Source organism: Cupriavidus sp. C2SS-8b (assembly GCF_057073745.1).
In genome coordinates this window covers 221,949-278,842 of sequence record NZ_CP172717.1, presented here as the reverse complement: position 1 = coordinate 278,842, position 56,894 = coordinate 221,949, and the positions used below count along the sequence as shown (strand labels likewise).

The following is a 56,894-nucleotide window of genomic DNA, read 5'->3' as shown; positions in this document are numbered from 1 at the left end:
ATCGGCTTTGGCGGCACGGCCAGCTATGACTCGACGCTCAACGGCAAGGTGATGGACCTTGCCATGCGCGAGGCGATCAACAACATGGTGGCCGCCATCGACAGCGGCGCCTGGAAGCCGGCCCAGTAACCGGCTGTCTGCACAACTACGAGAACAATGATGATAAACACGGTCACGCTGCGTAGCGCAGCGTTCTTGTCGGCAGCGGGCAGCCTCCTGCTTGCCGGCTGCGCGGGCCCACAGCCCATGTATCAATGGGAAGGCTATCAGGTCCAGGTCTACGAATACTTCAAGGGCGAATCGAAGGAGGCGCAGGTCGCCGCGCTCGAAGAGGGCCTGCAGAAGATCAAGGCAAAGGGTGGCGCGGTGCCGCCGGGCTACCATGCACAGCTTGGCATGCTCTACCTGAACATCGGCAAGGGCGACCAGATGGTCAAGGAATTCCAGACCGAGAAAACGCTCTTCCCCGAAGCCACGCCGTATATGGACTTCCTGCTCAGGAACGTCAAGACCGATACCCGGACCGACACCAAGGTCAGCACCGCCGCAGGGAGCAGCAAATGATGCGCCGACTTCTGACCTATGTCGCGAGCCTGGGCATCGTCATGCTCTTCGCGGGCTGCGCCGTGCCGAACAAGCAGGTGGACTACGCCGCCTTCAAGTCGAGCCGGCCGCGCTCCATCCTGGTGTTGCCGCCGCTGAACGAGTCGCCCGACATCAAGGCGACCTACGGCATGCTCGCGCAAGCGACCGCGCCGCTGGCGGAATCCGGCTACTACGTGCTGCCGGTGGCGCTGGTTGACGAGACCTTCCGCCAGAACGGCCTGACCGTTCCCGGCGACATCCACGCCACGCCAGTTGCCAAGCTGCGCCAGATCTTCGGCGCCGACGCCGCGCTGTACGTGACCGTGGCCGAGTACGGTTCGAAGTACCAGGTCTTCAGCAGCGTCACCCGCGTGGCCGCCAGTGCAAAGCTGGTGGACCTGAAGACGGGAGATGTGCTGTGGAGCGGCACGGCCTCGGCCGCAACCGACAGCTCCAGCAGTGGGGGCGGACTGATTGGCATGCTGGTCAGTGCGGCGATCACGCAGGCGGTCAACCACTCGCTTGATGCCAGCTACAAGGTCGCGGCGACTACGAGCTACCGCCTGCTGTCCGCCGGGCAACCTGGCGGCATCCTGTATGGACCGCGCTCGCCGAAGTACCAGTCGGACTGAGATCCGGTACATTGGCCGCAGGACGTCCGCGTCCTGCGGCCTGGATTCGGATGAAGCCCCCCTACCCCTCCGCCCGCTCCGTCCGATGCGCCACCGCCCTGGCCTCATGCGGTGACAACTGCATGAAGATCCAGGCCGACGCACACGTAATCAACCCCATGCAGAGAAACGTGGCATGAAACGCCGGCAACACGCCCGACGGCCGGTTGCCAAACCCCTGCTCGAACGTGGTCAGCAGCGCCCCCGCCGACGTGACGGCCAAGCTCATCGACAGCATCTGCACCATCGACAGCATGCTGTTGCCGCTGCTGGCATTGGTCCCGCTCAGGTCCTTGAGCGTGACGGTGTTCATCGCCGTGAACTGGATCGAATTGACCATGCCGAACAGCGCCAGTAGCGGAATAACCATCCACAGCGGACGCTGCGGCGTGATCAGCGCGAACGCGGCCATGACGACGCCGACGGCAAACGTGTTGGTGACCAGCACGCGGCGATAGCCGTGCCGCTCGATCAGACGCGTGGCCAGCCGCTTGGATGCCATGCCGGCCGCGGTGATAGGCAGCATCATCAGGCCAGCGTCGAACGGCGAGTAACCCAGGCTGATCTGCAAGGTCAGCGGGATCAGGAACGGCATCGAGCCATTGCCGATGCGCGCGAACAGGTTGCCCAGCAATCCCACGCTGAAGCTGTGGATGCGGAACAGCCGCAGCGTGAAAAGCGGCTGCGGGCGGCGGCCCGCGTGCAGCACATAGGCCGTCAGCGCGGCCATGCTGGCGATCAGCAGCATCAGCACGGTCGCATGCTGGAAGCCCAGCTCCGCCAGCCCGTCCAGCGAAAACGACAGCGCCAGCATGGCAACGGCCAGCAGCAGGTAGCCCGCGACATCAAAGCGGCCAATGCCGGCCTGTCGCACATTCGGCATGTAGCGCACCGTCGCCAGCGCACCGAGAATGCCGACCGGGACGTTGATCAGGAAGATCCAGTGCCACGACAGCGCCTGCGTGAGCCAACCGCCCAGCGTCGGGCCGATCAGCGGGCCGATCATGCCGGGGATCGCGACAAAGCTGAGCGCCTGCAGGTACTGGTCGCGCGGAAAGGTCCGCAGCACCGAGAGCCGGCCCACCGGCAACAGCATGGCGCCGCCCACGCCCTGCACCACGCGCGCCGCGACCAGGAACTGCAGCGTGCCCGCGTACGCGCACAGCAGCGAGCCGAGCACGAACAGCCCGATCGCGGCCTGGAATATGGTGCGCGTGCCGAACCGGTCCGCCAGCCAGCCCGACGCCGGGATGATCACGGCCATGGTGAGCGAGTACGCAATCACGACCGACTGCATGCGCAGCGGACTTTCGCCAAGGCTGCGCGCCATCGACGGCAGCGCGGTGTTGACGATGGTGGAGTCCAGCGTCTGCATGAAGAAGCCGACCGCCACCACCCACAGCATGATGCGGCGGGTGCGGTCGTCAGGCATGGGCGTGGTCATGGCTGTGTACTCCGGTGCTGGCCGCGGCGCCGGCCAAAGCCGCAACCTTAGGCCGGCCATGGGCGGCGTGGCAAGTCTGCTTTGTCTTACATCGCCGCGCGCAGGCCCACGAAGAAGCGCCGGCCCGGCGCGGGCTCGAAATACCGGCCGTTGGCTTCGTTGACGATGACCGAGCCGATGTACTTGCGGTCCGTGATGTTGTCGATGCGGCCAAACGCAAACAGCTTCGTCTTGCCGATACGGAATTCGTAGCCCGCGCGCAGGTTGAACGTGGCATAGCCCGGCGCGGCCTGCGTGTTCAGGTCATCCGCATAGACCAGGCTGTCGACATGCATTTCCGCGCCGAGCACGAGCGGCGGCAGCGGCCGCCAGGCAACATCCAGGTTCAGGCTGTGGCGCGCCGTGCCGGGCAGGCGATTGCCAGCGTTGACGGTCTGCCCCTGCGCGTTGAGAAACGATTCGCCGAAATAGGCGGACAGGTAGGTATAGGCCAGGCCGGCCTCGAACTGGCTGCCGGCCTTGCCGTCGGCCGATGCCCCGACCTGCGCGCCAAAGCCGCCGCGCCAGGCCAGTTCCATGCCGCGACGCTGAACGCCGTTGACGTTCTGGTAAACGGTGCGCCCGGCGTTGTTCGACAGGGGCACCACCTCGTCATGGCTGGCGGCGTCGAACAGCGCCGCCTCCAGCCGCTGGCGCTGCTGCTGCCACTTGACGCCGATCTCGCCCTGGCGGCTGGTGGACGCCTGCAGGCCGAGATTGCTGCCGACGCCGCCGGGTCCGTAGGCCACCTCGGTCAGCGTCGGCGACTCGAAGCCGCGGCCCAGGTTGGCGTAGACGTTGAGCGTGTCCGCCGCATGCCAGACCATGCCCAGCACCGGACTGACGTTGTTGTACGTGGTCGAGCCGCTGTCGTCGGGGCTCGCGGCGGTCACGAAATGATCGTCGATGCTCAGCTTCACGCGGCTGGCCCGCACGCCGCCCACGAATTCCCAGGACGGATGGAAGCTCCAGTCGAACTGCGCGAACGCACCGAGGTCGCTGGCCTTGTCGGTTTCGTCGCGGCGCAGCGCGCCCTGGGCGCCGTTGTTGTTGACGAAGCCGGTGCGGCCGTCGCGCATGCCATTGGCCTCGACACCCGCAGTCCATTGCAAGGGCAGGCCGCCGGCGGTGGTGCGCCGTGTCCATGACAGCGCTGCGCCGCCATAGGTGCGGTCAAGGTCGACGATGCCCCCGGACGATGTCGCGGCAATGCCGCTCATGCCGAGCCGCTGGTTGAGCTGGCGCGTGCCGACATAGAGACGGCCCTGCAGGCTGTCGGCCTCGTTCAGCTTGTGGTCCACCACCACGCCGGCCTGTGTCTGTTCGACGGTCTTGCCGGTATCGAACTGCGTGGCGGCCGCCACAGCCTGGCGCGGATTGGCATCGGCCTGGGCCCGCGTCAGGCCTAGCGGGTCTTGCGCCAGCGGCTGGTTGAAGTAGTTGAACTGGCCGGTCACGCGCGTGGCGTCGGTCGGCTGGGCCACGACCTTGGCATTGAGCTGGTAGCGTCGCGCGGCGCTATGGTCGCGGTAGCCATCGGTCTGGAAGGTCCAGGCGTCCAGCGTGCCGCCCAGCTTGTCGTTGCCGCCGCCAAGCGATACGCCGGCCTGCCACTGGCCGTCGGAGCCGAATCCGGTCGACGCACGGCCGGTGAAACCGTCCCTGGGCGGATCCGGCGTGAATACCTGCACCACGCCGCCCGAGGCATTGCCGTACATCTGCGCGAACGGTCCGCGCAACACTTCCACGCGGCTGGCATTGGCAAGGTCGGCGGTGGAGGCCTGGCCCTGCCCGTCGGGCATGGTGGCGGGAATGCCGTCCACGTACAGCCGCACGCCGCGCACGCCAAAGGTCGAGCGCGTGCCGAAGCCGCGCACGGAGAGCTGCAGGTCCTGCGAATAGTTCTGGCGATCGCGCACCGCGACGCCCGGAACGCCGGTCAGCACCTCGGACAAGTTCACGAGCGGCGTGGTTGCGCGCAGCGGATCGACCGGCACGCTGTCCACCGCGGCAGGGGCGTCGAACCGGCGCTGCTCGCTGCGCGATGCGCTGACCACCACGTCCGGCAGCGAGGCCTCCGGCTCGCTGGCCATCGCCTTGCCGGTCGCCGCCATGCCGGCCAGTACGCAATACACAGACGCCGCCGTATGCCGCGCCACGAGGTGCCGGATTGCCAGGATCTGCTTGCCGCCTGTTGTCATCGTTGGAGAGCGGTTGCGGGACTGGCGCGGTGGAATCCATCCGGCGCCGGATTTGGGTGGATGCGGGATAACTTTATATGGTCAGCGCCGGATTTGCCATGCGACAAAGGGGCGGGAAAACCCCTTTCCGGTACGGCCGACAATCATCAAAAAAATTCAATAACTTATTTCCATCGAGTCCACCTTCCACTGCCTTGGCGCCCCTAGACTTTACCTTAACGGCAGCAATTAACGCAAAAGCCGCCAGCAATTCAAATTCAATCGATTTGTTTATTGAGTGAGGCAAGACACCATGAACACCCATCAGACCCGCGTTGCCATCGTCTATCACAGCGGTTACGGCCACACCGCAAAGCAGGCGCAAGCCGTCGCTCGCGGCGCCGCGAGCGTGGAAGGCGTGGAAAGCCTGCTGATCAGCGTCGACGAGATCGACCAGCACTGGGACACGCTGGAACAGGTCGACGGCATCATCTTCGGCGCGCCGACCTACATGGGCAGCGCCTCGGCGCAGTTCAAGGGCTTTATGGACGCGACTTCGCGCAATGTCTTTGCCAAGGGCGGCAAGTGGGCAAACAAGGTGGCCGCCGGCTTTACCAATGCGGCCTCGCGCTCGGGCGACAAGCTGGCCACGCTGCAGCAGATCGCCATCTTTGCGGCCCAGCACGGCATGCACTGGGTGAATCTTGGCCTGCCCCCGGGCCACAACAACTCCAAGTCGACCGAGGATTCGCTGAACCGCCACGGCTTCTTCCTCGGCGCCGCGGCGCAGTCCAACGCCGACGAGAGCGCCGACGTGGTGCCGCCGCCGGCGGATTTGCGCACGGCCGAGCACCTGGGCGCGCGCGTCGCCGAAGTCGCACGGCAACTTGCCGCGGGCAGCCGCGCGCTTGCCACCCTAAAGCAAGCGGCTTGAAGAAAAACAAAGCGCAACCCTTCGGTTGCGCTTTGTTGTCAGGTTCCTAACATGCAACCATGCTTGCATGTTGACCATCACCCAGGGGACGGGACATGACATCTTCCACGGACCGAATCGAACGCAGCATCCTGCTCCAGGCGCCTGTCGCCAGCATCTGGTATGCGCTGGCCGACGCCGAAACCTTCGGCAGCTGGTTTGGCGTGAAATTCGACACTGGCGTCGTCTTTGCGCCGGGCCGCCGCGCGCCGGGCCATGTGACCTACCCTGGCTACGAGCACATCCCCTTCGATATCGAGATCGAGCAGATGGAGCCGCAGCGGCTGCTGTCATGGCGCTGGCATCCCGCGGCCATCGAACCTGGCCGTGACTACTCGGACGAGCCCACTACGCTTGTGGTGTTCGAACTCAAGCCTGCAGGGAGCGGCACACAGCTGACCGTCATCGAATCCGGCTTCGACCAGATTCCGCCGCAACGCCGTCTGGAAGCGTTCCGCATGAACAGCGGCGGCTGGGACGAACAGATGCGCAACATCGCCAGCCATGTCGACCGTCCCGCATGAAAGTTGAGCTGACCTTGCACCGTTCTGACAGCCAGGTCGCCCTCCCCCGCATACCCGTCGAGCCCTCTACGCTGAGTCTTAAAGCTTCGGCGCGTCGAAGTAGTCCGCCCGAACCGCCGCGCCGATCAGGTTGACCATGAGCCGTCCCGCTGCAATGCAGCTGATGTTGTTGACATCGGTCGACGGCGTGATCTCGACGATATCCATGCCGACGACCCGCCCTTTCTTCACGAGGCCGTGAATGAGCTGGCGCATTTGCACGTAGGTGATGCCACCGAGGGCGGGCCCTGCCACGGCAGGCATCACCGAAGGATCGATGCCGTCGGCGTCGATCGTCAGGTAGTAGTTGCCCCCATCAGGGATGTCGTCGAGGACAGACTTCATGCCGTTCTCGTGAACGTCATACGCGGTGTAGAGGTGCGCGCCATAGGCGACTGCCGCCTCGTACTCTTCCGGGCGGCCGCTGCCCTGGGCGCGCAAGCCGATCTGGTAGATCTCGCCGATGTGCTCCATCTCGGAAGCGCGGCGAATCGGACTGGACAGTCCATCTCGCACTCCGTTGACGTGGTCGCGCCAGTCGAGGTGCGCATCGATATGGATCAGTGTGATCGGGCCGCGTCCCTCGTACGCGCGCAGGATCGGAATGGGAATCCCGTGGTCGCCACCGAGCGTGATGGGAAGCGCGCCGGCATCGAGAATCTTGCGGACCGCTTGCTCGGCCCGCACCGAGTGGGAACTCAAATCCTGAGGGTCCGCGGGAACGTTGCCGCAATCGACCACCTTGAGTGCGCGGTTGTCATAGAGGGGGCCGCCGACATCAAAATCGTAGTGACCAAGGTTTCTGCAGATTCGATCGCTCATGGCGCGCACGGCGTCCGGCGCCTTGCTCTGGTCGTTGCTGACGTGTTCGGCAGAATAGGCCTGGCCATACGGAATACCCAGGATGGCGACGTGAGCGTCGAGCTGGTCCAGGTCAGTGCAGACCGGGGACCACAGGAAGCTCTGGTGCTTTTTTGAAGGGGGGACGGTGAGCGGAAAGGACATGATGGTCTCCATACAGGGAGGTAGTGCCGGAAACACGGGCGAATGGTGTCCTGCCGCCGCAGGGAGCGGCCGGGCACACGGGGTCAACAGAATCGGATGACTTAGTGGATGCTGGAAAGGAACTGTCGCAGTTCCGGCGTCGAAGGCGACGAGAACAGCTGGTCGGGCGGCCCCATTTCATGCACCTTGCCCTGGTGCATGAAGATGACACGGTCGCTGACCTTGCGAGCGAAGTTCATCTCGTGCGTCACCATGATCAGGGTCATGCCCTCTTTTGCCAGCCCTTCCACGACGGCGAGCACTTCGCCTACCAACTCGGGATCGAGCGCGGAGGTAATTTCGTCGCAAAGCAGGACTGCCGGATTCATCGCGAGTGCCCTGGCGATGGCAACGCGCTGTTGCTGACCTCCGGACAATTGGTCGGGATAGTGGTCCGCACGTTCGCCCAGACCCACCCGCTCCAGAAGCCGCCGCGCATCAACGCTCGCTTTGTCCCGGGACAGCTGGCGGACAAGGCGCGGGGCCAGCATGACGTTCTGCGCCGCCGTCAGATGCGGAAACAGATTGAAATTCTGAAAGACCATGCCAACGTGCTGACGCAGTTCGCGCATGGCTTGATGGTTGTCGTGCTTGAGCGGCCGGCCATCCACATCGATGGCCCCTTGCTGGAAGACTTCCAGTCCATTGATGCATCGGAGCAGCGTACTCTTCCCGGATCCGCTCTTGCCGATGATGCAGACAACTTCCTTGCGGGCGATGGACAGGTCGATTCCTTTCAGAACCTCGTTGGTGCCGAAACTTTTGCGCAGGGCTTTGATCCGGACTACGCCGTCGGCGGTCTGTTCCTGTGCGGCGGGCACGATCATCTCTTCGATCAGGGCTGTGGCTTGCATGTTGATCTTCCTTACCTTAGCTACGGTACCGACGTTCCAGCGTGCGGCTGCAGGCCGACAGCGGGAAGCAGATTGCAAAATAGAGGAGCGCGACAAAGCCGTAGACGACAAAAGGCTGGAACGTCGCATTCGTGATCATTTGTCCGGCTCTTGTCATCTCCACGAATCCGATCACCGACGTGACGGCAGTCGCCTTGACCACCTGGACGAGGAACCCGACCGTCGGCGCAATGCCCAGCCGGACGGCTTGCGGCAGAATGACAAAGCGCATCTGTTCGCCAAATGAAAGGGCAAGACTGGCGCCTGCTTCCCACTGACCTTTGTCGATGGCCTTGACGCAGCCCCGCCAGATTTCGCTCAGGTAGGCCGCCGTATAGAGGATCAGGCAAACGGACGCGGCAAGCAGGGCCGTCGTTTCAAGCCCGATGAGCGCGAGGCCGAAGTAAGCCAGGAAGAGTTGGAGGAGCAGCGGCGTCCCCTGGAACACCTGAACGTAGCCGCCGATCAGGCGGTTCACGAACCCGCCGCCGGTCAGGCGAAGGAGAACCAGGGTTCCGGCGAGCAATCCGCCGCCGAGAAAGGCAATCAATGACAGCCCAACGGTCCAGCGCATCGCCAGCACAAGGTTCCGTGCGATGTCGGCATAGGAAAAATCGTACATGGCTTAGCGTCCAAAGATGAGTCGAAGGCCGATCCAGTTCAACGCCTGCCTGACGAACGCGGCAAGCAGCAGATACATGGCGGCGGCGACGATATAGACCTCGAAGTTCCGGAAGGTATTGCTGGCAATCTGGTTCGCGCTGTAGGAAAGCTCGTCCATGGAGATCTGGCTGCAAACCGCCGAACCGAGCATGATGATGATGATCTGCCCTACCAGTGCAGGCCATACCTTCTTGAGGGCGGGCGGCAGGACGACGCGGCTGAACACCTGCCAGCGCGACAACGCCAGGCTCTGCCCCGCCTCCAACTGGCCTTTGGGGGTTGCCTCGATGCCGGATCTTGCAATCTCGCTGACATAGGCCCCGAGATTGACCACGTTGGCCAGCAGGCTGGCGGTCAGGGCCGTCAGCTTGATGCCGAGCGGAGGCAGGCCGAAGAAGACGAAGAACAACTGCACAATAAACGGCGTATTGCGGATCAGCTCGACGTAGCCGCCGACCAGCCACTTCGCCCATGCCGGCCCTTTGGCTCTGGCCCAGCCGCAGCCGATGCCAAGCAGGGTCCCGAGCAAAGCCGAGACGGCCGTGATCAGCAAGGTCATCCAAAGGCCGCTTAACAACGCCGGCCACTGCTTCAGTACTGCAGCAAAATCGAATTCCATCTTCAAACCTCGTTTTCACCGCCGAGCGCCAACGCCTGAACGTTATTCATGGCGCGGAGTCCGGACAATTGATTGAGCAGTCGTTGCGCCGGCCGGGGAGAGATCGACAGCGTCGCGCAGGACATGAATTTCTCCTGCAGCTGCTGCGTCGACAGCGGCAGCGACGCCGAGCCGATGGGTGTGGCCTGGAATCGCTCGTAGTCGCGTCCATTGCGGCAGGTAATGCGCACCCAGGCGCCCTCAGGGGCCGCCGCGAGGGTCTCGGCATCCCAACGCGCGCTCGACACCATGCTCACCTTGCGCATCAGCGCAATGAGTTCCGGGGACGTGCGCACACTGTCGTCATCGAGCAGCCGTAATGTGATCTGCCCGTGCAGCAAACTCGCTGCCAACGCGTAGTCCATGCTGAACTGCGAAGCCTGACGTGTCTTGGGCAGCGTGCTGCGGAGATTCGCCACGACGATCGGCGGAACGTCGCACGCGATGCGATCGATGTCCTCGTGACGGATGGCTTGCTCGGCCACCAGCGCTTGCATCGCGTCGATTGCGGCATGCGAAGAAAGGCAGACCGGTATCCGCTTGACGTCGATTCCGGGGGATATCATCCGCCATTCGTCACCCAGCCGGTCGAAGGCCGCCGGCCCGACCCGGGCGCCGCCGAAAAGCGCCATCCCATTCGGATGTCCAAGAATGTCAGCCGGGCCGGTGCAGCCGCGAAGCGCAAGCAGCGCGGCTTGCGTGCCAGCCTGAGCCGCCTTACCGGCGAGCATTGGCTTGGCATCGGTGCCGAAGCACGCCTTGACTCCGCCGGTCCCGGACAGCGCAATGGCCATGGCATTGCGCGTTTGATGGGGATCGAGACGCAGCACCCGGCAGGCGGCCGCGCACGCACCCATCACGCCGAATACACCGCTGGTCCACCAACCCGACGCATAAACGTTCGGCCCGAGGGCGATCGCCAGCGCATATTCGCATTCCGAACCCACGATGAAGGCGTCCAACAGCTCTCGCCCAGTGCTGCCACGGCTCTGCGCCATCGCGATAGCGGCGGAGGCGATCACCGCGGACCCATGGACGAAGCCCGCATAACTGTTGTCGTCAAAGTCCAGCGCATGAGCCGCCGTGCCGTTCACAAAAGCCGCGGCATCCGGTGAAACGCCTTCCGCATGGCCGATGATCCGGGCATTCCCCGCACGGCTGCATTCGATGGCGAACTCGCGGGCATGTCCGGCGACCGAGGTCTGCACGCCGGCCAGGGTGACGCCAACCGTGTCGATGAGGCAACGTTCGGCAACTGTCCTGACTTCGTCCGGGATACTGTCGGCGTCCATGGTGGCACACCAGTCGGCCAATGCTGCGAGCGCTGAAGTGGCTTGGGACATCACGTTGCTATCCTGATTGCGTTGGACCGGCCGCTTAGTCGGGGAGCTGGCCGGCAGGAGCGCCTAGCCATTTCTTCGAGAAGGCGTCGATGGTCCCGTCCGCCTTGGCCTGGCGGATGATGTCGTTGATCTTCGTGCGGAGTTCCGCTTCGTTCTTGCCCATGCCGATGTAGCAGGGAGCATTCGAAAGAATTGCCTTCAGTTCGATATCGAGGGATGGATCGCGATGCTTGATTGCCGCAACCACGGTCGTTCCAATCGCAACCATCTGCGTCTGGCCGGAGCGGAAAGCTGAGATCGAGCCATTGTTGTCGTCGAAGCGCCTGGGAACGGCTTTTGGCGCCAACTCGTCGAGTTCCTTGTCCTGCATGGATCCTCGCGTAACCGCCACGGTCTTCCCGGCCATCTCTTCGAAGTTCTTGACCTGAAGGGCCTTCGCGCCAAATACCGCATCGAAGAACGGCGCATAGGCGATGCTGTAGTCGATCACCTTCTCCCGTTCGGCGGTCTTCCCCAACGAAGAGATGGTCAGGTCCGCCTTCTTCGTCTGGATGTAGGCCACGCGATTGGGCGCCGTGACCGGCACCAGTTCGAGCTTCACGGCGAGCTTGTCGGCGATGTGCTTGGCCATGTCGATATCAAGTCCCCTGGGCTGCATGTCGCCGCCGACGAAGCCGTAAGGGGGGTAGTCGACCGGCACTGCCACGCGGATGGTCTTCTGTTGCTGAATGCGTGCGAGCGCATCGCCGGCAATGGCGTTCGCCGCAGGAAGCATTGCTATGGCAAGCGGAAGTATGGCAAGGGACTTGAACAGCTTCATGGTGATGTCTCCTGTAGGGGCAGGGCTTTGATGTTTTGATGTTCGTGGAGATGGGACGTCAACCGATGTCCCACCATTCGCCAAGGCCGATCAGCTTCTGCTCGTTCTCGGTGACCGCCTTGCGCGTGTCCCCCTTGCTCTTGGCAGACAGGAGCGCGACAAGGATTTCGCTCACCAGCAGGGCGGGCGTGGCGGTATCGAAGAACGACGGCGCTTCGTTGCGGACGACGATGGTCTCACTGGCAAAGCGGGCGACCGGGGATGCCGGGCTGTCGGTGATGGCAATGATTGCAACGCCCTGCTGATGCAGGAAATTGGCGAGTGTCACGGCCCGGCGGGCATATCTGGGCATGCTGCAGACCAGCGCGACGTCGCCAGGGCCGGCCTGGTTGATGATGGTCATCGCACCGCTTTCACCCGACCCCTCAACCAGCCGGACATTACGGGCAAAGTACGCAGCGACGTGGGCGAACTGGAAGGCGACACTGTAGGACGAGCGTACGCCAAGCGAATAGATGTTCCGTGCGGCCGCGAGCCGCCGGGCGGAACGCACAATGGCGGCCAGGTTGGCTTCCGAGCAAATCGACTGAATATGCGAAATGACGTTGTTCGCCATATCCTGAACCAGCGCATGCTCGCCGATCCGTCGGTTCAGCTCGATCAGACCTTCGACGCGTCCACCATAGGCGGGACTCCGCGAGCGGACCGAGTCAATGAACACTTGCCGCATCTCGTCAAAGCCGGAAAAGCCCAGACGCTTTGCCAGCCTCGTCATGGTGGAGGGCGGAACGCCGGCCATCCGGGCCTGGTCCCGCATCGACATCACGGCCACTTCCTGCGGGCTCTCCATCACGAACTTGGCAGCCTGCCGTTCCTGCTTCGGCATGGCGTCCAGCTGTTCCTTCAGGAGAGTGATGATCGTCGAGTATTCCACTGTCGTTGTGCGGTTCATGGCGTGAAGGGAGTCTAGTTCAAGTGAATCAGTTTTATCCAATAATGGTTCATTTGGCGCACTGATTCCGCTAAGGGTTTACCTGCGGGCCCTTGGTTTTATTGGCCTGGCGAGCATGGGCATGCCGCGGCGTGGATCAAAATTGGATCTCCCGCACTTTGTGTGACGGCCGAGTCGAGGGCTTGTCAAGGGCGCCATCGGCACCTTTCTTCCAGCCATGAGGGTAGATTCAAACCCTGCGGTTCCTGGATGCCCGCTTACTTGATAAACCCGAGTTCCTTGCTGATCCTCTCGAGAACCGGGTCGAATTGGCAGGGGGATGGGCCCGCCCGGGGCGATCCGGCATAATGGCCGGCGCACCATGGCGGCAATAGATTGGATTGGGTAATGCACATGAAGCCGGACATCTCTCGCGAAATGACTTCACCGGGCACGGACGGGGGCGACGACTGCCCCTTGCGCTGGTTCGACGCGGATCGCGGCGCGTTCGAATCGCTCGAACAATGGATCGCCGAGCATCCGGCCGATTTCTTTGCGGGCGAGCGTTTTGATCCGGTCGGCGCTTGCGTCACACGCGAGGAAGTGTTCGCCTCGGTTGAGCTGCCCGAGATGCCGACATCGCCGCAAGCGCATGCCGATCATCTGCTCAACGACGTGTTCAGGCACGTGATGCCCGTGGCATCGCCAGCCTTCGTCGGGCACATGACATCGTCGCTGCCGTCGTTCATGCCTTCTCTGGCCAAGGTGATGGCGGCACTGAACCAGAACGTCGTCAAGCTCGAGACGTCAGGCGCGCTGACGGGGCTTGAGCGCCAGGTCATCGGGATGCTGCATAACCTGGTGTTTGCAGAGGGAGGCGCGTTCTATGGGAGATGGCTGCACGATGCCGACCACGCGCTCGGCGCGATCTGTTCTGGCGGCACGGTCGCCAACCTCACCGCATTATGGGCGAGCCGCAACAAGCTGCTTGGCGCGCGTGATGGCTTCGCTGGCATCCAGCGTGCCGGACTGGTGGCTGCGCTGCGCCACTACGGCCATGACGGGCTCGCGATCGTCGTTTCGGAGCGCGGCCACTACTCGTTGCGCAAGGCCGCCGATGTGCTTGGCATCGGCCGCGACAATCTCGTGCTGGTCGATGTCGATGCAGACGGCCGCATGCGCATCGACCGCTTGCGCGACACCCTGCATGACCTGCAGCAGCGCAACATCCGGCCGATGGCGATCGTCGGTATCGCGGGGACGACGGAGACCGGCGCGGTCGATCCGCTCGACGCGATTGCGGACGTGGCCCAGGAGGCCGGCTGCCATTTCCACGTGGATGCCGCCTGGGGCGGGGCAACGCTTCTTTCCGTGCGCGAGCGCTGGCGCTTCGCGGGCATCGAACGCGCCGATTCCGTCGTGATCGATGCGCACAAGCAGTTCTACGTGCCGATGGGCGCCGGCATGGTGCTGTTCCGCAGCCCGACGTGGACGCAGGAAATCATCCAGCATGCGAACTACATCGTGCGCAAGGGCTCGGTGGACCTGGGGCGCCATACGCTCGAAGGCTCGCGCGGCGCGGCCGCAGTCATGCTTTACGCCAACCTGCACCTGCTCGGCCGCAAGGGCCTGGCGCAGCTGATCGATCGAAGCATCGACAACGCCCGCTACTTTGCATCGCTGATCGCGCAGCAGCCCGATTTCGAGCTCGACAGCGATCCGCAGCTTTGCATCCTGACCTATCGCCATGTGCCCGAGATCGTGCAGGCCGCGCTGGCAACCGCCTCGGCCGAACGGCGCGAGAAGATCCTGGACGCGCTTGATGCCCTGACCATCAGCATCCAGGAAATGCAGCGCGATGCCGGCCGCTCGTTCGTCTCGCGCACGCAGTTGACGTCGACGCAGTGGGGTGGACGCCCGATTGCTGTTTTTCGCGTGGTGCTGGCCAATCCGGATACGACGCAAGCCATCCTGCGGGACATCCTCGACGAGCAGCGCGCGCTGGCCATGGCCAGTCCATGCATGGCGCCGCTGATGGCGCTGGTGGCGGCGACTGACGTGGCGTGACGTCTGTGTAGCGGGCGGGCGCCATTCGGCACGGCATGGGCGCGCGCAGCGGCTTCCCGCTGCACTCACCCCGCCAACGCGATCACCACCCGATTGGCTCAAGGCCAGGTGCATGCCCAATGTGCTGATCACCCCCACCTGGCTTCCATGGCAATTCCATCCTCCGCGGCAAGACAGATTGCGGAGAACATTATTCGCGTTTCCGCCAATCAATTGCCGGACAACATCATCGATCCCGCACGCGGATACTGAGGCATGGACTTCAGTTGTGGCCCGAGTCGGTAAAGCAGCCTCTCGACGTTGTCGCGCAGATTGCTCAGCAGATGCCAGCGATCCGAGACTTGCCTGGCTGCCGGCAGCGCGAGGTCGACTGCCTCAGAGCAGGGCCCGGCCCGGTCCCTGACGACGATCTCGATCTTCGATGGCGGACTCGAACAGATCGGGTGCGATCGGACCAAGCGCGAAGATGTAGATGAGGCAGCCGACCAGGGCAACGATCGATGCCGACACCAGGCCGGGTGCAAAGGACCCGGTCTTGTCCTTGAGCATGCCAATGACCACCGGACTCGCGAGTCCCGCGAAGTTCGCTACGCAGTTCTGGAAGCCGGCGATCGTCCCCACGATGGAGCGCGCGCCCCGAGGCGACACGTCGGCGGGCAGTGCAAGGATGGCGGACGTCGCGGCGGAGACACCAAAGAAGGCGACCGAGAGCAGTGCGACGGCGAACCAGGCCTGCGGGACAATGCCTGCCAGGCCAATCGTCGCGCTCAACGCCATTCCCGCCACAATGCAAAGCTTGCGCCCAAAGCTCAGGCCATAACGGGTCTCTGCGATCTTGTCCGAGACCCACCCACCGGCCCAGGAACCTGCCAGTCCCAGCAAACCCGGCAGGATGCCGAAGAAGCCAAGTTGCAACAGCGAGAAGCCCCGCTCATGGACGAGGTAGGTCGGGTACCACGTAATGAAGAAGTAGATCACGTAGCTCTGGCATGCAAAGCCGAGGGACATGGCCCAGATCGTCCGGGATTTCAGCAGCGTTCCCCACTTGATGCGTACCGACGCAACGTTCGCATCTGACTCCCCGTGGTCGATATGCTCGACTTCCGCCCTGTTGACGAACCGGTTCTGCAACGGGAACTCGGTCGCGGTGAACAGCCATATGGCCACCCAGAGGAATCCGACCAGGCCGGTGACGACGAACGAGGCCTTCCACCCAAAGCCAGCGATGATCGCGGTACACAAAGGAATCGCGATCAGCGTGCCGCCCCGGGCGCCACTGTCGTAAATGCCGGTCGCCAGTCCGCGCTCGGTCGGCGGAAACCAGCGCTCGACGAACTTGGTCGCCGCGGGAAACGCGCCGGCTTCCCCGACCCCAAGCATCAGACGTACACCGAGTAGTTGGGCGCTCGAGCGGACAAAGCCTGTTGCAATGGTGAAGGCTGACCACCAGACTACGGCCGCTGCAAATACCGCTCGCGCACCCAGGCGATCGACCAGTATGCCGGCGGGAATCTGGAATGCGGCATAAGTCCAGAAGAATGCGCCGAGGATGAACCCGGATTCGGCCGCGGACAGCTTCAGGTCCGCTTGCATATACGGGAGCGCCACGGACAAGTTTGCCCGGTCCATGTAGTTGGTGACGATGGCAATGAATGCCAGGCCGACCATGAACCATCTGTGACGTGTTGGCTTCGATGCGGTGTTCACCGTTGGCTGCGGTGCGGCCATGGCATCTCCTGGAATGCGTGGCCCGCGTCTGTCGTGGCATTGGACTTTGGCAAGCAGCGCCAGAGATGAAGATACGCCTTTATGCGCTGCCGGGCATAGGGGGGACGTAGCGCGGCCGGCGCGCAATGGGCTCGTGGCGCTTGCCATGCGAACCGGGCCGCGCGGGGCGGCCACCGGCGTCTGCGCACCCGCTTCGGGTGCCGCGCCGATTTTCGGCAGGATTTCCCCAAGCTGGCCTGCTGCCAGATGGGCTGGTCCGCCGTCCAGCGTGAGGAAATTCCGGTCTGGTACGTCTTAGAAGCGGTGACGCAGGCCGACGGTGGCGCCGGTCTGGTTCTCGCCCGGCACCACGGTGCCGGTGCCGTTCAAGCCCAGCGACGACCCCGACTTGTTCTTCGCGAAGCCGACGTTCAGGTAGACATCGGTGCGCTTGGACAGCGAGTAGTCAGCCGACATCACGAGCATCCACGGGTCCGCGTCGCTGTTGTGCGTGTCGGTGTAGTATGCCGCGCCGGTCAGCTGGAACGCCGGCGTGAAGCGGTACTGCGCGCCCGCCCAGTAGACGTTGCTGCGCAGCGGGGCAGCGGTGGCGCTGCCGGTACCGTCATCCTTCATCCAGCGGTAGCCCGCGAAGACCTTGCCCTCGCCAATGGTGACCGCCGTACCGATCGCCGCGCGCCGGGCGCTGCGATCCTGGAGCGCCACGGTGCCGCCCTGGTACTGGTCGTAGGCGGCGCCAACCGAGAAGGCGCCTGCCGCGTAGGCCAGGCCACCGCCAAAGTTGCGGCCTGCCTTGGGCGATCCCGGCACTTCACCGTTGTTGTCGCGGCCAAAGCTGTAGAAGGCCGTGGCGGTCAGGCCGCCGAACTTGCCGGTGTACTTGATGGCGTTGTCGGCGCGGTTGTTGAAGGCCGAATCGACGCTGGTCAGCGAGTAGCGCGGGCCCACGCCCATCGGGTCATAGGCGCCAAACAGGTCATACAGCGCGTTCTGCTGGCGGCCCAGCGTCACGGCGCCGAAGCCGCCCTGCAGGCCGACAAAGGCCTGGCGGCCGAACAGGCGACTGCCCTGGCCGGAAAGGCCGGTATCGATATCGAAACCGCTTTCCAGCACAAAAATGCCCTTCAGGCCACCGCCCAGGTCTTCCGTGCCGCGCAGGCCCCAGCGGGAGCCCGACAGGTTGCCGGAATTGAGCCGGGTCACGGTGCCGTTGGCACCATTGCTGCCGGCAACATGGTTGATGACTTCGACGCCGGCATCGACGATGCCATACAGCGTCACATTGGATGCGGTCTGCGCCTGGACCAACCCGGGTGCCGCCGAGGCTGCGGCTACCGTCACTGCAAGGAGAGCTTTCTTCACTGATTTATCCAACTTATCGTTCTATGGGAGAGACCTGCCCAGAACGGCCTGGAATGCGTGGCATACCTAGGCCACCCCGGAGGCCTGCGCATTGTGGCGAGCGGATATGAAAGCTTTATGACGCAATGGCCACGACGCATGGCTTGAAAGTGCCTCTGACCTCCCTTTCTTTCAGACTCCTCGATGCGAGCCGGGACGTTTTGGTAGGATTCAGTCTTTTCGAAGACCGGTATTCCCGAGTGCCCTGCTCTGTCCTGTGCCCCCGCCTTGTGATGATCGTGGTTGCTTCATGAGGCTGGACAAGATCAAGTCCCTGCTCGTCCCGCCGCTGACCCAGGCCTGGGCGCAATGGCAACCGGTGCAGCGCGTCAAGTCCCTCCCCGCCATGCGGCGTCCGACGCGCAGGCAGGCACTGCTCGCCGTGGCGGCCGTGCCGGCGGCGTTCGTGCTCTATGTGCTGGTGCTGATTCCGTTCACGCCGGGCATCAGCGACATCCGCAAGGCTCGCTTCGAGCGCCCGGCGCAGGTGCTGTCCGCCGACGGCAAGGAACTGGCCGTATTCAAGTGGGCCAACCGCGACTGGGTGAAGCTGTCGGAGATCTCGCCGACGGTGATCGATGCCTTGATCGCCACCGAAGACCACCGCTTCTACCAGCATCATGGCCTGGACTGGCGGCGCACGGCCTCGGCCGCGCTGCACACCTTCTCCGGCGACCGCCAGGGCGGTTCCACCATCACCCAGCAGCTCGCCCGCAACCTGTACCCGGACGAGATCGGCCGCGCGCCGACCATGACGCGCAAGCTCAAGGAGGCGATCACCGCGTTCAAGATCGAGGCCCTGTACACCAAGGAACAGATCCTCGAGACCTACCTGAACACGGTGCCGTTCCTGTACAACGCGTACGGCATCGAGATGGCCGCGCGCACCTACTTCGACAAGTCGGCCCGCTCGCTCGACGTGCTGCAGAGCGCCACGCTGATCGGCATGCTCAAGGGCAACAGCTACTACAACCCGGTGCTGAACCCCGAACGCGCGCTCGACCGGCGCAACACGGTGCTGGCGCAGATGGTCAAGCGCGGCCGGCTCGATGCCGCGCGCTTCGAGCAGTTAAAGAAGCGGCCGCTGCGCATCGACTTCGAGCGCCAGACTGAACCGCCGGGCCCGGCGCCGCACTTTGCCCTGCAACTGCGCAAGTGGCTGATCGGCTGGGCCGACCGCAACGGCTATGACATCTACGCCGATGGGCTGGTCGTGCACACCACCATCGACGCGCGCCTGCAGGCAATGGCCACGCAGGCCGTCACGGCGCAGGGCAACCGGCTGCAGTCGATCGCCAATGCCGCGTGGGCGCCGCGCGCCGGCTGGGCGGCCAGCAAGGACCTGGTGCAGGCCTTTGTCCGTGAAACGCCCGAATACCGCAGCGCCGTGGCTGCCGGCACGCCGGCCGACGAGGCGCTCAAGCACCTGCTGACCAACACTTCCTTCATGCAGGCGCTGCGCCAGCAGAAGACGCGCATCCAGGCCGGCTTTATTGCCATCGATCCGCGCACCGGACAGATCCGCGCATGGGTCGGCAGCCGCGACTACACCCAGGACGCGTTCGACCACGTGCAGAGCGCGCGCCGCCAGCCGGGCTCCACGTTCAAGCCCTTTGTCTACGGCGCTGCATTCGAGCAGGGCAAGACGCCCGACGACACGCTGGTGGACCAGCCCGTCGAAATCCAGCTGGCCGGCGGCGAAGTCTGGCGGCCGACCGACGAAGGCCGCCCGAGCGGCCGCGCCATGACGCTGCGCGACGGCCTGGTCTATTCGCGCAACACCATCACGGCCCAGCTCATGCAGGAGGTGGGTCCGGCGCGCGTCGCGCGGCTCGCGCGCGCCATGGGCGTGCGCGACAGCAAGCTCGACCTGGTCCCGTCGCTGGCGCTGGGCACAAGCCCGGTGACCCTGCGGGAAATGGTGGCGTCCTATGCCACCATCGCCAACGCGGGCGACTATATCGCGCCGACGATGGTGACCCGCATCGAGGACCGCGACGGCAAGGTCCTGCAGGAATTCCAGCCCGCGCGCGCCGAGCGCGCCCTGCCCGCCGACACCACGCAGACCCTGCTCGACGTGATGCGCGACGTGATCGACCGCGGTACCGGCGCCAGCATCCGCTCGCGCTTCGGCATCCGCGCCGACGTGGCCGGCAAGACCGGCACCACGCAGGACAACGCCGACGGCTGGTTCATCCTGATGCATCCCGAGCTGGTCGCGGGCGCGTGGGTCGGCTTCAACGACAGCCGCGTCACGCTGCGCAGCGACTACTGGGGACAGGGCGCCCACAGCGCGCTGCCGATCGTCGGGGACTTCTACCAGCACTCGCTGCGGGCCCGCATCATCGATGGCCGCGCGCGCTTCGCCGAGCCCGAGGAATCGGGCGTCTTCAGCGCGCTGGCCACGCAGGTACGCGGGTGGTTCACGCGGCTGTTCGGCGGCAAGGGCCCGACGGAAGCACCGGCCAGCCGGCCTGCCCCGCGCCGCCCGGCGTTGCCTTCGCCGGAAGCGGATGTCACGCCGCAACCGCCGGCGCAAGCCGCCACCACCGCCGAGGCTTCCGACGCCAGCGCCGGCATGGCGCTCGACCGCGGCGAAGTCGTGGTCGCGCCGGAGCCGGCACCCGCGGAACCGGCCGACGCCACAGCCGGCACCGTGCCGGCACCACCGGCTCTGCCGACCCTGCCCCCCACTGCCCCGGCATCCCCCGCACCTGGCGCAACCAGCACGCCTGGCTGACCTGCGGCCAGCGCGTCTCCCGCTGGCATGCCCCGCAGCGCACCTGCGGGACACCGTCCACCGCGACGCGCGGACGACTGCTGGCGACCGGACCGATCCGTGCCTACATTGATTCCATCGGTGTCAGCGGGAGGGCGCGGCCATGTCCAGACAACTTGCCGTGATGATGGTGCTGCTGGCAGCCAGCGGGCTGGCCCAGGCCGTCACCAAATGCCAGAACGGGAGCGAAACGCTCTACACGTCGGCGTCCTGCCCGGCGGGCTACCGCAACGTCACGGGCACCATGCGCTCCCACGTGATGACGGTCCCCGGCGCCGCGAAGAACCAGAAGGCCGACCGCGCCATGTCGGCCCTGCGCATGCAGTCGGCCGCCCAGGACCGCGCCGACGAGGAGATGGAACTGCGCGCCCAGAACGCATTCTGGAACCAGTGCCTCGCCATCGACTACCGCGTGCGCGCGACCGAGCGCGCCATGCAGACCACTGAATACTGGAGCTACGCCGACCGCTACCGCGAACACGCGGACGCCTTGCGTGCGCTGCAGTTCGGCATGGGCTGCCTGGGCTGAGTGCCTCGGGCGGCCGCGCGATGGCGGCGTGACCGATCCGGCATGCGCACGTCGCCGCGCGCATGGCATGTGCGAAAACAGACGGTCATCACGGACAAACCCCTGCGTCATAGCACCTGTGACCCGATCGTGGTCACCAGGCACCCCTGCCGTTGCAGGGATGCGAGCGATCACATGACGAGGGGGGCCCGAACATGAAGATCCGCCTAGCCTGCCTGGCCGCACTATCGGTGCTGCCAGCCGCCGCGCTTGCGCAAGCCAGCGCCACACCGTACGGCATTCTCGATGCCAGCGTGGAGCACGTATCCAACGTGCCCGCCACTGGCACGCGCGGCCACTATGTCATGCGCGAATACTCGACGAATCTCTCTGCGACACGTTGGGGCCTGCACGACGGCAAGGAGCCCGGCACTGGCCTGAAGGCCTTCGTCGCGATGGAAAGCGGCGCCTATGCCGATGTCGGCAACACCAGCCAGGCCAACCGCGCCAGCCTCGGCGCGGCCTATGCGCTGGGGCCGGCCAGGGCGGTGGCCGGCTATCGCTGGTCGTACGACAGCTTCAGCACGATCGCGCTGCGCAGCAACCTGTACTGGCTTGGCCTGCAGTACCAGCTCACGCCCGGGATCCAGGTCGGCGGCGCCGCCTACTACAACGATGCCCACCGCAGTTCGGGCGATCCGTACAGCTTCATGCTGACCGGTTCGTATGCCTATTCCAAGCGCACCGATGTCTATACCGTGCTGGGATATGCCAGGAGCCGCAACGGCCCGGCCATGGGCCTGTCAGGCTTCGGGCCGTCGCTGAATCCGTATGCGACCGCGCTGTCGGGGCCGACCGAGCAGGTCGGCGCGCGGGAAAGCCAGTTCGGCGCGGTGATCGGACTGCGGCACCGGTTCTGACAATCGTTTCGCAGGGGACGTACCGCGTGCCGCGATATCAGCGCATCACAACCAGCATGCCGTAAAACAGGACCGCCAGGAACAGCGTCTCCAGCACCATCAGCGCCACCGGTTTCCAGCCCACGGACAGGATGTCCTTGAGGTGCGTCTTCATGCCGATGGAGACCATCGCCATGACCAGGCACCACTGCGAGGCGAACTGTCCCGCCTTGACCAGCGACGCGGGCAGCCAGCCGGTGCTGTTGATCGCCACCAGCGCCGCGAACGCCACGGCGAACCACGGCAGCAGCGGCGGACGCGTACCCGTGCCGGCTTCGCCCTGTGCGCGCTGATGACGTTGCGACAGCCACGCGGCCAATGCGATCACGGGCAGCAGCATGGCCACGCGCATCAGCTTGATCAGCGTGGCCGCATCGCCGGCTTCGTGCGAGATGCTGTAGCCGGCGCCCACGACCTGCGCCACGTCATGGATGGTGCCGCCGATAAAGGCTCCGGCCTGCAGTGCAGGCAGCGCCAGCACTTGCGCGATCATCGGGTACAGCACCATCGCCAGCGTGGATAGCGTGCTGACCGAGATCACCGTGAACAGCGTCGCGCGCTCCTTCAGCGGATGCTGCGGCATGGCAGCCGCCAGCGCCAGCGCCGCCGAAGCGCCGCAAATGGCGACGGCCCCGCCGGTCAACAGACCGAAGAAAGTCTGGAACCCCATCAGCCGCGCCAGCACGATGCCGCACAGGATGGTCAGGCCCACCGCCAGCACGACCATGGCAACGGAGTGCCATCCGAGTGCGGCAACCTGCGACGCCGTGATGCGCAGCCCCAACAGGGCCACGCCCAGCCGAAGCACCTGCTTGGCGCTGAAGTCGATGCCCGACGCGCTGGACGGCTCCTTGGACAGGAAGTTCAGCGCCATGCCCAGCAGCAACGCGAACAGCATCACCGGTGCGTGGTAATGGTCGGCCAGCGACATGGCTGCGACGGTCACCACCGCGCTGATGATCATGCCGGGCAGATAGCCGCGGAACATGGTCAACGAGCTTGGGCTCAGAAATCTTGCGGACATGGCTGTCTCTCCGGTACATCGGTGGGGGGCAGCCCGTCCTCGGAAAAGGCTTCTGGCTGAGTTGTCGGACGTGGGGAACGCCGGCTTGCTTGCTATACGCTCAATGTAGGCGGTAGCCCGCGCGCATGCTTTGCATTGCCTGCGGCAAGCTTGACATTTCGTGCCAGGGGGTCTTGCGCTATCGAGTGGGAGTCACATCGATGACACGGTCGCACGTACGGGCTCACACCGGTCCGGGTAGTGTTTTCAGTCCGAGCCAAAGCACTCCGATCACGACATTGACCGGCACGATCAGCACACCGGGCACATAGAAGATCGCCGACAGGCCGGGCTCGCGCAGCATCGACTCGACCGCGCCGCCGAGGGCGAAGAAGATCAGCCCGCACCAGAGCCAGCGCCGCATGTACGTCAGCAGCCAGTGCGCGTGCATCTTGTTGAAGCGCCACGCGGCCGAGCGTTCCAGCAGATTCCCTCTGCTGGCATCCTTGTACAGCCAGTCAAAGAAGAAATAGCGGTACAGCAGGGTGCGAAAAAGAAGTTCTCGCATAATTACCCAGTCTAGCAACTGCGTGTCACGCCGGCGCGGGCCGGGACGGCGTGGAGGCTTTCCCGCCATTCCCGGCCGGTTTGGGCAACGCTTGCGCCGCTTCCCCAGCCGTTGGCGCCGATGTCGCTGACCGCCGGCCGCGGCCGAAGCTAGCCCATGATATTCACGCCGCCATCCACATACAGCGTCTCGCCCGACAGACGGCGGGCATAGGGCGTGGCAAGAAATGCGCAGGTGAAGCCGACATCCATGATGTCGACCAGCTCGCCCAGCGGCGCGCGCTGAGCGGCATCCGCGAGCATCAGGTCAAAGTCCTTCAGGCCCGAGGCGGCGCGCGTCTTGAGCGGGCCGGGCGATATCGCATGCACCCGTATGCCCCGCGGCCCGAGCTCGTAGGCCAGGTAGCGTGACGCCGCTTCAAGTGCGGCTTTCACGGGCCCCATGACGTTGTAGTTGGGCACGACCTTGTTGGCACCGTAGTAGCTCATCGTGAACATCGTGCCGCCGTCGCGCATCAGCGGAGCGGCCAGCCGTGCCATCCGGATGAAGGAGTGGCAGGAAATGTCCATCGCCTTGGCGAACCCTTCGGCGGAACAGTTCAGGAGTCCGCCCTGGAGATCGTCCTTCGGCGCCCAGGCCACCGAATGCAGCAGGATGTCCAGCTTGCCCCACTTGTCTTCGATCTGCCCGAACAGCGCTTCCATCTCGGCTTCGCTGGAAACGTCGAGCGGCAGGAAGATCGGTGATTCAAGCGCTTGCGCCACCGGCTCCACATACTGCCTGGTCTTTTCATTGGCATAGGTGATCGCGACCTCGGCGCCCAGCTCGTGAAAGGCCCTGGCGCAGCCATAGGCGATCGAGTCCTCATTCGCGATGCCGCAGATCAGCGCCTTTTTGTTGGCCAGGATCGGCTGTGGTATCTGGACTGTCATGTCACATCCCCTTGGTATCGATCAATGCCCTGGTATGCCTGGCGATCATCAGCTCTTCATCGGTCGGGATCACCCACACCGCAACCTGCCCGGATGCCGTGCCGATACGCGTCGCGCCGTTGGCATTGGCATTGGCCGCCGCATCAACGGTCACGCCAAGCCAGGCTGCCTGACGGCACACGCGCTCGCGAATCAACGGGGCATGTTCGCCGATGCCCGCGGTGAAGACGAGCGCGTCCAGGCCCTGCGCCGCCGCGGCCAGCGAGCCCAGCTCGCGCCCGATCCGGTAGGTGTATAGCTCGACCGCCAGGCGGGCGCGCGGATCGTCGCTGGCGAGCAGCACGCGCATATCGCTCGATATGCCGGAGACGCCGAGCAGGCCGGACTGGCGGTAGATAAGATCCTCGATGTCGTGCGCGCCCATGCCCAGTTCGCTGATCAGGTACAGGATCACGCCCGGATCGAGGCTGCCGCAGCGCGTGCCCATCGGCAAGCCGTCGACCGCGGTGAAGCCCATGGTGCTGGCCACGCTACGGCCCGCCACCAGCGCGCACATGCTGCTGCCATTGCCAAGGTGGGCCACCACGGTGCGGCCGGCCGCGGCCCTGGCGTCGATACCCGGCAGGACGCTTGCGATGTACTCGTAGGAGAGCCCGTGGAAACCGTAGCGGCGGATGCCGCGCTCGGTCATCGAAGCCGGCAGCGCAAAGGCCTGGGCGATCTCCGGCTGCGCCCGGTGGAAGGCGGTGTCGAAGCAGGCCACCTGCGGCAGTTCCGGCCGCCGTTCGGCGAGGATCCGGATCGGCTTGAGGTTGTGCGGCTGGTGCAAGGGCGCCAGCGGGCAGAGCGTATCGAGCTCGGCCAGCAGTTCGTCGTTCACCCGTGCCGGCTGCGCGAAGCGCACACCGCCATGCACCACGCGGTGCCCGACCCCGACCAGCGTATGACCTTCTCCGTGGCTGCGCAGGAAGTCAGCGAGAAAGGCGACGGCGCCGCCGTGTCCGAGCTCCGTCCCGTCGCCCCACTTCCGGGTCTCCACTTCGGTGCCGGAGGCATCCGCCGCACGAAAGGTCGGCGACGTGTAAAGCCCGTCGAGACTGCCCCGCAGCACCAGCCTGAGTGCGTCGCCCTGTGCGTCGTAGGCGCAGTACTTCAGGCTCGATGAACCTGCGTTCAGGACAAGGATCACATCGGCCATGTCGTCACCCCTGTACCTGGCCGGAATCCCGGCGTGCCTTGGCCACCAGCGCCGCCACCGCGCATGAGGCCAGGCGCGTCATGACCGCATCGGCGCGGCTGGTCAGGATGATGGGCACGCGCGCGCCCAGCACGATGCCGGCCGCATCGGCGCCGGCCAGGAAGGTCAGGCTCTTGGCGAGCATATTGCCGGCGTCCAGGTCCGGCACCAGCAGCACGTTGGCGCGCCCCGCCACGGGCGAGTCGATCTTCTTGATGCGCGCGGCGTCCAGGTTGATGGCGTTGTCCAGCGCCAGCGGGCCGTCGACCACCGCGCCGGTAATCTGGTGCCGGTCGACCATCTTGCACAAGGCGGCGGCCTCCACGGTGGACGGCACCTTGGGGTTGACCGTTTCCATCGCCGAGAGGATCGCAACGCGTACGTCCTTGACCTGGAGCGCATGCGCCAGGTCGATGGCGTTCTGGAGGATATCCGCCTTCTCCTCGAGCGTCGGCGCGATGTTGACGGCGGCGTCCGTAATGATCAATGCGTCGTCGTGGCCGGGCACATCCATCACGAAGCAGTGGCTGATTCGTCTGGCCGTGCGCAAGCCGCCGTCGCCCTTGACCACGGCGGCCATCAGTTCATCGGTATGGAGGCTGCCCTTCATCAGCGCTTCGGCCTTGCCTTCGCGCACCAGCCGCACGGCGGCGGCCGCGGCGGCATGGCTGTGCTCGGCTTCGACGATCGGATACGCGCTGATATCGATCTCGCTGGCACGGGCCGCCTCTTCGATGCGATCGCGAGGCCCGACCAGGACAGGTGCAATCAGGCCCAGCCGCGCCGCCTCGACCGCGCCCTCCAGCGAACTGCGATCGCAAGGATGGGCGACAGCAGTGGGCGTCGGCGGAAGGGACTTGCAGTAGTCGATCAGGCGCTGATACTTCTCGTGCATGGCATTCACGGACTTTCTCCTGCGTCATCAGGTGGCTGTGGGTTGCCGGCCAGGTGCCGGCACAAGGCATTACGACGCGCGCACCAGCGGTGGGCGGCGCGGCCGACCAGGCTTGAGCGACAGGGCCGCACGGATACGTTCGAGCATCGCGGCCTGCTCGGTCGTCGGCGCGCGGCCCAGCAGCCGCTCGTCCTCCCTTAGCTTCTCTGTAAGTGTCTGCAAGCGCTGGCGATCGTTCGGGTCGCGTAGCAAGACCGGCAGCGTCTCCAGCGCGCGCTCCGGCGCGTACAACGTAATGAGTTCCTGCTGGCCACGAATCCGGCGCCACGCCTCCGGCAGCAGTTCCGGCAGCAGTTCGGCGTAGTCCTTCACCAGTTCCTTGCGCAATTCGAGCCGCGACAGCGGCAACGGCTCGCCCTGTTGCTTGAGCAGGCAGGCCACTCGGGCGATGGCCTCCGCGTAGCCGCCCTGCTCGATCGACGCCAGCGCGGCCTTCACCTCCGGCAGTTCGCGTGGCTCGGTCACCTTGGGCGGACCGGCATGCGACGCCTTGTCCTGCGGAATCGCCCAGTGCAGGTTCGCGTACAGGTTGAAGAAGGTGGCTTCCGTCACCGCATCGCGCACGGCACGGTAGGCGTCAAGGCCAGCGCTGAGCATGTCCGCACCGGCCTGCTCGCGCTTGCGCAGCGGATGGTCGGCATCCAGCGCCTGCCGGTTCGTCTTCACCGCATTGGCCGCGGCACCCACCCATGCCATCCATGGATTCAGGTCCGAAAACGCCCAGTTCTGCATCCGCAGCGGATGGAACTCGCGCAGCATCCGCGCCGATGCCTCGTTCGACATGGCTTGCACGAACGGCTGGGCGAACAGCTCATAGGCGCGCTGGTTGAATTCCGACAGCGCGGCGACGGCCTCGAACGGCTTCTCGTCCGCGCGCTCGAAGCGGTTGAGCCGTTGCGCGATCTCTTCGAGCGAATGTTCGCGGAACTCGACCTCGTACTCGACCCCGCCATCGGACTTGCGCTCATGGATCAGCATGCCGTAGAGCCCCGGCGGCAACAACTCGATGCTCTGCAGCACGGAAACGATCTGCGCGTGCTCCTTCTGCGCGACCTTGCCTGAGACGAAGATGCCAAGGTGGCCGACGTCCTGGTGCATCATCCCGACGATGACCTGGCCGCGCGCCTTGATCTCCTCGGTGCTGCCGTAGACGTCCACCACCCAGTTGAAAGCCTGCTGCGGCGGCGTGATGTTGTCCCCCATCGAGGCAAACAGCACGATCGGGGCCTTGATGGCGCGCAGGTCGAACGCCTTGCCGCCGGCATCCTTGACGTCGCCGCTCCACAGCTTGTTGCCGACGAAGAGATTGCGCGTGATCCATTCGATCTCTTCGCGGTTCATCAGGTAGTAGCCGCCCCACCAGTGCTCGAACTCGAGGAAACGCGGCGGCTCGGTATCGGCCTTCTTGTACAGGTTGTAGTACTTGTCCCACAAGCTGTTGGCCGGATTCAGGTTCTCGAAATTCTGGACCAGCCAGGCGCCATCGAACTTGCCGTTGCCCAGGTCCGCCGTCAGCGACGACAGCCAGGTCCCGCCCAGCAGGCCACCCGAGTAGCGCATCGGGTTGTCGCCTTCGCCCTCGCTCCAGGCGCCGCCCCAGTAGGACATCGGCGCGCCGTTGATGACAATGGGCCCGGTGTCGTCCGGATCCGAGGCGGCGAGCATCATGGCGGCCCAGCCGCCCTGGCAATTGCCGACGATGGCCGGCTTGGGACTGTCCGGATGCAGCGCGCGCACTTTCCTGATGAATTGCTGTTCGGCCTCGCACACATCGAGCAGCGTTTGCCCCGGCTCCGGATCGCGAAAGAAAATGACGAAGTAGACCGGGTGGCCTGCGCGCATCGCCACGCCAACCTGGGAATCGTCCTTGAAGCCGCCGATGCCCGGGCCGTGGCCGGCACGCGGATCGATGATGACGTAAGGGCGGCGGCCGTTGTCGATCGTTACGCCGGCGGGCGGCGTGATCTTCAGCAGCGCATAGTTGACGGGCCGCTCGAAGGTGCGGCCGTCCAGCACGGTTTCGTACGCAAAGTGCAGGACGGGCTTGAGGCCCTGCGCCGCATTCTCGACAAAGTTGTTGCCGCGCTGCCGGATCGTGTCCCAGAACAGGATGGCACGCTGCATGCTGTCAACGGCGTACGCATAGCAGTTCATCGGGTCCGCCGCGGCCATCCAGCCAGCGGGCGTCGTCGCCTCGCCGGCCATGGCTTCCTGCGTGCGATGGCTGAATGCCTCTTGTGCAACCTTCAGGCGCTTTTGCAGCACCACGCCCGTCTTCACGCCCACATCACGCGCGTGAGCCAACTTCTTTCCTGCGTCCATGCTGCCCTCCGTAAGGGAACCGCCGCAAATCAATCGGTCAGAAACGCGAATCAGCAATCATCCGTCGCTGCGCTAGTTTGCCGCGGCCGGAGTGACCGACACCGCTACCGCTTCACTGTAGACGGCCTCGACCCGATCGCCCTTCTTCACATTCTTGAGGCGCTCGGGATCCGCCACCACCAGGTCGACCACAAGCCCCTTGGGTCCCTTCAGCGTCACGGTACTTGCGTCCTTGTTGACGGCGACGACATCGGCCGTGGCGGTCACTTCGCGACCGATCATCCCTCCTGGCTTTGCACCCGGCGCGGCCCTGTCCGAGATCTTGCGCTCGCTGATCGACAGTGGCCCCTTGCTCTTCTCGAGGCTCAGGGTCAACGCTTTCATGTATTCGATCTCGACGGTATCCCCCACCGCGAGCTGCTCGAAATTCCGGGCCTCCGGATCGACGGCAAGGTCTACCACTTTTCCGTCCTTGCCTTTGAGCGACACCGTTCGCGTCGGCGCGTCGATCTTGACGATCTTCGCCGTGAGCTTTGCCGTACCGATCGCAGTGGCCTGTCCCGGCGCATGCGTAACGTCCACGCGCGTCTCGGGTTGCGCCCATGCCGTTGTCGTTGCGACAAGCAAGGTCGCTGCGGCCACTAGTCCCTTTGCGTTCATTGGTGTTCCCCTGGATTTGAGTGTTGACCCGCCAAAACAAGATGCATGCTTCAGTTAAAGCGCTCTCTCAGCACCTGCGCGCTGATCTGTTGTCCCTTCCAGTACATGCCGTGGATACGGCCTTTCAGCTTGTCGAGGGCGTCGCTATCGAGCCCATCGAAAGTCAGCCTGGCGGAGGGCCGGGTGCCGTCGCCTTCGAGGTATTCGATGCCGTCGAACTGTGGCAACCCGTATTTCACGAGGAACGCGCCGATCTCTTCATCGGTGGCGTCGGGAACGATGTTCGCAAGCAATAAGACAGACATACTCGCCTCCCCAGCGGACCATGATTGTTGTTGTGCTGCAGGGCACCACTCTATCCGGAAGGCCGGGGCGGACCGACATGAAATCTTTCGGCGTCGAGATAAGAAATTCTTTCGAGGAAGTGAATGCGCTGGGCCAGGCACATCATGCGAAGCGGCATGCGTGGCGCGGCTGGCGATGCCGCGCCCAAGGGACTCCGACCGTCGACGTGGTCGCGCCATGCTCTTGTCACGGGATTGCCGTGCAGCATCGGCGCCTGCGCCGTTGATGTCGTCCGCTTGCCGACTAGTGAGCCGCGCAGCAGCCGAAGGCGATGATGCGATATCGCAGGCAGTGTCGAGCCACGGACAGGTTCGGGGCTGGTTCAATCATTGCTGGAGAGCCTGCATGCGGACGCGCTCCACGCGGCAGGCAGCCGGGCAGACTCTGAAGCGAGTACCCGTACGAAATTCTCCGCACGCTACGATCAATATTCGCCCGTTAGGGCAAGCGACGCGTTTTTTGGTTACTTTTTGTCGCTCGGACAAAAAGTGACTCGCAGGCTACGCCTGCGAAACAGCCGCGCCTGCCAAGCACGATGCCCTTAAATTCGGCGAAGACCCAAATAAATGATCGGCTTTACGGCTTCCGAGCAGCCGACTGCCCATGGCGTTGACCGCGCTACGCTTCGAACACCTTGCGAACGGTCCGCGCCAGATCCTCAAGGGAATAAGGCTTGCCGAGCAGGACGACGCCTTCGTCGAGCCGGCCCTCATGGAAGATCTCGTCGCGCGTATAGCCCGAGGCGAAAATGACCTTGGCCTTGTAAGGCGGATTGCTTGCGATGCGGGCCAGTTCGCTGCTGCGAACCGTGCCGGGCATGACCACATCCGTAAAGAGCAGGTCGACGCCTTCAACTCGCTGCAACACGGCAAGCGCTGCATCGCCGTCCTTGGCTGACAAGACCCTGTGGCCGAGCTGCGCAAACATGTCGATGGCCGACAGCCGCACGTCGGGGTTGTCTTCCACCACCAGGACCGTCAGTTCGTTGGCGACATTGCCCAGGACCGGCCGCTCGTGATCGGGCACTTCTTCCTTATGCGTTCTGGGGAAGTAAAGGGAAACCGTCGTGCCCTGGCCCAGCGCGGTCTGCAGATCGATATGGCCCTGGCTCTGCTTGACGAAGCCGAAGACCATGCTGAGCCCGAGGCCGGTTCCATGTCCTTCGGGCTTGGTCGAGAAGAATGGCTCGAAGGCGCGCGCCTTGACCTCTTCCGACATACCGGTGCCCGCGTCGACCACGGAAAACCGCACGTAGTCTCCCGGCGGAAGCTCGATGGCCGATTCCTGGTTGCCATCCTGCACGGTCAGGTTGGCCACTTCGATGTGGATTGCCCCGTTGCCTCGCAATGCATCGCGCGAGTTGATGACCAGGTTCAGCAGCGCGCTTTCCAGTTGCGTGAGATCGACGAACAGGTTCCAGATATCAAGCGGGACGTTCAGGTTCAGTTGAATGCTTTCGGGCACCGCGCGCCGCAACAGGTCCGACATCGCGTCGACCATCTTGCGCGGATTGGCCACCCGCGGGCTCAGCGGCTGCCTGCGCGCAAATGCCAGCAATTGCTGGGCAAGCCTGGCGCCGCGCGCCACCGCCGCATTGGAGGCATGGATGCGTGCCTGAAGCCGGGGATCATCACCGACGGCGAAGTTCAGCAGCTGCAAGTTCGAGGAAATCACCTGCAGGACGTTGTTGAAATCGTGGGCGACGCCACCCGTCAGGCCACCGACGGCCTCCAGTTTCTGCACCTGGCGCAGACGGTCCTCCGCACTGGCCCGGGCTCTTACCTCCTGGGCAACGCGTTCTTCCAGATTCTGGTTCAGTGCGAACAAGGCCTGCTCGGCCTTGTTCCGGGCCAATTCCGCCTGGAGCCGCTTGCGCTCGCCCAGCACGCGTTCGGTGGTTTCGAAGACGATGGCGATCACGCCTGCGGGCGCGCCGTCGTCATCCACCGCCGGGCTGTAGTGGAGGTCCATCCAGACCTCTTCCGGCCTGCCGTGCCGGTGGAGCGTGAGCGGCTTGTCCTTGTACGAGAGGGTTCCTCCCGCAAGGACCGTGTCCACGACATGACGGTTGAATGCCGCAACCTCCGGCCACCCCTCTTCAACCGGCTTGCCCAACAGGAACGGGTGCCGGCCGCCGGCGAACACCGCGTAGGCGTCGTTGTAGACCATGACGCCTTCCCGGCCCCAAAGCATCACCAGGGGAACGGGGCAGGCAAGCAGAAACTGTATGTTGGCGTTCAGGCTGCCCGACCACGTTTCCCGGGCGCCGAGTTCGGTCTCGCGCCAGTCGTAAGCGGCGATGCGGTGAGCCATCTCACCGCGCCATCCGGGGCACAAGTTCGTGGACGACGGCCAACCTGTGGATGCAATCATGTCACCGATCCAGAAAGCGTTCTGGCAACTATACCCGCCCAGCAGGAGCCCCGTTTCCCGCTGCAAAGGTCGCCGGATGCCAAGCGCCGGAAGATGCATACAACGCGACATCCGGCTCGACTGAGCGGTAGTTTCCGGCCGGTAGCGGGGCGCTAGACCAATCCGATATCTGTCGCCCTTGCCCCGGGAAACACCTGCGCCAGCCGCGCATCGTCCAGGCCGTACACCCGCTGGAATATCCCGCCCAGCACGGCGCGATATTCATTGCGCACGGGGTAGTCGCGATTCTGGTTGAGCGTGGCCGCCTCCACCGCCACCTGTTCGCCGGCGATGCGCCCGCCTCGCACGGCGCCGCCGGCCACCCAGTAGACCGTACCGTGGCCGTGGTCGGTCCCGCGCGAGCCATTCTCGCGAAACGTGCGGCCGAACTCCGACACCACCACCACGGTGGTCTTGCCCCACGCCGGCCCCATCTCCTGCGCAAACCCGGCGAGGCCGCGTCCCAGGTTGTCGAGCAGGTTGGCCAGTTGCCCTTGCGCGGCGCCCTGGCTCGAGTGCGTGTCCCAGCCTCCGACGTCGACGAAGCCGAGGTTGAACTTGTCGCGCATCAGCCCCGCCATGCGGCGCGCCTCGACCTCGAAGCCGCGCGCGCTCAGCGAGCGGCGGTTGGCCGCCTGCATATCCTGCATGCGCGCGGCCATGGCATCCATGCCGCCCGCCACGGCGGCGCGGGCCTGCATCGCCTGCGCCTGCTCGGCCACGGTCTGGCGCAGCTCGAAGCCTTCGTCGATCAGCGCCTCGAAGCGCGTGCCGCGGTACATCTGCGCGAGCGCGCGCGTCTGGCGCGCGTCGAACGGCGTGCGGCCCGTGCCCTTGAGCGAGACGTTGGGGACATCCTGGCTCCCGGACAGCACCAGCGGCAAGCCGTCGGTGAAGGCCACCGGCGCGGCGCGCCCGCCCATCGACTGCGCCAGCCGGTTCAGGAAGCCGCTGCCGCGCAGCGACGCCGCGTCGTGCCGGCCATCGCCGCTGCCGGAGGTGCCCGCGGCGCCCGACTCGATGCTGTCCTGCGTCTCGAAGTGGCTGCGCGACAGGTCATGGGTGCCCGCGAACGGCACGAAGGCAAGCTGCTGCTGGCTCCACAACGGCAGCATGGTGTCGGCCAGGGACGGATGCAATGCCCAGTCGCCGATGCCGCGGCGGCCGCTGTCGGACGCAAAGGATGGCGCCAGCGCCAGGGCCGCCGCGGGATCGCGTTCCGCCCCGGCTGGCACCGGCCGCCGGATCGCGATATTGGGCCGCGAGGCGTAGTAGAAATCACTGCCGGCAGGCACCAGCACGCTGGCGGCGTCATAGGCGCCGCGCAGGAACACCAGCAGGAAGCGCGCGTCCGCTTGCGCCGGCAGCGCATACACGCGCGACATGGTGGCGGGCAGGGCCAGCGCCAGTCCGGCGCTGCCCACAGTCTTGAGCCATTCCCGACGTTTCATCTCGAAGTCCTTGCGTGTGCATCAGTGCGTCGTGTGCCTCGCCTGGCTGCCCGATCAGCGCTGCATCCACTCGGGCGAGCTGAGCAACAGCGTGTTCCATTCGGCCTGGGTTTCCGCCTGCGCGAGCGACGTGCGCGTCTGCGGTCCGAGCGTGGCTTCGATGGTGTCGTAGTAGGCCTTGCCCGCGACCACCGGAAAACGCGCGGGCCCGGGCGGCAGATTGGCGTCGCCGGCAAACAGCCCTGCGGGGCCGGAGCCGATGGCGCGCGCGATCTCGAAGCGCTTGACCATCTGCCCGGAACTCGCCCAGGCGCCTTCCGCCGCCGGGTAGCCGTCCGGCGTGACGTGCCCGTAGAGCGGCTCGCCCAGCTGGTTCAGCCAGTTCATGACCGGACGCAGGTTGGTGACGGTGCGGCCGTCATACGCCAGGCGCATCGACGCCATCACGAACGCCATCGGGTCGCGGAACTTGCGGCCCGACGCCTCCAGCACGCGGTCGAGTTCGGGCGACAGGAACAGGGTGGTCAGCACGGCGGCAATGTCGCCGTCGGTACGCGTGAAGGTGGCGGCCATGCGGTCGACCAGCGCGGCCGGCGGATTGTCGGCCACGAAGTAGGCGGCGAGCTTCGCGCTGATGAAGCGGGCCGTGGCGGGATCACGCGTCAGGATCGCGACCGCGCGCGCGGCTTCGCCAAACCCGGTGGGCTCGATGCGCTGGCCGAGCAGCGTCTTGGCGCCAAAGTCGTGCCGGTTCGGATTGAACTCGAACAGCCCGTCGCCGCGGTACAGCGCCGCGCGCGCCGGCGCCAGCCGCGGCGGCTCGCCGCGCGCGTTGATGCCAAAGCCCGTCAGCACGCGCGCCAGTTCCTGCACGTCCTGCTGGGTGTAGCGCGAGCCGCTGGGTCCGCCCGACACGCCCAGCGTATGCAGTTCCATCAGCTCGCGCGCGTAGTTTTCATTGACGCGGTTGGCACTGCTCTGCGTGTTGTCCAGGTACTCCAGCATGGCCGGCGCGGTCACGGTGGCCAGCACCAGGTCGCCGAACTTGCCCAGCGCGCGTGGCCGGATGGTGTGTTCCTCGTAGTCGGCCAGGGCCCAGCGCACCTGCCCCTTGGCGCCATAGACGCTGAAGTGGTTCATCCAGAACCAGGTCATCTGCTCGCGCAGTTGAGCCGGGGAGTACAGCGCTCGCAGCAAATGCCGCCGGCTGGTATCGGCGATGGCCTCGCGTCCCTGCCGGTTCAGCGCCTCGCGGGCTTGCTGTTTGGCCATCTCGTCGGGCAGGCCGGCGATGCGCTGGCGTTCCTCGCGCGCCGCGCGCGTGCGCTCGACGGCGGTGCCCTGCAGGTTCGGCAAGGCCGCCATGGCGGCGCTCACCACCGGCGGGTCGGTGGCCGGCATGCGCAGCTGCTCCTCAAGGAAGCGCTTGCGGCCAAGTTCGCGCAGCCGGGCGATGCTGGCCTGGTCGGCACCGAAGCTCACGGTATTGAGCCAATGCAGGTCCGCCGCGCTGAGCGGCCCGGACTCGTCCACTGGCTGCTGCGCGCAGGACGCCAGCGCCAGCATGCAGGCGGCCAGCAGCATGGCCGTCAGCACGCGTCGCACGCCGGTGCCGGCAGGAAAAGTCGGCCGCCCAAGAGTCATGCCTGGCTCCTTGTCTTGCGATGCAGGGACATGGTCCCTCTTACGTGGCGGGTGCGCTGCCGGTTGACAGGGCGCCGCCTGCCGCCCGGTTACGAGAACTTTCATGGCGCTGGTTCCACGGCATCTCATGCGTCGCCTGGACCACCCCGCTCGCCGGGCCGATTGCCGGAATCGCCAAGACTTCCCGCGCGATGGGCGTTAGTTTCTGCGGCATGCCGGCACCACGGGTCTCCGTTGCGCCGGGTCCCCGTTGCCCCCCATTGTCGCGAACCCCTATGTCTCGCCCCCAAACCTCCGCCGGCTGGCTGCCCGGCCTGACCTTTGTCCTGATCTGGTCCACCGGCTTCATCGTCGGCAAGGCCATCGTGCCGCTGGCCGATACCAGCCTGTTCCTGCTCGCGCGCTTTGCACTGGCCGCGCTGATGTTCTGCATTGCCGCGCTGGCCGCGCGCGCCGCGTGGCCGGCGTGGCGTGACGTCCCGCGCCACCTGCTGGCCGGGGCGCTGATGCAGGGCCTCTACCTGTGCGCCGCCTTCGGCGCGGTCGCGCACGGCCTGCCGCCGGCCGTGATGGCGTTGCTGGGTGCCTTGCAGCCCTTGCTTACGGCATTGCTTGCCATACCCCTGCTGAAGGAGCTACCTTCCAGGCGCACCTGGCAAGGCCTGGCGACCGGCGTGGCCGGCGTGGCGCTGGTCGTGGTGCCGGTCCTGCAGGCCGGCGCCGGCCGGTCCGCATCGATCGTATCGCCCTGGGTCATGCTGGCCGGGCTGCTTGCCATTGTCTCGATCACCATGGGAACCCTGCTCCAGAAGATGTCGATTGCCGCCTCGGATCTCCGCACCAGCTCTGCGTGGCAGAACGTCGGCGCCATGCTGGTGGCCGGCCTGGCCGTGTGGCTGTCGCCGGCGCCGCACTGGCAGCCGGGGCCGGTCCTGTGGGCCGCGCTCGGCTGGGCGGCGCTGGGGATCTCTGGCGCCGGCACCTGGCTGCTGCTCGGCATCGTGCGGCGCGGTCAGGCCGCCGGCGCGGCGGCGCTGATGTTCCTGGCGCCGCCGCTGGCCGCGATGCAGGCGTGGCTGCTGTTCGGCGACCGCCTGGCTCCGCTGCAGTGGCTGGGCATGGCCGTCGCGGGTGCAGGGGTCTGGCTGTGCCAGACGCGGGAAAGGCTACGGCATGCCACCGCCCGCTGAACTGGCGCACCCGGGCGCCGCAAGCCCGCTGGTCGAGTCCCGCCGCTACCACCCATGGCCGGCGGGGCATGCGCATGACCATCACCAGTTGCTGTTCGGTCTGGACGGGGCCACCGAGCTTGAGATCGATGGCCATCTGTACCGGGTCGACCGCCACCACGGTCTGATCGTGCCGGCCGCGAGCCACCACGAATTCCTCGGGCTGGCCGGCAACCTGCAGGTGGTCGCGGATTTTCCCGGCGCGTCGGTCGCACTCCCCGCGCGCTTGATGGAACGGCCGCGCGCCTTCGTGCTGGATGGCGTCCTCGGCACACGTGTCCGCGCGCTGGCGGGGTTGCGCCCCGCAGGCACCCGCGCGACACACCTGAACTGGACCGTGGCCGCGACGCTCGCGAGCGACCTTGCCGACGCCCTCGGCGCCTCGGACGGGCATGGCACCACGACCGTGTTCCCGGTCATGGCCATCGATGCCTACCTGCGCGCGAACCTGTCGTCGGCCCTGCATGCGGGGCACCTGGCCGAGCGCTTCGGCTGGAGCGTGCGCCGCTTCCACACGCTGTTCGCCGAGGCGTTCGGCGACACGCCTCACCGCTACCAGACGCGCTTGCGGCTGGACCGCGCCGTGCAACTGCTGGCCGGCAGCGGCCTGCCACTGGCGGAGGTGGCGCTGGCGTCGGGCTATCCCGACCAGACCACCTTCACGCGCAGCTTCACGCGCCGCTTCGGCCAGCCACCAGGGGCATGGCGCGCGGCCGCCGACCGCTTCAGTCCTCGGAAGCCAGCGCCCGGTTGATCCGCAACGCCAGCAGCGTGCAGACCGCGCCTGACAAAAGATAGGCACTGACCGCGATCAGCCCGAACTTGGCCGACAACCCCAGCGCCACCAGCGGCGCGAAGGCCGCGCCGAACAGCCACGCAAAATCGGTGGTCAGCGCGGCGCCGGTATAGCGGTAGCGGCGCTCGAAGTTGGACGTGACCGCGCCGGCCGCCTGGCCGTAGGACAGGCCAAGCAAGCCAAAACCGATCAGGATGAACAGGTCCTGTTCAATCGGCCCGCCCCCCATCAACAGCGGCGCGAACAGCGCAAACACGCCGATCAGCAACGCCATGGACCCGAGCGTGGTGCGCCGCCCGATACGATCCGCAATGCGGCCCGAGGCAATGGTGCCCAGGATGCCGATGAACGCCCCGGCCACCTGCACGCTCAGCACATCGGTGATCGGCTGGCTTTGGTGCAGTTCCACCCATGACAGCGGGAACACCGTGACCAGGTGGAACAGTGCGAAGCTGGCCAGCGCGGCGAAGGCGCCCAGGAAGATGTTGTAGTCCTGCTTGCTGATGAGCTCGATGGTGCTGATCGGCTCCAGCTCGTCCTCGTCGAGCAGCTGGGTGTACTCATGCGTCACCACCAGCCGCAGCCGCGCGAACAGCGCCACCACGTTGATGGCGAACGCCACGTAGAACGGATAGCGCCAGCCCCATTCCAGGAACTCGCCGCGCTCCAGGCTCAGGTTCAGAAACAGGAACAGCGAGCCCGCGACGATGAAACCCGTGGGCGCGCCGAGCTGCCCCATCATCGCGTACCAGCCACGGCGCGCGGGCGGCGCGTTCAGGGCGAGCAGCGACGGCAAGCCATCCCACGAACCGCCGAAGGCGATGCCTTGCAGCGAACGGAACACGGCCAGCAGCACGATGGCGGTATGGCCCAGCGACGCGTAGCCGGGCAGGAAGGCAATGCCCACCGTGGCCGTGCCGAGCAGGAACAGCGCGGCGGTCAGCTTGATGCCGCGTCCCCAGCGCCGCTGGATGCGCATGAACAGCGCTGTGCCGAACGGCCGTGCGACAAAGGCCAGCGCGAAGATGGAGAACGAATAGAGCAGGCCGTCGAGCCGGTCAGCGAACGGAAAGTAGACGGTCGGGAAGACGAGTACCGAGGCGATGCCGTAGACGAAGAAGTCGAAGTACTCGGACGCCCTGCCGATCACGACTCCGGTGGCGATCTCGGCCGGCGCGATATGCGCGGCCCCTGGCGCCGGAGGTGCAGAAGGAGACGCACGGTGCTGGTGGGTGACGCTGGCCATCCGATACCTCCACGTAGCGTAACGAGGCTAGTAAGGAATTTGCACACTGGCGATTAGCCCCTGAGCGCCTAAACTGCCATAGTTGCTCAGAACAGTCTAAGTCACGTACGCTTAAGCGTACAGGATGGCAACAGAGGACCCAAGCCTATGCGATCCGACCGTTCGACTCAGGCAGTACCGCGCGCGCCGCGCTGGATCCTGCTGGTTCCGGCAGTGGCTGCCCTGTGCGGATGCAGTACGGTGCTGATGTCGCCGAACGGTGACCTCGCCGTCCAGCAGCGCAATCTGATCCTGATCTCGACGGGACTCATGCTGCTGATCATCGTGCCGGTGATCGTGCTGACGCTCGTGTTCGCCTGGCGCTACCGGGCTTCCAACACCAGCGCAACCTACAATCCCGACTGGGACCACTCCACGGTGCTGGAGCTGCTGATCTGGTCGGCACCGCTGCTGATCATCATCGCGCTGGGCGCGGTCACCTGGGTCAGTACCCACAAGCTCGATCCATACCGGCCACTGCAGCGGCTGGACGCGCAACGGCCGGTGCCCGCCGACGTGCAACCGCTCACGGTGGAGGTGGTTGCTCTCGACTGGAAGTGGCTTTTCCTGTACCCGGAGCAGGGCATTGCCAGCGTCAACGAAGTCGCCGCGCCGGTGGACCGGCCCATCCGCTTCCGCATCACGTCCACGAGCGTGATGAACTCCTTCTTTATCCCGTCGCTGGCCGGGCAGGTTTATGCGATGCCTGGCATGGAAACCAAGCTGCATGCGGTGATGAACCAGCCCGGCGACTATGAAGGCTTTTCCGCCAACTACAGCGGCGCGGGTTTCTCGCATATGCGCTTCCGCTTCCACGGCATGAGCCACGATGACTTCGAGCGCTGGGTGCAGCGCGTGAAGACCAGCGGCACGCCGCTGTCGCGCGACAGCTACCTGAAGCTGGAACAGCCCAGCGAGCGCGATCCCGTGCGCCACTACGCCAGCGTCGCGCCCGACCTGTTCGATGCCATCCTGAACCGCTGCGTGCGCGCGGGGCAGATCTGCCAGAAAGACATGATGGCCATGGACGCACGCCGCCAGCAAGGCGGTGCGCTGGGCGCCGTCTGCACGGCGAGCAACACGCCGAAGGCGCCGTTCGACCCGGCCGCGCCGTACGGCGAACGCAGCGCGGTATCGCTGCAGTAGCACAGCCGGGACGCCATCGCCCCGAAACGACTCACCCTCACCCCTGACTCTGGCCCTGGAGCACAACATGCAGGAGCGATCCGAACTCGCCACGCTTATCTTCGGCCGCCTGAGCTGGGAGGCCATACCGCTGCACGAGCCGATCCTGCTGGGCACGTTCGCCGTGGTGGTTCTCGGCGGCCTGGCGCTGGTGGGCGCGGTGAGCTACTTCCGCCTGTGGGGCTATCTGTGGCGCGAGTGGTTCACGAGCATCGACCACAAGAAGATCGGCATCATGTACGTGATCCTGGGGCTCATCATGCTGCTGCGCGGCTTTGCCGACGCCGTCATGATGCGCCTGCAGCAGTCCGTCGCGTTCGGCGACAACCTTGGCTACCTGCCGCCGCACCACTACGACCAGATCTTCACCGCGCACGGCGTGATCATGATCTTCTTCGTGGCGATGCCGCTCGTGACCGGCCTCATGAACTTCGTGGTGCCGTTGCAGATCGGCGCGCGCGACGTCGCCTTTCCGTTCCTCAACAACTTCAGTTTCTGGATGACCACCGGCGGCGCAGTGCTGGTGATGATGTCGCTGTTCGTCGGCGAGTTCGCGCGCACCGGCTGGCTGGCCTATCCGCCGCTGTCCGGCATCGTCCACAGTCCTGACGTGGGGGTGGACTACTACATATGGTCCTTGCAGGTGGCGGGGGTGGGAACGGTGCTATCGGGCATCAACCTGCTGGTGACGATCGTCAAGATGCGCGCCCCGGGCATGACGCTGATGCGCATGCCTATCTTCACCTGGACCGCGCTGTGCGCCAACGTGCTGATCATCGCCGCGTTCCCGGTGCTGACCGCGGCGCTGACCATGCTGGCGCTGGACCGCTACCTGGGCATGAATTTTTTCACGGCCGACCAGGGCGGCAGCGCCATGATGTACGTGAACCTGATCTGGATCTGGGGCCACCCGGAGGTCTACATCCTGATCCTGCCCGCGTTCGGTGTGTTTTCCGAGGTGGTGGCCACGTTCTGCCGCAAGCGCCTGTTCGGCTATGCGTCGATGGTCTATGCCACGGTGGTCATCACGGTACTGTCCTACCTGGTGTGGCTGCACCACTTCTTCACGATGGGATCGGGGGCGAGCGTCAATTCGTTCTTCGGCATCACCACCATGATCATCTCGATCCCGACCGGGGCCAAGCTGTTCAACTGGCTGTTCACCATGTACCACGGGCGCATCCGCTTCGAGGTGCCGATGCTGTGGACGGTCGGCTTCATGGTCACGTTCGTGATCGGCGGCATGACCGGCGTGCTGCTGGCCGTGCCGCCCGCCGACTTCTCGCTGCACAACAGCCTGTTCCTGATCGCCCACTTCCACAACGTGATCATCGGCGGCGTGCTGTTCGGGCTGATGGCCGGCATCACGTACTGGTTTCCCAAGGCCTTCGGCTACCAGCTGGAGCCGTTCTGGGGCAAGTGCTCGTTCTGGTTCTGGCTGGTCGGGTTCTACTTCGCGTTCATGCCGCTGTACATGCTCGGCATGATGGGCGTGACCCGCCGCATGAGCCATTTCGAAGATCCCGCGCTGCGGATCTGGTTCCTGCTCGCGGCGTTCGGCGCCTTGCTGATCGCACTGGGCATCGGTTGCTTCCTGATCCAGCTGGTGGTGAGCTTCGTGCGGCGCGAGGCGCTGCGCGACGTGACCGGCGACCCGTGGGACGGCCGCACGCTCGAATGGTCGACGTCGTCGCCGCCGCCGGCCTACAACTTCGCCTTCACGCCGATCGTCCATGACACCGACGCCTGGTGGCAGATGAAGTCGCACGGCTTCCAGCGGCCCTTGCAGGGTTTCATACCGATCCACATGCCGAAGAACACGGGCGCGGGCATCATTCTGGCGGGGCTTAGCACGGTGTGCGGCTTTGCGCTGATCTGGCACATCTGGTGGCTGGTGGTGGTGTCGTTCGCGGCGCTCATCGTCAGTGCGATCGTGCATACCTTCAACTACAAGCGCGACTACTACATCCCGGCCGACACGGTCGGCAACACGGAGGCAGCGCGCTCGGCGCTGATGGCCCACCATGCCTGATACCACGGCCCCGTTCCCCGCCGGCCGCGCGCAGGCCGCGCCCGCCGCCACGCCGCACGCCGTACCGTCCGGCCACGGCGCCGAGGAAGGCGAACTGCGCTTCTACATGACCAGCGAGTACCACGTGCCCAACGGCACGTTGCTCGGGTTCTGGGTCTACCTGATGAGCGACTGCCTCATCTTCGCGTGCCTGTTCGCGGCCTACGGCGTGCTCGGGCGCAACTATGCCGGAGGCCCGACCGGTGCCGAGCTGTTCGAACTGCCGCTGGTGGCGCTGAACACCTCGTTCCTGCTGCTGTCATCGATCACGTATGGCTTTGCCATGCTGCAGATGCAGCAGGGGCGCGTTGGCGGCACGCAGGGATGGCTGGCCATTACCGGCGTGCTCGGCGCCTCGTTCCTTGCCGTGGAAATCTACGAGTTCGTCCACCTGATCGGCGAAGGCGCGGGCCCGTGGCGCAGCGGCTTCCTGACGTCGTTCTTCTCGCTGGTCAGCACGCACGGGCTGCACGTGACCTTCGGCACCATCTGGCTCATCACGCTGATGGTCCAGGTGGGCCGGCACGGGCTGATTCCCGAGAACCGCCGGCGGCTGATGTGCCTGTCAATGTTCTGGCACTTCCTGGATGTTGTCTGGATCGGCGTCTTCACCTTTGTTTACCTGATGGGAGTGCTGCCATGAGTGCACCGGACCACACGCTCGCCCATGGCCATGATAGTCACGACGGCCACGACGGGCATGGCCATGACGAAAGCCATATCCATATCTCGATGAGCGGCTATGTGACCGGCTTCGTGCTGTCGGTGATCCTGACCGCGATTCCGTTCTGGCTGGTGATGGGCAAGGTGTTCGAGAAATCCACCACCACCGCGCTCGTGCTGCTTGCGCTGGGCGCGGTGCAGATCGTCGTGCACATGATCTATTTCCTGCACATGAACGCCAAGTCGGAAGGTGGCTGGAACATGCTGGCGCTGATGTTCACGCTGGTGCTGGTGGTAATTACGCTTAGCGGCACGCTATGGGTGATGTATCACCTGAATTCGAACATGATGCCGGGGATGGTTGATGTGAGGCAGTTGCCTTGATCGGGTGGGGTTATATTCGCCGGATTGCGGGGACATGGTTCTTGGCAGGCGCCGCTGTTTCGCCGGCGGTACCGGCGGGGCGCTTCAGTGAATGATTGCGTTATCGTGCTTGGCAAGCGCCGCTGTTTCGCAGGCGTAGCCTGCGAAACAGCGGCGCTTGCCAAGCACGATGTCTCTCAATTCAGCGCCCCCCAAAAGATATCCATAGATAACAATCCGCACTCAAAAAAACAATTTCGCCCAAATTAAGCAACAAATGCCACGCCTTTGTCATTAATCTTGCGGGCTATTTTTCGTTTCCGATTCGCCCATTGCCAGCACGGGACAGCGCCCATGCCGGTTTTGACGCGACAGCATTGGCTGGTGACCTGCGTGGCCGAGATCACGGCCGTGGCCATCTACATGGGCGTCTGGTTCCCGGACGTGCCGCGCTGGATCTGGGCACTGGCGGCGCTGGGCGCGATGGGCTCGGTCAACCTGCTGGCGGTCAAGGCCTATGGCGAGTTCGAGTTCTGGTTCGCCATGATCAAGATCGTGACCATCGTGCTGATGCTGTTCAGCGGCGGCGCCATGATCGTGTTCGGCCTGGGCAATGGTGGCGTCGCCACCGGCATCAGCAACCTGTGGGCACACGGCGGCTTCCTGCCGAACGGCGCCAGCGGCGTGCTGATGTCGCTGCAGATGGTCATGTTCGCCTACCTGGGCGTCGAGATGATCGGCCTGACCGCCGGCGAAGCGAAGAACCCGCGCAAGTCGATCCCGGATGCCATCAACTCGGTGTTCTGGCGCATCCTGATTTTCTATGTCGGCGCGCTGTTCGTGATCCTCTCGCTCTACCCGTGGAACGAGATCGGCGCACAGGGCAGCCCGTTCGTGATGACCTTCGAGCGCCTGGGCATCAAGACCGCCGCCGGCATCATCAACTTCGTCGTGCTGACCGCCGCGCTGTCCTCGTGCAACGGCGGCATCTTCAGTACCGGCCGCATGCTCTACAACCTGGCGCAGCAAGGCCAGGCGCCGGCCGCCTTTGCCAAGGTGGACCGCAATGGCGTGCCGCGCGCTGCTGGTGTCGATCGCCGCGCTGCTGTGCGGCGTGCTGCTGAACTACCTGGTGCCCGAGAAGGTGTTCGTGTGGGTGACGTCGATCTCCACCTTCGGCGCGATCTGGACCTGGGCCATCATCCTCGCCACGCAGATGCGGTTCCGCCGCGGCCTGTCGCCGGCCGAGCGCGACCAGCTGGCCTTCCGCATGCCGTTCTGGCCGTATGGCTCGTGGATCGCGCTGGCCTTCCTGGCGCTAGTGATCGCGCTGATGGCCTATTTCCCGGACACGCGTGTGGCGCTGTATGTCGGACCGGCCTGGCTGGTGCTGCTGACGGTGCTGTACTACCGCCTGGGCGTCCAGGCACGCGGCCCGGTCAGCTACCAGGCCTGACCCAAGCGGGCGGTGCGCCTGCGGGCGCCCGCCGCTACAATGGCCCCCGGGCAATCCACTGCCAGGGGGCCAGATGTCCGAACTCTACGCCGCACCACCCCGCCATGACCGGGCGGCGAATCCAGACGCCGGCCACGCCGGCGTCGTCGCGAATTCAGCCGAGGATGCCGTAGCCCGCGCCGCCGCCGTGGCCGACACGATCGCGCGCACGGCGGTCGAGCAGGCGGACCACGCCATGCGCCACTGGACCGACCCGGCGCCGGGCCCGGTGCGCATCGGCTCCGCACAGCACCTGCGCATGTTCTCCAACATGCTGCTGCAAACCCACAACCCCTACAAGCCGGCCGTGATCGAATGGCCGACGCTCTCGCCTGATGCGCTGCAGCGCGTCACCTCCCTGCCGATCTGGGACATTGCCGTGCAGACCGAGGGCCGCGCCTCGATCCGCGTGAAGACCTTTGCCGAAACCGTCGCCGACCCGCTGCTGCGCAGCGCGCTGGACATGGACGGCGCCGAAGAAGCGCGTCACAAGGTCGTGCTCTCGAAGATGGTGGAGGCCTACGGCATTCCGCTCGCACCCGAGCCCGACTATCCGCCTCCGGACGACCCCGAGTGGGGATGGCTGGTGACCGGCTACAGCGAATGCATCGACAGCTTCTTCGCCTTCGGTCTGTTCACCATGGCCAAACGCTCCGGCTACTTCCCGGCGGAACTGGTGGAGACCTTCGAGCCGGTGATCCAGGAAGAAGGCCGGCATATCCTTTTCTTCGTCAACTGGGCGGCCTGGTATCGCAGCAACCTGCCCTGGTGGCGCAGGCCGCTGTTCGCGCTGAAGGTAGCGCGGGTGTGGGCCTTCCTGGTCTGGGAGCGCATCGGCATCGCGCGCGGCATCGACGCCGACGGCGCGGCACAGGACGCCAACTTCACGATGAACGGCTCGGAAGCGCTTGGCGATTCGCTGTCTCCAGCCGCAATGATCGATTTGTGCCTGGCCGAGAACGAGCGCCGCATGGCCGGCTACGACGCACGGCTGCTACGGCCCGAAACCGTGCCGCGCCTGGCAAGGCTGGCGCGCCGCTTCCTGAAATGACCATGACCACTGCGTTTGCGCTGTCCCTGCTGTCGCTGGCGATCTGGTGCGTGCTGCTGTTCGGCCGCGCGGACTTCTGGCGCGTGCGCAAGCCTGCGCCGGCCCCCGCCCCCGATGCGTGGCCCGAAGTCGTGGCCATTGTCCCGGCGCGCAACGAGGCCGACGTCATCGGCCGATGCGTGGCCGGCGTGCTCGGCCAGCAATACCCGGGAACGCTGTCCCTGGTCGTGGTCGATGACCACAGCAACGACGGCACGGCGGAAATCGCGGCCAGCGCGGCAGCCGGGACGCCGCGGCCCGGCGCCCTGACCGTTGTCCCCGCCCGGGACCTGCCAGCGGGATGGAGCGGCAAGGTATGGGCCCAGTCGGAAGGACTCGATGCCGCCGGCCGCGCGGCGCCGGGGGCCGCCTATCTCTGGCTGACCGATGCCGATATCTGGCACGGCCCTGGCGTGCTGGCCGGCCTGGTCGCCCGCGCCGTGCATGAGCGCCGCGATCTCGTGTCGCTGATGGTGCGGTTGCGCTGCGCCTCGGCCTGGGAACGGCTCATCGTGCCGGCTTTTGTTTTCTTCTTTGCCAAACTCTATCCGTTCGAACGCGTCCGCGACCCGCGCAGCGCGGTAGCGGCCGCAGCGGGCGGCTGCATGCTGGCAAGCCGCGCGGCCCTGTCCCGCATCGGCGGATTCGCCGCCATTCGCGGCGAGCTGATCGATGATTGCAGCCTGGCCGCGAAGATCAAGCCGGGCGGTCCGATCAGCCTCGATCTCGCCGACGATAGCGTGTCGCTGCGGCCCTATGACGACTGGCGCAGCCTGTGGGACATGATCGCCCGCAGCGCCTATACCCAGCTGCGCTACTCGCCGCTGCTGCTGGCCGGCACGGCGCTGGCGATGACCGTGACCTATCTGGCGCCGCCGCTGCTGGCGCTGGCCGGGGGCGTCCGGCTCTGGCCGGCCTGGCTCGCCTGGGCGGCGATGTCGCTGACCTACCTGCCGATGCTGCGCGAATACCGCCAGCCCGCCTGGCTTGCACCGCTGTTGCCACTGACGGCGCTGTTCTACCTTGGCGCCACGCTGGATTCGGCGCGGCGCTACTGGCTGCGCCGCGGCGGGCAATGGAAGGGCCGCAGCCAGGCGCCGGTGCGGTCCTGAGGCTTCAGCCCAGGTATCCCGCCTCGCGGAACCAGGCCAGCGCGTCGCGCAAGCCCTCCAGATAGGGCCGCGGCTGGTAACCGAGTTCGCGCCGGGCCTTGTCGCAACGGAAGAACATCTTGTACTTCGACATGGTGAGCCCGTCCACGGTGATAAACGGCTCCTTGCGTGTCACGCGCGCCACGGCCTCGGCCGCGTGGGCGAGCGGATACAGCGGCCACCGCGGCAGTTGAACGGTCGGCGGCCGCCGGCCGCAGAGGCCGGCGATATCGCGCAGCATCTGCTGCAACATGACGTCGTCACCGCCCAGGATATAGCGTTCGCCGGTCCGGCCGTGCTCCAGCGCCTGGAAATGGCCCGCGGCCACATCGTCCACGTGGGCCAGGTTGAGCCCGGTCTCGACAAATGCGGGGATCTTCCCGGTGGCGGCTTCGACGATGATGCGGCCGGTCGGCGTGGGACGCACGTCGCGCGGGCCGATCGGCGTGGACGGGTTGACGATCACCGCGGGCAGGCCGCGTTCGGCCACCAGGCGCTCGACCACGCGTTCGGCCAGCACCTTGCTGCGCTTGTAGGCGCCGATGGCCTCGTGCGGCGTCAGCGCGGCCGTTTCGTCGACCGGCGCCGTAGCACCGGCTACGCGCAGCGTGGCCACGCTGCTGGTATAGACCACGCGCTCCACGCCGGCCTGTTGCGCCGCCTCCATGACGGCCATGGTGCCGTCGACATTGGTCCGGACGATCTCCTCGGGGTCGGGCGCCCATAGCCGGTAATCGGCCGCCACGTGGAACAGGTAGCGCACGCCCTGCATGGCAGCCGCGACGGCGGCCGGGTCGCGCATATCGCCCTGCACGACCTCGACCGGCAAATCCGCCAGGTTGGCACGCGGACTCGACGCGCGCACCAGCGCCCGCACGCGCCAGCCACGTGACAGTGCCTGCCGCAACACCGCGGATCCGAGAAAACCCGATGCACCCGTCACCAGAACGTAATCGTTTACTGTCATAACCCGGTTTCACGATGAGATGGAAACGCCGCAACATGGAAAGGGCCGTCAGACATTTCCGGCGCGTCCGGTATATAGTAACCATCATGTGTCGGAAATGTGATTTCTGTACACCTTCCCAATCACTGAAACCCATTGAAGGGTCCAGGGGGCCTACCGTATGCAGGTGATTCTTGCTCAACCCCGAGGCTTCTGTGCCGGTGTCGTGCGCGCGATCGAGATCGTCGACCGCGCGCTCGTCAAGCATGGGGCGCCGGTCTTCGTGCGACACGAGATCGTGCACAACAAGCATGTTGTGGAGGGATTGAAGAACAAGGGCGCGCGCTTTGTCGAAGAACTCGACGAGGTCCCCGCGGGCGCCGTGACCATTTTCAGCGCGCACGGCGTTTCGCGCGCCGTCGTGGCCGATGCCGGACAGCGGCAGTTGCATGCGATCGACGCGACCTGCCCGCTGGTAATCAAGGTGCATAACCAGGGCCGGCAGTACGCGGCCAGCGGCCGCACCGTCATCCTGATCGGCCATGCCGGCCACCCGGAGGTTGAAGGCACCATGGGCCAGATCCCCGGCAAGGTAATCCTGATCCAGAACGAGGCCGAGGTCGCCAGGCTCGACCTGCCCGCCGACACCCCGGTGGCCTATGTCACCCAGACCACGCTCAGCGTGGACGACACCCGCAATATCATTGCCGCGCTGGCCCGCCGCTTCAGCGACCTGGTCGGCCCCGACACCCGCGACATCTGCTACGCCACGCAAAACCGGCAGAGCGCCGTGCGCGACCTGTGCAAGCTGGCCGATGTCATCCTGGTCATTGGCGCCACCAACAGCTCCAATTCCAACCGGCTGCGCGAGATCGGCACCGAAAGCGGCGTGCCGAGCTACCTGATTGCCGATGGCAGCGAACTCGACCCGGCCTGGGTCGCGGGCGCCAATATCGTCGGCATTACCGCCGGCGCCTCAGCGCCTGAAGAAATGGTCGAGGACGTAATTGCCGCGCTGCGCCGCCTGGGCCCCGTGGAAGTCTCGACCATGGCAGGCCGCGAAGAGCACGCCGAGTTTCGCCTGCCCGCCGAGCTGGTCGACGTCCGCCCCGCGGCGGCCGCACCGCAACCGGCCGAGAAGGTCCCCGGCTGAACCCATAAGAAAAGGAAGTCCCCCTTGCCTATTCCGTTCCTGCAGGTCGCCCGCGTGGGCGCCTACATCGTCGGCAAGCATCTGGCGCGCCAGAAGCGCTATCCGCTCGCGCTCATGCTGGAGCCGCTGTTCCGCTGCAACCTTGCCTGCAACGGCTGCGGCAAGATCGACTACCCGGACCCGATCCTGAACCAGCGCCTGTCCATCGAGGAGTGCCTGGGCGCGGTCGACGAATGTGGCGCCCCGGTGGTGTCGATTGCCGGTGGCGAGCCGCTGCTGCACAAGGACATGCCCGAGATCGTGCGCGGCATCGTCGCGCGGCGCAAGTTCGTCTACCTGTGCACCAATGCGCTGCTGATGGAGAAGAAGCTGGACCAGTACGAGCCCAGCCCCTACTTCGTCTGGTCGGTCCACCTGGATGGCGACCGCGAGGCGCACGACCACTCGGTCAGCCAGGAAGGCGTCTATGACCGCGCCGTCGAAGCCATCCATGCCGCCAAGGCGCGCGGCTTCCGCGTCAACATCAACTGCACGCTCTTCAACGATGCCAAGCCCGAGCGCGTGGCCGCCTTCTTCGACACGGTCAAGGCGATGGGCGTGGACGGCATCACGGTCTCGCCGGGCTACGCCTACGAGCGCGCCCCGGACCAGCAGCATTTCCTGAACCGCGGCAAGACCAAGCAGCTGTTCCGCGACATCCTGCGCCGCGGCCGCGGCAAGAACTGGTCGTTCAGCCAGTCGACCATGTTCCTCGACTTCCTGGCCGGCAACCAGACCTACCACTGCACGCCCTGGGGCAACCCGGCGCGCACGGTGTTCGGCTGGCAGCGGCCCTGCTACCTGGTCGGCGAAGGCTATGTGCAGACCTTCAAGGAACTGATGGACGAGACCGACTGGGACGCCTACGGCACCGGCAACTACGAGAAGTGCGCCGATTGCATGGTCCATAGCGGCTACGAGGCCACCGCCGTGGCCGACACGTTCGCGCATCCGCTCAAGGCGCTCGGCGTGAGCCTGCGCGGCGTGAAGACCGATGGGGCGATGGCCCCGGACATCCCGCTCGACAACCAGCGTCCCGCCGACTACGTGTTCTCGCGCCACGTCGAGATCAAGCTGGCCGAGATCGGCCGGGCCCAGCCGCGCAAGGAACGGCCCGCCAGGGCGGAGACCACGGCGACCCACTGAGTGCCGATGCCCGCGGAAGCTGCGGCCATGGCCGCGACCCTGCTTGGCAGCGCGCTGACCTGCGTGTCGGCGGGCTATGCCGTGGCCGCCGCCGTGCTGACGCGGCGCGCGCGCACGCGCGTGGCGCCACTCGCCCAAGCCGGCGAACTGCGCGCCAGCGTGCTCAAGCCGTTGTGCGGGGCCGAGCCGCGCCTGTACGACAACCTGGCCACGCTGTGCCGGCAATCGGTCACGGGACAGCAGATCGTATGCGGCGTGCGTGACCCGGACGATCCCGCCATCGCCGTGGTGCAGCGCCTGCAGCAGGACTTCCCCGACACCGACATCACGCTGGTCATCAACCCGCGCGTGCATGGCACCAACCTCAAGGTCAGCAACCTGATCAACCTGGCCGCGCAAGCGCGCCATGACTGGCTGGTCGTGGCCGACAGCGACATCGCCGTGCCGCCCGACTACCTGGCACGCGTCACCGCGCCGCTGGCCGACTCCGGCGTCGGCATCGTCACCTGCCTGTACCGCGGGCGCCCGGTCGATGCCTTCTGGGCGAAGCTCGGCGCGCAGTTCATCGACGACTGGTTCGCGCCATCGGTGCGCATCGCGCATGCCGGAGGATCGTGCCGCTTCGCCTTCGGCGCGACCATCGCGCTGCGACGCGACACCCTGACGCGGATCGGCGGCTTCGCATCGCTGTCAGACCGGCTCGCCGATGACTTCTGGCTGGGCGAACTGACCCGGCAAGCGGGATTGCGCACGGTCCTCTCCGACGTGGAGGTCACCACCGACGTGACCGAGACGCGGCTGTCCGAGCTTTGGACGCATGAACTGCGCTGGCTGCGCACCATCCGCTCGCTGAATCCGGCGGGCTTTGCCTTTACATTCATCACCTTTACGTGGCCGATGCTGGCGTTGGGCGTGGCGCTGTCGCCTGCTGCATGGATGGTCGCCATTGCGGTAGTCGGCATTCTCACGCGCAGTGCATTGGCAGGCACGGCAGCCGCAGCATTGCGCGCACCGTTGCGGGACGTGCTTTTGCTTGTCGGCTGGGCCGCTGCGCTGGGAGGCCAGCAGGTCCGATGGCGGCAGCAAGTCCTTTCCGTGCAGGATCCTGGCATGACACGGTGATACACGATGACCAACACAAGACAACGCTGCGACGCTTTGCCCGATGTAGCCGTTTTGGCTACGATCGTAGCCAAAACGGCTACATGCACTCCCGGCCACAAGCCGCAGCTGACCTGACCTGACAACATCGAAGCCAACACTATGAAAAAAACCCTGTTCCTCCAGGCCCCTTCCTTCGATGGCTTTGACGGCGGCGCCGGTTCGCGCTACCAGGCCAAGCGCGAGATCAAATCGTTCTGGTATCCGACCTGGCTGGCACAGCCTGCCGCGCTGGTGCCCGGCAGCCGCGTGCTGGACGCACCTGCCGACGAACTGACGCCGCAGCAGACGCTGGATATCGCCGTCGAGTACGACCTGGTCATCCTCCACACCAGCACGCCGTCGTTCCCGACCGACGCCAAGTTCGCCGAGGAGCTCAAGCAGCGCAAGCCGGGCGTGATGATCGGCATGGTCGGCGCCAAACCTGCGGTCGACCCGGGCGGCACCCTCGGTGCGAGCGACGCGATCGACTTCGTCTGCCGCGAGGAATTCGACTACACCTGCCAGGACGTGGCCGCCGGCAAGCCGCTCAAGGACATCCTGGGGCTGTCGTACCGGCTGCCCGATGGCTCGCTCGAGCACAACGGCCAGCGCCCGATGATCGAGAACATGGACGAGCTCCCCTTCGTGGCGCCCGTCTACCAGCGCGACCTGAAGATCGAGAACTACTTCATCGGCTACCTGAAGCACCCCTACGTGTCGATCTACACGGGGCGCGGCTGCCGTTCGCGCTGCACGTTCTGCCTGTGGCCGCAGACCGTGGGCGGGCACCGCTACCGCACGCGCTCGGCCGAGAGCGTGATTGCCGAGGTGAAATGGATCAAGGAGAACATGCCCGAGGTGAAGGAAATCATGTTCGACGACGACACATTCACCGACTTCAAGCCGCGCGTGGAGGAAATCGCGCGCGGGCTCGGCAAGCTGGGCGTGACCTGGTCGTGCAACGCCAAGGCCAACGTGCCTTACAGCACGCTCAAGATCATGAAGGAAAACGGCCTGCGCCTGTTGCTGGTTGGCTATGAGTCGGGCGACGACCAGATCCTGCTGAACATCAAGAAGGGCCTGCGCACCGATATCGCGCGCCGCTTCACCGAAGACTGCCGCAAGCTTGGCATCCAGATCCACGGCACCTTCATCCTGGGCCTGCCCGGCGAGACGCAGGAAACCATCGAGAAGACCATCGCCTACGCCAAGGAGATCAACCCGCACACCATCCAGGTGTCGCTGGCGGCGCCGTACCCCGGCACCACGCTGTACCGGCAGGCGGTCGACAACGGCTGGCTTGAAGAGAACAAGGTCATCAACCTGGTCAACGACAAGGGCGTGCAGCTGGCGGCGATCAGCTACCCGCACCTGTCGAAGGAAGAGATCTACGGCGGCGTGGAGCGTTTCTACAGGCAGTTCTACTTCCGTCCCGGCAAGATCTGGGCGATCGTGCGCGAGATGCTCGGCAGCTGGGACATGATGAAGCGGCGGCTGCGCGAAGGCGTGGAGTTCTTCCGCTTCCTGCGCTCGCGCGAGGCCTGATCCTGCCGTCTCATCGCACTGCCGACGCGCGTCCCGCGCGCGGCCTGATCATCACCGCAGACGACTTCGGCCTGCATACCGCGGTCAACGAGGCGGTGGAACTCGCGCATCGCGACGGCGTGCTCAACGCGGCCAGCCTGATGGTGTCCGCGCCCGAAGCCGCCGACGCCGTGGCGCGCGCGCGGCGCCTGCCTTCGCTGCGCGTCGGCCTGCATGTGGTGCTGGCCGATGGCCCGGCGATGCTGCCGCGCACGGCCATTCCCGATCTCGTCGATGCGCACGGCCGCTTCGGCTCGGCCATGGCGCGCGACGGCTGCCGCTTCTTTTTCCTGCCGCATGTACGCCGCCAGCTCGCCGCGGAAATCCGCGCGCAGTTCGAAGCGTTCGCCGCCACCGGGCTGCCGCTCGATCACGTCAATACGCACAAGCATTTCCATCTGCACCCGACCGTGCTGTCGCTGATCCTGTCGATCGGCCGTGAATTCGGCCTGCACGCCGTGCGGCTGCCGCTGGAAGCCGATGCGCCGCTGCTGTTGCGCCCGTGGCTGGCGCTGCTGCGCCGGCGGCTGCGGCGCGCGGGCATCGCGCACAATGACTACGTGGTCGGCATCGCGCGCAGCGGGGCGATGGATGAAGCGGTGCTGCTCGCCGCGCTCGCGAAGCTGCCAGACGGCATCGGCGAAATCTACCTGCATCCGGCTGTGACGTCGGGTGCCGCTATCGCATCAACCATGGCCGGCTACCGGCACGCGGACGAACTGGCGGCGCTGCTGTCGCCGCGCGTGCGCGCAGCCCTCGATGCGGCCGGCGTGCGGCGCGGCGGCTTTGCCGACGTGCTGGCCACGGTCTGATGGCTCTCGCATGAAACGCATCGCCTACCTGACCGGCCTGCTGGGGCTGTTCGCACTGACCGCGCTGGTGATCCATGAGGGCCTTGGCGATATCGCCACCGTGATGGCGCAGGGTGGCTGGCTGCTCCTGCTGCTGGTGCCGCTGCATGCGCTGCCGCTGCTGCTCGATGCGCAGGGCTGGCGCGTGCTGCTGACGTCCGCCGATCCCGAGGAGAAAGCGGGTCTTGGCTTTCTCTTGTGGGTGGCCAGCGTGCGCGAAGCCGTGGGCCGCCTGCTGCCGACCATGAGCATCGGCGGCGAGCTGGTCGGCGTGCGGCTGAGCCGGCTGCGCATCCACGACACCACGGCCGTCACCGCCACCATCGTCGTCGAGGTCATGGTCACGCTGTTCGCGCAGTACCTGTTTTCGGCGCTGGGCGTGCTGATGCTTATCGCAGCGCTGCATGACAGCGGCCAGGCCTGGATCATCCTGGCCGGGCTGGTGCTGTCGTTGCCCGTGCCGGTGGTATTTGCGCTGTCGCTGCGCCATGCGGCGTTGTTCGAAAAGCTGGAAGGCGCCGCGCGCAAGCTGTTCGGCCAGGACCACCGCATCGTCGCCATGATCGACGGCGCGCGGCTCGATGCCCAGATCCGCGCGCTCAACCGGCGCTGGCGCGAACTGCTGGCGGCACTGGCCTGGCAATTCGCCGGGCTGGTCAGCGGCACGCTCGAAATCTGGTTCGCGCTGATGCTGCTGGGGCACCCTGTCCCGTTCTGGCAAGCCTTCGCGATCGAGTCGCTCACGCAGGCCGTGCGCCACATGGCGTTCTTCGTGCCGGCCGGGCTGGGCGTGCAGGAGGCCGTGGTGATGCTGCTGGGCCAGGCGCTGGGCATGGACGCCCATGTGTCGCTGGCGCTGGCGCTGGTCAAGCGCGCGCGCGAGGTGCTGTACGGCGTGCCCGCGCTACTGTCATGGCAATGGGTGGAACTGCGCCGCTGGCGGCGCGAGACGGCCAGCGGCACCGCGCCGTAGGCCGTGGCTCCAGGCCTAGCCGGCCTGCCGCGCGTTATGGTCGACGAGGTACTTCACCAGCCCGTCGACACCGCCGCGCGCGACGATGTCGGCGAACTGCTTGCGGTACACCTCGATCAGCCACGCGCCCATCATGTTGATGTCGTAGATCTTCCAGCCGCCTGACGTGCGCTGCAGCCGGTAGTCGATCTGCATTTCGTCGCCGTTGTTGAGCACGCGCGATTCCACCACCACGTCGCCCGATCCTCCGCCGGGGTGCGCCGGCTTGAAGCGGAACTTGACGTTCTGCTCGCGCAGCTGTGCAAGCGACACCGCATAGCTGCGCACCAGCAGCGTCGTGAATTGCTCGTTGAGCTGCTTCTGCTGTTCCGGCGTGGCATTGCGCCATGCGCTGCCGACCGCCAGCCGCGTGGTGCGGCCGAAATCCGTATAGGGCAGGAATTGCTTCTGGACCACTGCGGTGATCTTCGCGAGGTCGCCGCTGCGGGTCTCGGGGTTGGTCTGGATGGTCGTGATCACGCCTTCGACCGCCGCCTGCACCAGGCGCTCCGGTGCGGCCTTGAGATCGCCGGGCTGCACGGTCTGCGCCTGCGCCGTGGCCACCATGGCGACCGCCGCAACCGGTGCAAAGGAAATCAAGCCGAATCTGTTCATGCTGATGTGTGCTGCAAGATGCGTTTGAAAAAGGCTCCAGACGCCACGCCGCATCGCGCCCGGATGCCGGGCCAGTATAGCGGAACGAAGCTGCCGCCCCTGGCTGCGCCTCATGCGCCATGCGCCCGGGCCGATCGCGTGCCAGCCGGTATACTCGCGGCTCAAGCCCTGTCCCGAGCACGCCATGCTGACTTCGCTGCTGACCCGCCTCGTCAGGCTCGCCACGATCCGCGCCTGGCTGGTGATCGTGGCCGCCTTGCTGCTGACCGCTGCCAGCGGCTTCTATGTGGCGCGGCACTTCGCCATCAACACGGACATCGGCCGCCTGCTGGAATCCGACGCGCCGTGGGCCCGGCGCGATGCGGCCATCGGCGATGCGTTTCCCCAGCGCGGACAGATGATCCTGGCCGTGGTGCAGGCGCCCGCGTCGGAACTGGCCGATGCCGCCGCCAACGAACTCGCCGATGCACTGCGGCGCCATCCGGAGCACTTCCGCTCCGTCAGCCAGCCCGGCGCGGGCGAGTTCTTTGCGCGCAACGGCCTGCTGTTCGCACGCACGGCCGAAGTCGAACAGGTCACGCAGCAACTCGTCCAGGCGCGCCCGCTGCTGAACCAGCTCGCGCACGACCCGACGCTGCGCGGACTGTCCGACACGCTTGCCGCCACGCTGGGCCTGCCGCTGACGATGGGCCAGATCAAGCTGTCCGATATGGACGCTTTGCTGGGCGCGAGCGCGGGCGCGCTGGAGCAGGTACTGGCAGGCCAGCCGGCCGCAATGTCGTGGGCCGGCCTGCTCGACGACAGCCTCAAGCCGGACAAGGAGGGACGCGTCTTCAGCTTTGTCTCGGTCAGCCCCGTGCTCGACTACAGCGACTTGCAAGCCGGCGCTGCCGCTGCCGATGCCATCCGCGCCACGGCCGCCGAACTGAAACTGGCGCAGCGCTACCAGGCCAGCGTGCGCCTGACCGGCCCGCAGCCGCTCGCCGACGACGAGTTCGCCTCGGTCAGCGACGGCGCCGCGCTCAATGGCTTGCTGACGGTGCTGGTCGTGGTGCTGATTCTCTGGATGGCGTTGCGCTCCGTCCGCCTGATCCTGGCGGTGCTGGCCAGCCTGTTCACGGGCTTGCTGATGACTGCCGCACTGGGCCTGGCCATGGTGGGTGCGCTCAACATGATCTCGGTCGCCTTCGCGGTGCTGTTCGTCGGCCTTGGCGTGGACTTCGGCATCCAGTTCGGCGTGCGTTATCGCGCCGAACGCCATGATCGCGACCATATTGCAGAGGCGCTGGAACATGCCGC

At 65.8% G+C, this 56,894-nt stretch carries 49 protein-coding genes and 1 pseudogene (2 of these 50 cut by a window edge); 25 read left to right on the top strand and 25 right to left on the bottom strand.

Annotated elements, in window-relative coordinates; all coding sequences use genetic code 11:
* The 3 genes in view from ACIGJB_RS18265 to ACIGJB_RS18255 are tightly spaced (at most 30 nt apart) and all read left to right on the top strand, a layout consistent with a single transcriptional unit that may run on beyond the window.
* Positions 1–129, top strand: partial view of a CsgG/HfaB family protein gene (locus tag ACIGJB_RS18265; protein ID WP_483733715.1) — the end only. The gene continues 549 nt to the left of window position 1, outside the view; 129 of the gene's 678 nt are visible here — the last part of the coding sequence; its start codon lies off the left edge, out of view; it ends in the stop codon at positions 127–129.
* A gap of 30 nt (positions 130–159) precedes the next feature.
* Entirely contained in the window at positions 160–564 is a 405-nt protein-coding gene (locus ACIGJB_RS18260) for a DUF4810 domain-containing protein (RefSeq protein WP_483734715.1), read from the top strand.
* Positions 561–1,217 carry a DUF799 domain-containing protein gene (locus ACIGJB_RS18255; RefSeq protein WP_483733714.1) on the top strand — a complete coding sequence of 219 codons (657 nt, stop codon included), beginning with the start codon at positions 561–563 and terminating at the stop codon, positions 1,215–1,217. The genes ACIGJB_RS18260 and ACIGJB_RS18255 overlap by 4 nt, the downstream gene beginning before the upstream one ends.
* A gap of 61 nt (positions 1,218–1,278) precedes the next feature.
* Here ACIGJB_RS18255 and mdtD read toward each other — a convergent pair whose 3' ends face one another.
* Both mdtD and ACIGJB_RS18245 read right to left on the bottom strand, forming a co-directional pair.
* Entirely contained in the window at positions 1,279–2,700 is a 1,422-nt protein-coding gene (gene mdtD / locus ACIGJB_RS18250; protein ID WP_483733713.1) for a multidrug transporter subunit MdtD, read from the bottom strand.
* Between the two features lie 86 nt (positions 2,701–2,786).
* Positions 2,787–4,940 carry a TonB-dependent receptor family protein gene (locus ACIGJB_RS18245; protein ID WP_483733712.1) on the bottom strand — a complete coding sequence of 718 codons (2,154 nt, stop codon included), beginning with the start codon at positions 4,938–4,940 and terminating at the stop codon, positions 2,787–2,789.
* Between the two features lie 292 nt (positions 4,941–5,232).
* Between ACIGJB_RS18245 and ACIGJB_RS18240 the strand changes: the two genes are divergently transcribed.
* Both ACIGJB_RS18240 and ACIGJB_RS18235 read left to right on the top strand, forming a co-directional pair.
* Entirely contained in the window at positions 5,233–5,853 is a 621-nt protein-coding gene (locus ACIGJB_RS18240) for a flavodoxin family protein (protein WP_483733711.1), read from the top strand.
* Positions 5,854–5,948: 95 nt separating this feature from the next.
* Positions 5,949–6,416 (top strand): SRPBCC family protein, encoded by a 468-nt coding sequence (locus tag ACIGJB_RS18235; protein WP_483733710.1) that lies wholly within the window; start codon positions 5,949–5,951, stop codon positions 6,414–6,416.
* A 78-nt stretch (positions 6,417–6,494) separates the two neighbouring features.
* On the opposite strand, the gene ACIGJB_RS18230 is transcribed toward ACIGJB_RS18235, so the two are convergent.
* The 7 genes from ACIGJB_RS18230 to ACIGJB_RS18200 form a co-directional block, all read right to left on the bottom strand.
* Positions 6,495–7,460: an agmatinase gene (locus ACIGJB_RS18230; RefSeq protein ID WP_483733709.1), complete on the bottom strand. Its 966-nt coding sequence runs from the start codon at positions 7,458–7,460 to the stop codon at positions 6,495–6,497.
* A 101-nt stretch (positions 7,461–7,561) separates the two neighbouring features.
* Positions 7,562–8,326 (bottom strand): amino acid ABC transporter ATP-binding protein, encoded by a 765-nt coding sequence (locus ACIGJB_RS18225; protein WP_483734714.1) that lies wholly within the window; start codon positions 8,324–8,326, stop codon positions 7,562–7,564.
* A 43-nt stretch (positions 8,327–8,369) separates the two neighbouring features.
* A complete protein-coding gene (locus ACIGJB_RS18220) occupies positions 8,370–9,014 on the bottom strand; it encodes an amino acid ABC transporter permease (RefSeq protein ID WP_483733708.1) in 645 nt (214 codons plus the stop codon).
* 3 nt (positions 9,015–9,017) lie between these two features.
* Positions 9,018–9,680 carry an amino acid ABC transporter permease gene (locus ACIGJB_RS18215; RefSeq protein WP_483733707.1) on the bottom strand — a complete coding sequence of 221 codons (663 nt, stop codon included), beginning with the start codon at positions 9,678–9,680 and terminating at the stop codon, positions 9,018–9,020.
* Positions 9,677–11,056, bottom strand: coding sequence for an MmgE/PrpD family protein (locus tag ACIGJB_RS18210; RefSeq protein WP_483733706.1), 1,380 nt, complete (start codon positions 11,054–11,056; stop codon positions 9,677–9,679). The genes ACIGJB_RS18215 and ACIGJB_RS18210 overlap by 4 nt, the downstream gene beginning before the upstream one ends.
* Positions 11,057–11,090: 34 nt before the next feature.
* A complete protein-coding gene (locus ACIGJB_RS18205) occupies positions 11,091–11,876 on the bottom strand; it encodes a transporter substrate-binding domain-containing protein (protein WP_483733705.1) in 786 nt (261 codons plus the stop codon).
* A gap of 58 nt (positions 11,877–11,934) precedes the next feature.
* Positions 11,935–12,828 (bottom strand): MurR/RpiR family transcriptional regulator, encoded by an 894-nt coding sequence (locus ACIGJB_RS18200; protein WP_483733704.1) that lies wholly within the window; start codon positions 12,826–12,828, stop codon positions 11,935–11,937.
* A 387-nt stretch (positions 12,829–13,215) separates the two neighbouring features.
* Here ACIGJB_RS18200 and panP point away from each other — a divergent pair, with 387 nt between their 5' ends.
* Positions 13,216–14,874: a pyridoxal-dependent aspartate 1-decarboxylase PanP gene (gene panP / locus ACIGJB_RS18195; RefSeq protein ID WP_483733703.1), complete on the top strand. Its 1,659-nt coding sequence runs from the start codon at positions 13,216–13,218 to the stop codon at positions 14,872–14,874.
* 375 nt (positions 14,875–15,249) lie between these two features.
* Here panP and ACIGJB_RS18190 read toward each other — a convergent pair whose 3' ends face one another.
* Together ACIGJB_RS18190 and ACIGJB_RS18185 are read right to left on the bottom strand one after the other, a co-directional pair.
* Positions 15,250–16,602 (bottom strand): MFS transporter, encoded by a 1,353-nt coding sequence (locus ACIGJB_RS18190; RefSeq protein ID WP_483733702.1) that lies wholly within the window; start codon positions 16,600–16,602, stop codon positions 15,250–15,252.
* A gap of 294 nt (positions 16,603–16,896) precedes the next feature.
* On the bottom strand, positions 16,897–17,964 hold the full coding sequence (locus ACIGJB_RS18185) for a porin (protein ID WP_483733701.1): 1,068 nt from the start codon (positions 17,962–17,964) through the stop codon (positions 16,897–16,899).
* A 289-nt stretch (positions 17,965–18,253) separates the two neighbouring features.
* Between ACIGJB_RS18185 and ACIGJB_RS18180 the strand changes: the two genes are divergently transcribed.
* The 3 genes from ACIGJB_RS18180 (at position 18,254) to ACIGJB_RS18170 (ending at position 22,210) form a co-directional block, all read left to right on the top strand.
* On the top strand, positions 18,254–20,743 hold the full coding sequence (locus tag ACIGJB_RS18180; protein ID WP_483733700.1) for a penicillin-binding protein 1A: 2,490 nt from the start codon (positions 18,254–18,256) through the stop codon (positions 20,741–20,743).
* A gap of 142 nt (positions 20,744–20,885) precedes the next feature.
* A complete protein-coding gene (locus ACIGJB_RS18175) occupies positions 20,886–21,311 on the top strand; it encodes a hypothetical protein (protein WP_483733699.1) in 426 nt (141 codons plus the stop codon).
* A 194-nt stretch (positions 21,312–21,505) separates the two neighbouring features.
* A complete protein-coding gene (locus ACIGJB_RS18170; protein WP_483733698.1) occupies positions 21,506–22,210 on the top strand; it encodes a porin in 705 nt (234 codons plus the stop codon).
* Between the two features lie 37 nt (positions 22,211–22,247).
* Here the strand turns inward: ACIGJB_RS18170 and ACIGJB_RS18165 are convergent, their stop codons facing one another.
* The 11 genes from ACIGJB_RS18165 to ACIGJB_RS18115 all read right to left on the bottom strand — a co-directional run bounded on the left by ACIGJB_RS18165 (position 22,248) and on the right by ACIGJB_RS18115 (position 35,778).
* Positions 22,248–23,273, bottom strand: coding sequence for a YeiH family protein (locus ACIGJB_RS18165; RefSeq protein ID WP_483733697.1), 1,026 nt, complete (start codon positions 23,271–23,273; stop codon positions 22,248–22,250).
* 223 nt (positions 23,274–23,496) lie between these two features.
* The gene (locus ACIGJB_RS18160; RefSeq protein WP_483733696.1) at positions 23,497–23,820 is read right to left on the bottom strand and encodes a hypothetical protein; all 324 of its coding nucleotides are present in this window, start codon (positions 23,818–23,820) and stop codon (positions 23,497–23,499) included.
* A gap of 149 nt (positions 23,821–23,969) precedes the next feature.
* Entirely contained in the window at positions 23,970–24,752 is a 783-nt protein-coding gene (gene fabI, locus ACIGJB_RS18155; protein ID WP_483733695.1) for an enoyl-ACP reductase FabI, read from the bottom strand.
* Position 24,753: 1 nt separating this feature from the next.
* Complete coding sequence (locus ACIGJB_RS18150; RefSeq protein ID WP_483733694.1) at positions 24,754–25,950, bottom strand: acetate/propionate family kinase; 1,197 nt, start codon at positions 25,948–25,950, stop codon at positions 24,754–24,756.
* Between the two features lie 4 nt (positions 25,951–25,954).
* The gene (locus ACIGJB_RS18145) at positions 25,955–26,893 is read right to left on the bottom strand and encodes a phosphate acetyltransferase (RefSeq protein WP_483733693.1); all 939 of its coding nucleotides are present in this window, start codon (positions 26,891–26,893) and stop codon (positions 25,955–25,957) included.
* 60 nt (positions 26,894–26,953) lie between these two features.
* The gene (locus ACIGJB_RS18140; RefSeq protein ID WP_483733692.1) at positions 26,954–29,266 is read right to left on the bottom strand and encodes a DUF3141 domain-containing protein; all 2,313 of its coding nucleotides are present in this window, start codon (positions 29,264–29,266) and stop codon (positions 26,954–26,956) included.
* 72 nt (positions 29,267–29,338) lie between these two features.
* Positions 29,339–29,926 carry a hypothetical protein gene (locus ACIGJB_RS18135; RefSeq protein ID WP_483733691.1) on the bottom strand — a complete coding sequence of 196 codons (588 nt, stop codon included), beginning with the start codon at positions 29,924–29,926 and terminating at the stop codon, positions 29,339–29,341.
* 50 nt (positions 29,927–29,976) lie between these two features.
* Positions 29,977–30,231, bottom strand: a complete 255-nt coding sequence (locus tag ACIGJB_RS18130; protein ID WP_483733690.1) for an RNA-binding protein — start codon at positions 30,229–30,231, stop codon at positions 29,977–29,979.
* A 658-nt stretch (positions 30,232–30,889) separates the two neighbouring features.
* A complete protein-coding gene (locus ACIGJB_RS18125) occupies positions 30,890–32,584 on the bottom strand; it encodes an ATP-binding protein (protein ID WP_483733689.1) in 1,695 nt (564 codons plus the stop codon).
* A gap of 212 nt (positions 32,585–32,796) precedes the next feature.
* Entirely contained in the window at positions 32,797–34,134 is a 1,338-nt protein-coding gene (locus ACIGJB_RS18120) for a DUF1501 domain-containing protein (protein WP_483733688.1), read from the bottom strand.
* Between the two features lie 54 nt (positions 34,135–34,188).
* Positions 34,189–35,778, bottom strand: a complete 1,590-nt coding sequence (locus tag ACIGJB_RS18115) for a DUF1800 domain-containing protein (protein WP_483733687.1) — start codon at positions 35,776–35,778, stop codon at positions 34,189–34,191.
* Between the two features lie 275 nt (positions 35,779–36,053).
* On the opposite strand from ACIGJB_RS18115, the gene ACIGJB_RS18110 reads away from it, so the two are divergent.
* Positions 36,054–36,968: a DMT family transporter gene (locus ACIGJB_RS18110; RefSeq protein WP_483733686.1), complete on the top strand. Its 915-nt coding sequence runs from the start codon at positions 36,054–36,056 to the stop codon at positions 36,966–36,968.
* Positions 36,952–37,761, top strand: coding sequence for a helix-turn-helix transcriptional regulator (locus ACIGJB_RS18105; RefSeq protein WP_483733685.1), 810 nt, complete (start codon positions 36,952–36,954; stop codon positions 37,759–37,761). Before ACIGJB_RS18110 ends, ACIGJB_RS18105 begins: the two co-directional genes overlap by 17 nt.
* Here the strand turns inward: ACIGJB_RS18105 and ACIGJB_RS18100 are convergent.
* Positions 37,733–39,049 carry an MFS transporter gene (locus ACIGJB_RS18100; RefSeq protein ID WP_483733684.1) on the bottom strand — a complete coding sequence of 439 codons (1,317 nt, stop codon included), beginning with the start codon at positions 39,047–39,049 and terminating at the stop codon, positions 37,733–37,735. The two genes, ACIGJB_RS18105 and ACIGJB_RS18100, sit on opposite strands and share 29 nt — an antisense overlap.
* Before the next feature lie 147 nt (positions 39,050–39,196).
* On the opposite strand from ACIGJB_RS18100, the gene cyoA reads away from it, so the two are divergent.
* The 7 genes and pseudogenes from cyoA to ACIGJB_RS18065 all read left to right on the top strand — a co-directional run bounded on the left by cyoA (position 39,197) and on the right by ACIGJB_RS18065 (position 47,067).
* On the top strand, positions 39,197–40,234 hold the full coding sequence (cyoA, locus tag ACIGJB_RS18095) for a ubiquinol oxidase subunit II (protein WP_483733683.1): 1,038 nt from the start codon (positions 39,197–39,199) through the stop codon (positions 40,232–40,234).
* 67 nt (positions 40,235–40,301) lie between these two features.
* Positions 40,302–42,305 (top strand): cytochrome o ubiquinol oxidase subunit I, encoded by a 2,004-nt coding sequence (gene cyoB, locus ACIGJB_RS18090; RefSeq protein ID WP_483733682.1) that lies wholly within the window; start codon positions 40,302–40,304, stop codon positions 42,303–42,305.
* Positions 42,298–42,987: a cytochrome o ubiquinol oxidase subunit III gene (cyoC, locus tag ACIGJB_RS18085; RefSeq protein ID WP_483733681.1), complete on the top strand. Its 690-nt coding sequence runs from the start codon at positions 42,298–42,300 to the stop codon at positions 42,985–42,987. Before cyoB ends, cyoC begins: the two co-directional genes overlap by 8 nt.
* Positions 42,984–43,391 (top strand): cytochrome o ubiquinol oxidase subunit IV, encoded by a 408-nt coding sequence (gene cyoD / locus ACIGJB_RS18080; protein WP_483733680.1) that lies wholly within the window; start codon positions 42,984–42,986, stop codon positions 43,389–43,391. The genes cyoC and cyoD overlap by 4 nt, the downstream gene beginning before the upstream one ends.
* Before the next feature lie 357 nt (positions 43,392–43,748).
* Positions 43,749–44,826: pseudogene (locus tag ACIGJB_RS18075) on the top strand (amino acid permease); the annotation flags it as partial.
* A 235-nt stretch (positions 44,827–45,061) separates the two neighbouring features.
* On the top strand, positions 45,062–45,916 hold the full coding sequence (locus ACIGJB_RS18070) for a ferritin-like domain-containing protein (RefSeq protein ID WP_483734713.1): 855 nt from the start codon (positions 45,062–45,064) through the stop codon (positions 45,914–45,916).
* Positions 45,913–47,067 carry a glycosyltransferase gene (locus ACIGJB_RS18065; RefSeq protein ID WP_483733679.1) on the top strand — a complete coding sequence of 385 codons (1,155 nt, stop codon included), beginning with the start codon at positions 45,913–45,915 and terminating at the stop codon, positions 47,065–47,067. Before ACIGJB_RS18070 ends, ACIGJB_RS18065 begins: the two co-directional genes overlap by 4 nt.
* A gap of 4 nt (positions 47,068–47,071) precedes the next feature.
* Here ACIGJB_RS18065 and hpnA read toward each other — a convergent pair whose 3' ends face one another.
* On the bottom strand, positions 47,072–48,073 hold the full coding sequence (gene hpnA / locus ACIGJB_RS18060) for a hopanoid-associated sugar epimerase (RefSeq protein WP_483733678.1): 1,002 nt from the start codon (positions 48,071–48,073) through the stop codon (positions 47,072–47,074).
* Positions 48,074–48,233: 160 nt separating this feature from the next.
* On the opposite strand from hpnA, the gene ispH reads away from it, so the two are divergent.
* The 6 genes from ispH to ACIGJB_RS18030 all read left to right on the top strand — a co-directional run bounded on the left by ispH (position 48,234) and on the right by ACIGJB_RS18030 (position 54,941).
* Entirely contained in the window at positions 48,234–49,205 is a 972-nt protein-coding gene (ispH, locus tag ACIGJB_RS18055; protein ID WP_483733677.1) for a 4-hydroxy-3-methylbut-2-enyl diphosphate reductase, read from the top strand.
* 24 nt (positions 49,206–49,229) lie between these two features.
* Entirely contained in the window at positions 49,230–50,390 is a 1,161-nt protein-coding gene (gene hpnH, locus ACIGJB_RS18050) for an adenosyl-hopene transferase HpnH (protein ID WP_483733676.1), read from the top strand.
* A gap of 27 nt (positions 50,391–50,417) precedes the next feature.
* Entirely contained in the window at positions 50,418–51,512 is a 1,095-nt protein-coding gene (hpnI, locus tag ACIGJB_RS18045) for a bacteriohopanetetrol glucosamine biosynthesis glycosyltransferase HpnI (protein ID WP_483733675.1), read from the top strand.
* A gap of 141 nt (positions 51,513–51,653) precedes the next feature.
* On the top strand, positions 51,654–53,078 hold the full coding sequence (gene hpnJ / locus ACIGJB_RS18040) for a hopanoid biosynthesis associated radical SAM protein HpnJ (protein ID WP_483733674.1): 1,425 nt from the start codon (positions 51,654–51,656) through the stop codon (positions 53,076–53,078).
* A gap of 44 nt (positions 53,079–53,122) precedes the next feature.
* On the top strand, positions 53,123–53,929 hold the full coding sequence (gene hpnK, locus ACIGJB_RS18035) for a hopanoid biosynthesis-associated protein HpnK (protein ID WP_483734712.1): 807 nt from the start codon (positions 53,123–53,125) through the stop codon (positions 53,927–53,929).
* Positions 53,930–53,939: 10 nt separating this feature from the next.
* Entirely contained in the window at positions 53,940–54,941 is a 1,002-nt protein-coding gene (locus ACIGJB_RS18030) for an HpnL family protein (RefSeq protein WP_483733673.1), read from the top strand.
* Between the two features lie 15 nt (positions 54,942–54,956).
* On the opposite strand, the gene ACIGJB_RS18025 is transcribed toward ACIGJB_RS18030, so the two are convergent.
* Positions 54,957–55,595, bottom strand: coding sequence for an MlaC/ttg2D family ABC transporter substrate-binding protein (locus tag ACIGJB_RS18025; protein WP_483733672.1), 639 nt, complete (start codon positions 55,593–55,595; stop codon positions 54,957–54,959).
* 184 nt (positions 55,596–55,779) lie between these two features.
* Here ACIGJB_RS18025 and hpnN point away from each other — a divergent pair, with 184 nt between their 5' ends.
* Positions 55,780–56,894: the 5' end (the start) of a hopanoid transporter HpnN gene (gene hpnN, locus ACIGJB_RS18020; RefSeq protein ID WP_483733671.1), read on the top strand. 1,519 nt of this gene lie beyond the right edge of the window; the window shows 1,115 of its 2,634 coding nt (coding positions 1–1,115); it begins with the start codon at positions 55,780–55,782; the stop codon falls past the right edge of the window.

What these genes read in the sequence shown, in the direction of transcription:
- ACIGJB_RS18260 (WP_483734715.1), top strand. Translation starts at nt 160, where the DNA reads ATGATAAACACGGTCACGCTGCGTAGCGCAGCGTTCTTGTCGGCAGCG.
- ACIGJB_RS18255 (WP_483733714.1), top strand. Translation starts at nt 561, where the DNA reads ATGATGCGCCGACTTCTGACCTATGTCGCGAGCCTGGGCATCGTCATG.
- mdtD (WP_483733713.1), bottom strand. Translation starts at nt 2,700, where the DNA reads ATGACCACGCCCATGCCTGACGACCGCACCCGCCGCATCATGCTGTGG.
- ACIGJB_RS18245 (WP_483733712.1), bottom strand. Translation starts at nt 4,940, where the DNA reads ATGACAACAGGCGGCAAGCAGATCCTGGCAATCCGGCACCTCGTGGCG.
- ACIGJB_RS18240 (WP_483733711.1), top strand. Translation starts at nt 5,233, where the DNA reads ATGAACACCCATCAGACCCGCGTTGCCATCGTCTATCACAGCGGTTAC.
- ACIGJB_RS18235 (WP_483733710.1), top strand. Translation starts at nt 5,949, where the DNA reads ATGACATCTTCCACGGACCGAATCGAACGCAGCATCCTGCTCCAGGCG.
- ACIGJB_RS18230 (WP_483733709.1), bottom strand. Translation starts at nt 7,460, where the DNA reads ATGTCCTTTCCGCTCACCGTCCCCCCTTCAAAAAAGCACCAGAGCTTC.
- ACIGJB_RS18225 (WP_483734714.1), bottom strand. Translation starts at nt 8,326, where the DNA reads ATGATCGTGCCCGCCGCACAGGAACAGACCGCCGACGGCGTAGTCCGG.
- ACIGJB_RS18220 (WP_483733708.1), bottom strand. Translation starts at nt 9,014, where the DNA reads ATGTACGATTTTTCCTATGCCGACATCGCACGGAACCTTGTGCTGGCG.
- ACIGJB_RS18210 (WP_483733706.1), bottom strand. Translation starts at nt 11,056, where the DNA reads ATGTCCCAAGCCACTTCAGCGCTCGCAGCATTGGCCGACTGGTGTGCC.
- ACIGJB_RS18205 (WP_483733705.1), bottom strand. Translation starts at nt 11,876, where the DNA reads ATGAAGCTGTTCAAGTCCCTTGCCATACTTCCGCTTGCCATAGCAATG.
- ACIGJB_RS18200 (WP_483733704.1), bottom strand. Translation starts at nt 12,828, where the DNA reads ATGAACCGCACAACGACAGTGGAATACTCGACGATCATCACTCTCCTG.
- panP (WP_483733703.1), top strand. Translation starts at nt 13,216, where the DNA reads ATGCACATGAAGCCGGACATCTCTCGCGAAATGACTTCACCGGGCACG.
- ACIGJB_RS18190 (WP_483733702.1), bottom strand. Translation starts at nt 16,602, where the DNA reads ATGGCCGCACCGCAGCCAACGGTGAACACCGCATCGAAGCCAACACGT.
- ACIGJB_RS18180 (WP_483733700.1), top strand. Translation starts at nt 18,254, where the DNA reads ATGAGGCTGGACAAGATCAAGTCCCTGCTCGTCCCGCCGCTGACCCAG.
- ACIGJB_RS18175 (WP_483733699.1), top strand. Translation starts at nt 20,886, where the DNA reads ATGTCCAGACAACTTGCCGTGATGATGGTGCTGCTGGCAGCCAGCGGG.
- ACIGJB_RS18170 (WP_483733698.1), top strand. Translation starts at nt 21,506, where the DNA reads ATGAAGATCCGCCTAGCCTGCCTGGCCGCACTATCGGTGCTGCCAGCC.
- ACIGJB_RS18165 (WP_483733697.1), bottom strand. Translation starts at nt 23,273, where the DNA reads ATGTCCGCAAGATTTCTGAGCCCAAGCTCGTTGACCATGTTCCGCGGC.
- ACIGJB_RS18160 (WP_483733696.1), bottom strand. Translation starts at nt 23,820, where the DNA reads ATGCGAGAACTTCTTTTTCGCACCCTGCTGTACCGCTATTTCTTCTTT.
- fabI (WP_483733695.1), bottom strand. Translation starts at nt 24,752, where the DNA reads ATGACAGTCCAGATACCACAGCCGATCCTGGCCAACAAAAAGGCGCTG.
- ACIGJB_RS18150 (WP_483733694.1), bottom strand. Translation starts at nt 25,950, where the DNA reads ATGGCCGATGTGATCCTTGTCCTGAACGCAGGTTCATCGAGCCTGAAG.
- ACIGJB_RS18140 (WP_483733692.1), bottom strand. Translation starts at nt 29,266, where the DNA reads ATGGACGCAGGAAAGAAGTTGGCTCACGCGCGTGATGTGGGCGTGAAG.
- ACIGJB_RS18135 (WP_483733691.1), bottom strand. Translation starts at nt 29,926, where the DNA reads ATGAACGCAAAGGGACTAGTGGCCGCAGCGACCTTGCTTGTCGCAACG.
- ACIGJB_RS18130 (WP_483733690.1), bottom strand. Translation starts at nt 30,231, where the DNA reads ATGTCTGTCTTATTGCTTGCGAACATCGTTCCCGACGCCACCGATGAA.
- ACIGJB_RS18125 (WP_483733689.1), bottom strand. Translation starts at nt 32,584, where the DNA reads ATGGCTCACCGCATCGCCGCTTACGACTGGCGCGAGACCGAACTCGGC.
- ACIGJB_RS18120 (WP_483733688.1), bottom strand. Translation starts at nt 34,134, where the DNA reads ATGAAACGTCGGGAATGGCTCAAGACTGTGGGCAGCGCCGGACTGGCG.
- ACIGJB_RS18115 (WP_483733687.1), bottom strand. Translation starts at nt 35,778, where the DNA reads ATGACTCTTGGGCGGCCGACTTTTCCTGCCGGCACCGGCGTGCGACGC.
- ACIGJB_RS18110 (WP_483733686.1), top strand. Translation starts at nt 36,054, where the DNA reads ATGTCTCGCCCCCAAACCTCCGCCGGCTGGCTGCCCGGCCTGACCTTT.
- ACIGJB_RS18105 (WP_483733685.1), top strand. Translation starts at nt 36,952, where the DNA reads ATGCCACCGCCCGCTGAACTGGCGCACCCGGGCGCCGCAAGCCCGCTG.
- ACIGJB_RS18100 (WP_483733684.1), bottom strand. Translation starts at nt 39,049, where the DNA reads ATGGCCAGCGTCACCCACCAGCACCGTGCGTCTCCTTCTGCACCTCCG.
- cyoA (WP_483733683.1), top strand. Translation starts at nt 39,197, where the DNA reads ATGCGATCCGACCGTTCGACTCAGGCAGTACCGCGCGCGCCGCGCTGG.
- cyoB (WP_483733682.1), top strand. Translation starts at nt 40,302, where the DNA reads ATGCAGGAGCGATCCGAACTCGCCACGCTTATCTTCGGCCGCCTGAGC.
- cyoC (WP_483733681.1), top strand. Translation starts at nt 42,298, where the DNA reads ATGCCTGATACCACGGCCCCGTTCCCCGCCGGCCGCGCGCAGGCCGCG.
- cyoD (WP_483733680.1), top strand. Translation starts at nt 42,984, where the DNA reads ATGAGTGCACCGGACCACACGCTCGCCCATGGCCATGATAGTCACGAC.
- ACIGJB_RS18070 (WP_483734713.1), top strand. Translation starts at nt 45,062, where the DNA reads ATGCGCCACTGGACCGACCCGGCGCCGGGCCCGGTGCGCATCGGCTCC.
- ACIGJB_RS18065 (WP_483733679.1), top strand. Translation starts at nt 45,913, where the DNA reads ATGACCATGACCACTGCGTTTGCGCTGTCCCTGCTGTCGCTGGCGATC.
- hpnA (WP_483733678.1), bottom strand. Translation starts at nt 48,073, where the DNA reads ATGACAGTAAACGATTACGTTCTGGTGACGGGTGCATCGGGTTTTCTC.
- ispH (WP_483733677.1), top strand. Translation starts at nt 48,234, where the DNA reads ATGCAGGTGATTCTTGCTCAACCCCGAGGCTTCTGTGCCGGTGTCGTG.
- hpnI (WP_483733675.1), top strand. Translation starts at nt 50,418, where the DNA reads ATGGCCGCGACCCTGCTTGGCAGCGCGCTGACCTGCGTGTCGGCGGGC.
- hpnJ (WP_483733674.1), top strand. Translation starts at nt 51,654, where the DNA reads ATGAAAAAAACCCTGTTCCTCCAGGCCCCTTCCTTCGATGGCTTTGAC.
- ACIGJB_RS18030 (WP_483733673.1), top strand. Translation starts at nt 53,940, where the DNA reads ATGAAACGCATCGCCTACCTGACCGGCCTGCTGGGGCTGTTCGCACTG.
- ACIGJB_RS18025 (WP_483733672.1), bottom strand. Translation starts at nt 55,595, where the DNA reads ATGAACAGATTCGGCTTGATTTCCTTTGCACCGGTTGCGGCGGTCGCC.